General features: G+C 71.9%; 48 protein-coding genes (1 of these 48 cut by a window edge). 29 read left to right on the forward strand and 19 right to left on the reverse strand.

The genetic code is table 11. The features are described from left to right. On the forward strand, positions 1-205 hold a 205-nt coding region (locus tag Msi02_RS33810; RefSeq protein ID WP_204051928.1), incomplete at its 5' end, for a cellulose binding domain-containing protein. 112 nt (positions 206-317) lie between these two features. Here Msi02_RS33810 and Msi02_RS33815 read toward each other — a convergent pair. Then, positions 318-848: an XdhC family protein gene (locus Msi02_RS33815; protein WP_204051929.1), complete on the reverse strand. Its 531-nt coding sequence runs from the start codon at positions 846-848 to the stop codon at positions 318-320. A gap of 89 nt (positions 849-937) precedes the next feature. Here Msi02_RS33815 and Msi02_RS33820 point away from each other — a divergent pair, with 89 nt between their 5' ends. Beyond that, complete coding sequence (locus Msi02_RS33820; protein ID WP_204051984.1) at positions 938-1,666, forward strand: ABC transporter permease; 729 nt, start codon at positions 938-940, stop codon at positions 1,664-1,666. Positions 1,667-1,832: 166 nt separating this feature from the next. Further along, positions 1,833-4,862 (forward strand): MGH1-like glycoside hydrolase domain-containing protein, encoded by a 3,030-nt coding sequence (locus tag Msi02_RS33825; protein ID WP_239108984.1) that lies wholly within the window; start codon positions 1,833-1,835, stop codon positions 4,860-4,862. Positions 4,863-4,911: 49 nt separating this feature from the next. On the opposite strand, the gene ilvD is transcribed toward Msi02_RS33825, so the two are convergent. Beyond that, positions 4,912-6,753: a dihydroxy-acid dehydratase gene (ilvD, locus tag Msi02_RS33830; RefSeq protein WP_204051931.1), complete on the reverse strand. Its 1,842-nt coding sequence runs from the start codon at positions 6,751-6,753 to the stop codon at positions 4,912-4,914. A gap of 157 nt (positions 6,754-6,910) precedes the next feature. Here ilvD and Msi02_RS33835 point away from each other — a divergent pair, with 157 nt between their 5' ends. Continuing rightward, positions 6,911-7,438: an MmyB family transcriptional regulator gene (locus Msi02_RS33835; protein ID WP_204051985.1), complete on the forward strand. Its 528-nt coding sequence runs from the start codon at positions 6,911-6,913 to the stop codon at positions 7,436-7,438. A 54-nt stretch (positions 7,439-7,492) separates the two neighbouring features. On the opposite strand, the gene Msi02_RS33840 is transcribed toward Msi02_RS33835, so the two are convergent. Next, entirely contained in the window at positions 7,493-10,264 is a 2,772-nt protein-coding gene (locus tag Msi02_RS33840) for an AbfB domain-containing protein (protein ID WP_239108970.1), read from the reverse strand. After that, positions 10,264-11,796 carry a ricin-type beta-trefoil lectin domain protein gene (locus Msi02_RS33845; protein ID WP_204051932.1) on the reverse strand — a complete coding sequence of 511 codons (1,533 nt, stop codon included), beginning with the start codon at positions 11,794-11,796 and terminating at the stop codon, positions 10,264-10,266. Before Msi02_RS33845 ends, Msi02_RS33840 begins: the two co-directional genes overlap by 1 nt. 439 nt (positions 11,797-12,235) lie before the next feature. Here Msi02_RS33845 and Msi02_RS33850 point away from each other — a divergent pair, with 439 nt between their 5' ends. Next, the gene (locus tag Msi02_RS33850) at positions 12,236-12,658 is read left to right on the forward strand and encodes a CBS domain-containing protein (RefSeq protein ID WP_204051933.1); all 423 of its coding nucleotides are present in this window, start codon (positions 12,236-12,238) and stop codon (positions 12,656-12,658) included. A gap of 91 nt (positions 12,659-12,749) precedes the next feature. Here the strand turns inward: Msi02_RS33850 and Msi02_RS33855 are convergent, their stop codons facing one another. Next, positions 12,750-13,895: an SRPBCC family protein gene (locus Msi02_RS33855; protein ID WP_204051934.1), complete on the reverse strand. Its 1,146-nt coding sequence runs from the start codon at positions 13,893-13,895 to the stop codon at positions 12,750-12,752. Between the two features lie 287 nt (positions 13,896-14,182). On the opposite strand from Msi02_RS33855, the gene Msi02_RS33860 reads away from it, so the two are divergent. Next, entirely contained in the window at positions 14,183-15,745 is a 1,563-nt protein-coding gene (locus Msi02_RS33860; protein WP_204051935.1) for a serine/threonine-protein kinase, read from the forward strand. Here Msi02_RS33860 and Msi02_RS33865 read toward each other — a convergent pair. Next, positions 15,730-16,809: a LacI family DNA-binding transcriptional regulator gene (locus Msi02_RS33865; protein ID WP_204051936.1), complete on the reverse strand. Its 1,080-nt coding sequence runs from the start codon at positions 16,807-16,809 to the stop codon at positions 15,730-15,732. The two genes, Msi02_RS33860 and Msi02_RS33865, sit on opposite strands and share 16 nt — an antisense overlap. Before the next feature lie 137 nt (positions 16,810-16,946). Between Msi02_RS33865 and Msi02_RS33870 the strand changes: the two genes are divergently transcribed. From Msi02_RS33870 to Msi02_RS33885, 4 genes are read left to right on the forward strand one after another with little or no spacing between them, the layout of a single operon-like run. Next, entirely contained in the window at positions 16,947-18,317 is a 1,371-nt protein-coding gene (locus tag Msi02_RS33870) for an ABC transporter substrate-binding protein (RefSeq protein WP_204051937.1), read from the forward strand. Next, on the forward strand, positions 18,317-19,243 hold the full coding sequence (locus tag Msi02_RS33875; RefSeq protein ID WP_204051938.1) for a carbohydrate ABC transporter permease: 927 nt from the start codon (positions 18,317-18,319) through the stop codon (positions 19,241-19,243). Before Msi02_RS33870 ends, Msi02_RS33875 begins: the two co-directional genes overlap by 1 nt. Further along, a complete protein-coding gene (locus tag Msi02_RS33880; RefSeq protein ID WP_079319446.1) occupies positions 19,240-20,082 on the forward strand; it encodes a carbohydrate ABC transporter permease in 843 nt (280 codons plus the stop codon). Before Msi02_RS33875 ends, Msi02_RS33880 begins: the two co-directional genes overlap by 4 nt. Positions 20,083-20,112: 30 nt before the next feature. After that, positions 20,113-22,179, forward strand: coding sequence for a glycoside hydrolase family 2 protein (locus Msi02_RS33885; RefSeq protein ID WP_239108972.1), 2,067 nt, complete (start codon positions 20,113-20,115; stop codon positions 22,177-22,179). 48 nt (positions 22,180-22,227) lie between these two features. On the opposite strand, the gene Msi02_RS33890 is transcribed toward Msi02_RS33885, so the two are convergent. The 5 genes from Msi02_RS33890 to Msi02_RS33910 all read right to left on the reverse strand — a co-directional run bounded on the left by Msi02_RS33890 (position 22,228) and on the right by Msi02_RS33910 (position 25,822). Then, a complete protein-coding gene (locus tag Msi02_RS33890; RefSeq protein WP_239108973.1) occupies positions 22,228-22,548 on the reverse strand; it encodes a DUF6510 family protein in 321 nt (106 codons plus the stop codon). A gap of 1 nt (position 22,549) precedes the next feature. After that, entirely contained in the window at positions 22,550-23,245 is a 696-nt protein-coding gene (locus tag Msi02_RS33895) for a ferredoxin reductase (RefSeq protein ID WP_204051940.1), read from the reverse strand. Then, entirely contained in the window at positions 23,238-23,837 is a 600-nt protein-coding gene (locus Msi02_RS33900; RefSeq protein ID WP_204051941.1) for a sulfite oxidase-like oxidoreductase, read from the reverse strand. The genes Msi02_RS33895 and Msi02_RS33900 overlap by 8 nt, the downstream gene beginning before the upstream one ends. 67 nt (positions 23,838-23,904) lie before the next feature. Beyond that, complete coding sequence (locus tag Msi02_RS33905; protein WP_204051942.1) at positions 23,905-25,074, reverse strand: zinc-dependent alcohol dehydrogenase; 1,170 nt, start codon at positions 25,072-25,074, stop codon at positions 23,905-23,907. Between the two features lie 10 nt (positions 25,075-25,084). After that, entirely contained in the window at positions 25,085-25,822 is a 738-nt protein-coding gene (locus Msi02_RS33910; protein WP_204051943.1) for an SRPBCC family protein, read from the reverse strand. A 330-nt stretch (positions 25,823-26,152) separates the two neighbouring features. Here Msi02_RS33910 and Msi02_RS33915 point away from each other — a divergent pair, with 330 nt between their 5' ends. The 10 genes from Msi02_RS33915 to Msi02_RS33960 all read left to right on the forward strand — a co-directional run bounded on the left by Msi02_RS33915 (position 26,153) and on the right by Msi02_RS33960 (position 38,973). Next, a complete protein-coding gene (locus Msi02_RS33915; protein ID WP_204051944.1) occupies positions 26,153-26,476 on the forward strand; it encodes a YflT domain-containing protein in 324 nt (107 codons plus the stop codon). 22 nt (positions 26,477-26,498) lie between these two features. Continuing rightward, on the forward strand, positions 26,499-28,397 hold the full coding sequence (gene dnaK, locus Msi02_RS33920) for a molecular chaperone DnaK (RefSeq protein ID WP_204051945.1): 1,899 nt from the start codon (positions 26,499-26,501) through the stop codon (positions 28,395-28,397). 29 nt (positions 28,398-28,426) lie between these two features. After that, complete coding sequence (locus Msi02_RS33925) at positions 28,427-28,927, forward strand: nucleotide exchange factor GrpE (protein ID WP_204051946.1); 501 nt, start codon at positions 28,427-28,429, stop codon at positions 28,925-28,927. Beyond that, positions 28,927-29,916 carry a DnaJ C-terminal domain-containing protein gene (locus tag Msi02_RS33930; RefSeq protein ID WP_204051947.1) on the forward strand — a complete coding sequence of 330 codons (990 nt, stop codon included), beginning with the start codon at positions 28,927-28,929 and terminating at the stop codon, positions 29,914-29,916. The genes Msi02_RS33925 and Msi02_RS33930 overlap by 1 nt, the downstream gene beginning before the upstream one ends. Then, entirely contained in the window at positions 29,913-30,239 is a 327-nt protein-coding gene (locus Msi02_RS33935) for a chaperone modulator CbpM (RefSeq protein ID WP_204051948.1), read from the forward strand. The genes Msi02_RS33930 and Msi02_RS33935 overlap by 4 nt, the downstream gene beginning before the upstream one ends. Further along, positions 30,230-32,848: an ATP-dependent chaperone ClpB gene (clpB, locus tag Msi02_RS33940; RefSeq protein ID WP_204051949.1), complete on the forward strand. Its 2,619-nt coding sequence runs from the start codon at positions 30,230-30,232 to the stop codon at positions 32,846-32,848. Before Msi02_RS33935 ends, clpB begins: the two co-directional genes overlap by 10 nt. Before the next feature lie 3 nt (positions 32,849-32,851). Further along, positions 32,852-33,295: a thioredoxin gene (gene trxA / locus Msi02_RS33945; RefSeq protein WP_239108975.1), complete on the forward strand. Its 444-nt coding sequence runs from the start codon at positions 32,852-32,854 to the stop codon at positions 33,293-33,295. 74 nt (positions 33,296-33,369) lie between these two features. Continuing rightward, a complete protein-coding gene (locus Msi02_RS33950; protein WP_204051950.1) occupies positions 33,370-34,521 on the forward strand; it encodes a glutathione-independent formaldehyde dehydrogenase in 1,152 nt (383 codons plus the stop codon). Between the two features lie 462 nt (positions 34,522-34,983). After that, a complete protein-coding gene (locus Msi02_RS33955) occupies positions 34,984-36,897 on the forward strand; it encodes an APC family permease (protein ID WP_239108977.1) in 1,914 nt (637 codons plus the stop codon). A 75-nt stretch (positions 36,898-36,972) separates the two neighbouring features. Continuing rightward, positions 36,973-38,973 carry an erythromycin esterase family protein gene (locus Msi02_RS33960; RefSeq protein WP_204051951.1) on the forward strand — a complete coding sequence of 667 codons (2,001 nt, stop codon included), beginning with the start codon at positions 36,973-36,975 and terminating at the stop codon, positions 38,971-38,973. On the opposite strand, the gene Msi02_RS33965 is transcribed toward Msi02_RS33960, so the two are convergent. Beyond that, entirely contained in the window at positions 38,955-39,590 is a 636-nt protein-coding gene (locus Msi02_RS33965) for a TetR/AcrR family transcriptional regulator (protein WP_204051952.1), read from the reverse strand. The genes Msi02_RS33960 and Msi02_RS33965 overlap by 19 nt on opposite strands. 114 nt (positions 39,591-39,704) lie before the next feature. Here Msi02_RS33965 and Msi02_RS33970 point away from each other — a divergent pair, with 114 nt between their 5' ends. Together Msi02_RS33970 and Msi02_RS33975 are read left to right on the forward strand one after the other, a co-directional pair. Continuing rightward, positions 39,705-40,520 carry an SDR family NAD(P)-dependent oxidoreductase gene (locus Msi02_RS33970; protein WP_204051953.1) on the forward strand — a complete coding sequence of 272 codons (816 nt, stop codon included), beginning with the start codon at positions 39,705-39,707 and terminating at the stop codon, positions 40,518-40,520. A gap of 108 nt (positions 40,521-40,628) precedes the next feature. Next, on the forward strand, positions 40,629-41,615 hold the full coding sequence (locus tag Msi02_RS33975) for an alpha/beta fold hydrolase (RefSeq protein WP_204051954.1): 987 nt from the start codon (positions 40,629-40,631) through the stop codon (positions 41,613-41,615). A 67-nt stretch (positions 41,616-41,682) separates the two neighbouring features. On the opposite strand, the gene katG is transcribed toward Msi02_RS33975, so the two are convergent. Together katG and Msi02_RS33985 are read right to left on the reverse strand one after the other, a co-directional pair. Continuing rightward, positions 41,683-43,914 (reverse strand): catalase/peroxidase HPI, encoded by a 2,232-nt coding sequence (katG, locus tag Msi02_RS33980; RefSeq protein WP_204051955.1) that lies wholly within the window; start codon positions 43,912-43,914, stop codon positions 41,683-41,685. A gap of 33 nt (positions 43,915-43,947) precedes the next feature. Then, positions 43,948-44,385, reverse strand: a complete 438-nt coding sequence (locus Msi02_RS33985; protein WP_204051956.1) for a Fur family transcriptional regulator — start codon at positions 44,383-44,385, stop codon at positions 43,948-43,950. A gap of 312 nt (positions 44,386-44,697) precedes the next feature. On the opposite strand from Msi02_RS33985, the gene Msi02_RS33990 reads away from it, so the two are divergent. The 5 genes from Msi02_RS33990 (at position 44,698) to Msi02_RS34010 (ending at position 49,306) form a co-directional block, all read left to right on the forward strand. Then, on the forward strand, positions 44,698-45,000 hold the full coding sequence (locus Msi02_RS33990) for a hypothetical protein (protein ID WP_239108979.1): 303 nt from the start codon (positions 44,698-44,700) through the stop codon (positions 44,998-45,000). Positions 45,001-45,039: 39 nt separating this feature from the next. Continuing rightward, entirely contained in the window at positions 45,040-46,404 is a 1,365-nt protein-coding gene (locus Msi02_RS33995; RefSeq protein WP_204051957.1) for a cytochrome ubiquinol oxidase subunit I, read from the forward strand. Beyond that, positions 46,404-47,417, forward strand: a complete 1,014-nt coding sequence (locus Msi02_RS34000; protein ID WP_079319462.1) for a cytochrome d ubiquinol oxidase subunit II — start codon at positions 46,404-46,406, stop codon at positions 47,415-47,417. Before Msi02_RS33995 ends, Msi02_RS34000 begins: the two co-directional genes overlap by 1 nt. 62 nt (positions 47,418-47,479) lie before the next feature. Continuing rightward, positions 47,480-48,892 carry an MFS transporter gene (locus Msi02_RS34005; RefSeq protein ID WP_204051958.1) on the forward strand — a complete coding sequence of 471 codons (1,413 nt, stop codon included), beginning with the start codon at positions 47,480-47,482 and terminating at the stop codon, positions 48,890-48,892. Between the two features lie 24 nt (positions 48,893-48,916). Then, positions 48,917-49,306, forward strand: coding sequence for an MmcQ/YjbR family DNA-binding protein (locus Msi02_RS34010; RefSeq protein ID WP_204051959.1), 390 nt, complete (start codon positions 48,917-48,919; stop codon positions 49,304-49,306). Here the strand turns inward: Msi02_RS34010 and Msi02_RS34015 are convergent. From Msi02_RS34015 to Msi02_RS34025, 3 genes are all read right to left on the reverse strand, one after another. After that, a complete protein-coding gene (locus Msi02_RS34015) occupies positions 49,291-50,619 on the reverse strand; it encodes a glycoside hydrolase family 6 protein (protein WP_204051960.1) in 1,329 nt (442 codons plus the stop codon). The two genes, Msi02_RS34010 and Msi02_RS34015, sit on opposite strands and share 16 nt — an antisense overlap. Before the next feature lie 203 nt (positions 50,620-50,822). Continuing rightward, entirely contained in the window at positions 50,823-52,178 is a 1,356-nt protein-coding gene (locus tag Msi02_RS34020; RefSeq protein ID WP_204051961.1) for an MFS transporter, read from the reverse strand. 46 nt (positions 52,179-52,224) lie between these two features. Continuing rightward, positions 52,225-52,890 (reverse strand): GntR family transcriptional regulator, encoded by a 666-nt coding sequence (locus tag Msi02_RS34025; RefSeq protein ID WP_079319466.1) that lies wholly within the window; start codon positions 52,888-52,890, stop codon positions 52,225-52,227. 498 nt (positions 52,891-53,388) lie between these two features. Between Msi02_RS34025 and Msi02_RS34030 the strand changes: the two genes are divergently transcribed. Both Msi02_RS34030 and Msi02_RS34035 read left to right on the forward strand, forming a co-directional pair. Next, the gene (locus Msi02_RS34030) at positions 53,389-54,687 is read left to right on the forward strand and encodes a dicarboxylate/amino acid:cation symporter (protein ID WP_306291741.1); all 1,299 of its coding nucleotides are present in this window, start codon (positions 53,389-53,391) and stop codon (positions 54,685-54,687) included. A 98-nt stretch (positions 54,688-54,785) separates the two neighbouring features. Continuing rightward, complete coding sequence (locus Msi02_RS34035; protein WP_204051962.1) at positions 54,786-55,637, forward strand: siderophore-interacting protein; 852 nt, start codon at positions 54,786-54,788, stop codon at positions 55,635-55,637. Between the two features lie 24 nt (positions 55,638-55,661). On the opposite strand, the gene Msi02_RS34040 is transcribed toward Msi02_RS34035, so the two are convergent. Both Msi02_RS34040 and Msi02_RS34045 read right to left on the reverse strand, forming a co-directional pair. Next, positions 55,662-56,666: a helix-turn-helix domain-containing protein gene (locus Msi02_RS34040; protein ID WP_204051963.1), complete on the reverse strand. Its 1,005-nt coding sequence runs from the start codon at positions 56,664-56,666 to the stop codon at positions 55,662-55,664. A gap of 16 nt (positions 56,667-56,682) precedes the next feature. Then, on the reverse strand, positions 56,683-57,349 hold the 3' portion of the coding sequence (locus tag Msi02_RS34045; protein ID WP_239108981.1) for an alpha/beta hydrolase. Its footprint extends 323 nt past the window's final position; 667 of the gene's 990 nt are visible here — the last part of the coding sequence; its start codon lies beyond the right edge, outside the window; its stop codon occupies positions 56,683-56,685.

The following is a 57,349-nucleotide window of genomic DNA, read 5'->3' on the forward strand; positions in this document are numbered from 1 at the left end:
CAGGGGCTGGACCGTGAACTGGAGCTGGTCCGGCTCCCCGTCCATCACCCAGCTGTGGGGCGGCGTCAAGTCCGGCTCCGGCGCCTCGGTCTCCGTGCGCAACGAGTCCTGGAACGGCACGCTGTCCGCCGGCGGCACCACCACCTTCGGGTTCGTCGCCAACGGCAGCGCGGAGACGCCGACGCTGACGTGCAGCGCCTCCTGACCGGTGCAACCGTGATGACGCGCTCCTGACCAGGAGGAGCGTGCAGGGGCACCCCCGCCACCCGCGGGGGTGCCCCCTGTGTGTGGCGGGGAGTCAGTGCGTTGGCGGAGCGTCAGTGCGCGAAGCCGCCGGGCCTGCCGTTCCTGTCGGCGATCAGGCCGGCGAGCGTGGCCACCGCGATCTCCGGAGGCGTACGGGAGCCGATGTTGAGCCCGATCGGGCGGTGTACGCGGGCGATCTCCTCGGGCGGGACGCCCAGCTCGGTCAGCGCCCGCACGTGCGGGCCCGGGTGGCGGGGGCTGCCCATGACGCCGATCCAGCGCGCGGGGCTGCCGAGAACGTCACGCAGTATCGGCCCGATCTCCGCGCGGTGGTGGTCGGTGACGACCACGTCGGCCGTGCCGTCCAGGTGGTCGCCCACCTCCCTGACCACCGGGACCGAGCCCGCAGGGAGGCCGCCGAGCCCGCGGTCCGGGTCGGGTTCCAGCAGGATCGGCCGGAAGCCCAGCTCAGCGCCGAAGCGCAGCAGGTGATTCGCCACCGGAGACGCGAACACCGCGACCAGCGTCCGCCTCGCCTCCTCGGGCAGCGCTTCGCCGTGGGCGGTCGCGCACGCGGGGTCCTCGTCATGGCTGTGGCTCATGTCCGCAGTTTCTCAGCCGTGCGGCCCGAGGGACGACCCCCGGGGCGCGCCGGGCGCGAGGGCGCGGGGAGGATCGGGCTGTGAACACGATGCTTCCGGTGACCCCGATGCTCGGCGTCGTGATGGCGCTGCTCGCGCTGGCGGGAGCCGCCGTCGCCGCCCTGGGCCGGTCCGGCCACGCCATGGCCGTCCTGACCGCCGCGGGGCGGGCCGCCGTCCAGCTCGCCCTGGTGTCCCTCGTCATCGGGTGGGCGATCGGGCTGCTGCCCGCCGTGGTGCTGTTCCTGCTCGTCATGTACGGCGTGGCGAGCGGCACCGCCGGCCGGCGGATCACGCGGGGGCGGGCCGGTTGGTGGGCCGCCGTGCCGATCGCGGCGGGCACGGCGCCGGTGGTGGTCCTGATGCTGGTCACGGGCGTCCTGCCGACACGCGGGATCACCCTGATCCCGGTGACCGGCATCCTGCTCGGCGGATGCCTCACCGCGACCTCCCTCGCCGGGCACCGCGCGCTCGACGAACTGCGGCAGCGGCGCGGGGAGGTCGAGGCCGCGCTGGCGCTGGGGCTCTCCCCTCGGGACGCGGCGCTGGAGATCTGCCGCCCGGCCGCCGCGCGGGCGCTCGTGCCCGCGCTCGACCAGACCCGTACCGTGGGCCTGGTCACGCTGCCCGGCGCGTTCGTCGGCATGATGCTGGCCGGTTCCGACCCCGTGCACGCGGGAGCCGTACAGCTCGCGGTCCTCGTCGCCCTGCTCGCCGCCGAGTCGGCGGCCGTCGTGGTCACGATCGAACTCGCCGCCCGCGGCCGCTTCTCGCGCTGACCCGTGATCGCACGGCTATTGCCTTTCATCCACACCTGGTCAAGACTGTGCAACATCGATCAGAATCGGTCGCGCTTCCTGGTGAGGTGCGATCGAATCTGAGCGATTTCGCCTGCCGTCACCCTGCGCTACCCCCTGAAAACGCTGAGAACGTCCCGAGGTGACCATGAGACACGCCGTCGCGGTGCTCGCGACGCTCGCGGCGCTGGCCGCGCCGACCGCCCTGACGCCAGCCCCGGCCGAGGCCGCCCACGCCCAGACGCCGCCCGCGGCGTACCCCGAGGTCGGCAGGGGCACCGCCTTCCTCGACCACGACGCGCTCGTGTCGGGCTACGCCGAGCCGGAGTGGTACAAGGCCAACATCCCGTTCCTGGAGGTGCCCGACCGGGAGATCCAGGACGTCTACTACTACCGCTGGAGCACCTACAAGCGGCACATCCGCTACACCGACTCCGCGACCGGCGACGTCGTCACCGAGTTCCACAACCCGCCCGGATACTCCGCCCCGCTCGGCGGCATCGTCGCCGCCGCGGGTCACCATGTGTACGAGGGGCGCTGGCTGCGCGACACCCGTCCGATCGACGACTACCTCACCTACTGGCTGCAGGGACCGGGCGCCGGCCCCAAGCCGAAGGAGGACTACGTCAACAAGGACACCGACGACTGGGCACACCAGTACTCCTGGTGGGCGGCCGACGCCGCCTACCAGCGCTACCTGGTGACCGGCGACGCGTCCTTCGTCGAGGGACTACTGCCCGACCTGGTCCGGCAGTACGACAAGTGGGGCGGCCAGTACGACGCGAAGCTCGGGCTCTACTGGTCGGTGCCGGTGTGGGACGCCATGGAGTACACCGCCTCCTCCTACGAGACCGACCCGGCCGATCCCTACCACGGCGGCGCGGGCTACCGGCCGACGCTGAACGCCTACCAGTACGGCGACGCAAAGGCGATCGCGGCCATCGCGGACATAGGTGGCGACAAGGCCCTGGCCGAGAAGTTCGAGAAGCGGGCGGCGTCGCTGCGGGACGCGCTGCACCGCTACCTGTGGGACCCGCAACGGTCCTTCTTCTACCACAAGGCCCGCGCCGACCTGGACCCGCAGCAGAAACTGGTGTCCACCCGCGAGCAGATCGGGTTCGTGCCGTGGGCGTTCGACATGGCCAAGCCCGGCACGGAGAAGGCGTGGGCGCAACTGCTCGACCCGCAGGGGTTCGCCGCGCCGTACGGGCCGACCACCGCGGAGCGGCGCAGCCCGCTGTTCATGCGGGACGCGCTGAGCGGCTGCTGCCGCTGGGACGGGCCGAGCTGGCCCTACTCGACTTCGACGACGCTGACCGCGATGGCCAACCTGCTGGACGACTACGACCAGGACGTGATCACCGCCGCCGACTACTACGCCGTGCTGCGCGGTTACGCGCTCACGCAGTACAAGGACGGGCACCCGTACGTCGCCGAGGCGCACCATCCGGACGAGCCGCGCTGGATCTACGACTCCCGGGGTCACAGCGAGCACTACAACCACTCGACCTTCAACGACCTGGTGATCAGCGGCCTGATCGGGCTGCGCCCGCAGCCGGACGGCAGGGTCGTGCTGAATCCGCTCGTGCCGGCCGGGTGGGACTACTTCGCGCTGGAGAACGTGCCCTACCACGGGCACAACGTGACGGTCCTGTGGGACCGCGACGGCAGCAGGTATGGCCAGGGCGCGGGCATGCGCGTCTACGTGGACGGCAGGCCGGCCGCCCGCCGGGCCACGGTCGGCGAGCTGACCGCCCGCGTGCCGGCCGCAGTGGCGCCCGACCGGTCCTCGCGGCCGAGCGACGACGCCGCCAATCCGTACGGCACCGGCTACCCCAAGCCGTTCGCGTCGTACACGAACGGCATCGACAACGTGTGGGACGCCGTGGACGGGCGGATCTTCTACGACGACATCCCGCACAACCGGTGGACCAACTACCGCTCCCCGAACGCCGAGGACCATCTCGGCGTGGACTTCGGCGTGCCGACCCGGGTGAGCGACGTGCGGTTCTACGCCTACGACGACGGCGGCGGGGTCAAGGCCCCGGCGTCGTACCGGCTGGAGTTCTGGGACGGCGCGGCCTGGCGCGAGGTGCCGGACCAGACCCGCACGCCGGAACGGCCCGTCGGCGCGGCACTGAACCGCGTCACGTTCCCGGCCCTGACCACGACCAGGATCCGGCTGGTGTTCGGCAACCCGCCGGGCGCGTACGTCGGCGTCACCGAACTGCAGGCCTGGTCGCCCGCCGCGGGCGACACCACGGTGGACGTGGCCGTCGCCGGGCAGGCGCACGCGGGCGCGCCCGCGGAGGTGACCACCACCTTCGCCAACCGGGGACGCACGCCCGCCACCCGGGTCACGGCGTCGCTGGCCGTGCCGCCGGGCTGGTCGGCCGAGCCGGTCGGCAGTCCGCGCACCCCGGTGGTGCGGCCGGGCGGCGAGTTCACCGTGCGCTGGCGGGTCGCGCCGCCCGCCGGAACCGCGCCGCGCCCCGGCGCGCACCCGGTGCGGGCGGTCGCCGAGTACGACGGGTCGGCGCGGGCCGTGAGCCCCTACGCCCAGGTGACCGTGGGGCTCGACCCGGACGCCTACGGCAAGACGGAGGCGCAGGACGACTTCGGCACCGACACCTCGGCGGGCTACACCCTCTACAAACCCGAGGGCGGCGAGGCCCTGCCGGTGGTCACGGCCGGCGGCGGCCGGTTCGCGGGCAGCGGCACTCAGCCGTTCTTCGGCCTGGCCGCCGGACCGGCGGGGCTCTCGTCGGCCGACGCGGTCAGCGTGGTCACGGCCGGGACGTTCGCCGGCACCGGCAGCCCGGAGGACAGCGTGTTCGTCGGCTGGGTCAAGGACGCGGGCACCTATGTGACCGCCTGGTACAACAACACCCGCAAGCAGTCGGGCATCAACGTGCGGGTCGGCGGCCGGTTCCTGGACACGCCGGGCGACGCCCCGCTGAGCCTGAAGCCGGGCGACAGGTTCGCGCTGGTGCTGTCCGGCGACACCATCACCTCCTTCGCCTACACGGGCGGCCAGTGGCGTCCGCTGCGTACGGCGGACATCGGCGGCACGCTCGCCACCCCGCAGGCCCGTGAGGGCTTCCGCTACGGCTTCGGCCTGCGCGGCACCTCCGGCACGATCGCGATCGCGGGCCTGGAGGGCCGCAGCTCCCCGTAGCGCGGGGGTACGCGAAGGACGCGCGCCGGCACCGGCCGGCGGGGCGCGCTCACTCGAGCAGTCGCACCGCTCCGGTGTCGGCGGACTGCGCCAGTGCCGCGTAGGCACGCAGGGCCGTGGAGACGCGCCGTTCACGGCCCTGGGGCCGATAGCCGGTGTCGCCTTCCAGCCGGGCACGGCGGGCGGCGAGGTCCGCGTCGGGCACCCGGACGTGGAGGGTGCGTGCGGCGACGTCGACGTTGATGACGTCGCCGTCCTCGACCAGCGCGAGGGGACCGCCCGCCGCGGCCTCGGGTGAGACATGGCCGACCGCCAGGCCGGAACTGCCGCCGGAGAAGCGGCCGTCGGTGACCACGGCGCACACGTCGGCGAGGCCGCGGCCCTTGAGGTAGGCGGTGGGGTAGAGCATCTCCTGCATCCCGGGGCCGCCGCGCGGGCCCTCGTAGCGGATGACCAGCACGCTGCCCGGCGTCACCCTGCCGGACAGGACGGCTTCCGCGGCTTCCTCCTGTGATTCGGCCACCACCGCGCGCCCGGTGAAGACGCGCATGCCGTCGGGGACACCGGCGGATTTGACCACGGCGCCGTCGGGGGCGAGGTTGCCGCGCAGGACCGCCAGCCCGCCGTCGGGCGTGTAGGCGTGGGCCGCGTCGCGGACGCAGCCGCCCGCGGCGTCCGTGTCCAGGGACTCCCACCGCGCCGACTGGGAGAAGGCGGTGGCGGAGCGGACGCCGCCGGGGGCGGCGTGGAAGAGATCGAGGGCCTCGGGCGCGGGTGCCTCGCCCCTGATGTCCCAGGTGGCCAGCCACTGGGTGAGCGATTCGGCGTGGACGGCGTGCACGTTCTCGTGGAGCAGCCCGGCGCGGTGCAACTCGCCCAGAAGGGCGGGCACGCCGCCGGCCCGGTGGACGTCCTCCATCAGGTAGGGGCTGTTGGGGGCGACCTTGCACAGGCACGGCACGATGCGTGAGCGGGCCTCGATGTCGCGCAGGGTGTAGTCGAGTTCGGCCTCGTGGGCCGCGGCGAGCAGGTGGAGAACGGTGTTGGTGGAGCCTCCCATGGCCAGATCCAGGGCCATCGCGTTGTCGAAGGCCGCCCGCGAGGCGATGGCCCGGGGGAGGACGGAGGCGTCGTCCTTGTCGTAGTAGCGCGCGGTCAGTTCCATGACCGTACGTCCGGCCTGCTCGTACAGCCTGCGGCGGGCGGTGTGGGTGGCGAGTGTCGAGCCGTTGCCGGGCAGGGCCAGGCCGAGCGCCTCCACCAGGCAGTTCATCGAGTTGGCGGTGAACATCCCCGCACACGAGCCGCAGGTGGGGCACGCCGCTTCTTCGATGCGGGCGACGTCCGCGTCGGACACGGCCGGGTTGACCGCCTCGGACATCGCGGTGACCAGTTCCAGGCGCGTGCGAACCGTGCCGTCGGCCAGCACCGCCCGCCCGCCCTCCATGGGGCCGCCGGAGACGAACACGGTGGGGATGTTCAGCCGCAGCGCGGCCATCAGCATCCCCGGCGTGATCTTGTCGCAGTTCGAGACGCACACCAGGGCGTCGGCGCAGTGGGCCTGGACCATGTACTCGATGGAGTCGGCGATCAGGTCCCGGGACGGCAGCGAGTACAGCATCCCGGCGTGTCCCATCGCGATGCCGTCGTCGACCGCGATGGTGTTGAACTCCCGTGCGATGCCGCCCGCGCCGGTGATGGCCTCGCACACGATGCGGCCCACCGGCTGCAGGTGCGTGTGGCCGGGGACGAACTCGGTGAAGCTGTTGGCCACCGCGACCACCGGTTTGACGCCGATGTCCCGGCTCGGCACACCGGAGGCGCGCATCAGGGCACGCGCTCCGGCCATGTTCCGTCCGTGGGTGACCGTACGTGATCTCAGTTGTGGCATGCCCCCATGCTTGCGGCGCACGGAGACGGGGCGAAGACAGCGGCGCTGCTAGTACTTCTGCTACCAGCACTTACCCTGACCCCATGGGAACGGCACCACAGCGGCGGACGGAACTGGGCGGCTTCCTGCGGGCGAAGCGCACTCGTATGTCCTCTCCCTGGCCGGATACGCCCCGAGTCCCAGCCGGCCCGACGAGCCGTCCGCGCACGCCGCGCCCGCTCACGTCCAGCGCCTCCTCGACGCGCTCGCCGGCTTCCCGTCCTACGCCATCGCCCCGGACTGGACGATCTGCGGGTGGAACGCCGCCTACACGACGCTGTATCCGAACGTGGCCACGGCCGGGCCGGACGAGCGCAACCTGCTGTGGCTGGTCTTCACCGACCCCTACGTCCGCGACCTGCTGCCCGACTGGGAGACCACCAGCCGCCGGTTCCTCGCGGAGTTCCGTGCCGAGGCCGGGCCGCGCCTCGGCGACCTGGCCCGCTCGCCGGTCATCCAGCGCCTGCTGAGGGTCAGCGAGCCGTTCCGCGACGCCTGGCAGAGCCATCACGTCGAGGGCTTCACCTCCCGCGAGCGGGTGTTCAGGCATCCGGTCGCGGGCACGGTGCGCTTCGAGCACCACCGGCTGGCCCCCGCCGACCACCCCGATCTGCACCTGGTCGTCTACACCCCCGTGGCCGGGTGAGGCGCGGGGGAGCCGTCGTGCGGAGGTCCTCCGCACGACGGCTCCCCTCCGCGGTTACGGAGCCCAGGCGGCGGTGACCGCCCAGCTCACGTCCTCGGCGTACGAGGCGGGGTTGTCGTAGGGATGCGCGCCGCCGCTGGAGGCGACCCAGACCTCCTCGGCGTAGTGCCGGACGCTCGCGCCCAGTTCGTTGAGCGACGCCAGGCGTACGCTCCCCGCGGCGCTGCCGGGCTGCGCGCAGAAGGTGGCGTCGCGGCGGAACAGGTCGCTGCCGTCCGGGGCGTCCAGACGGACCCGGAAGTTGGAATGCCGCAGGTAGCGGCCCGGATAGTTGCGCGACTCCAGCGAGTAGCAGGTCGGCTGGGCCAGGCCGCGCCGTACGACGAAGGTCGCGTCGGACTTCAGCAGGGCCTCGCTCCCGGCGGTGACCACGTCGGTGCGGGCCAGGCCGTTCTGGTGCCGCAGGTAACGGTCGGTGAACCCCGGCGTGGTCACCCGCAGCGATCGGGCCTGGTCGAGCGGCAGGTCGGCGCCGCTGCGCCACAGGGGCACGGTCACCGCCCACGTGGTGTCGGCGGTGAAGCTCGCGGCGGCGTCCCAGGGGTTGGCGCCGCCCTGTTTCGCGACGTAGACGAGCTCGTTGTAGTGGCGGACGTAGTAGCCGCGCAGGTTGTAGGACTCCAGCCTGGTCCCGCCCTGCCCCTCGCGCGGGCAGAACGTGGCGTCGGCCGCGAACAGGGCCGTGCCGTCCTGACGGTCCTTGCGCAGCCGGTAGTCCGAGTGGCGCAGATACTCGCCCGGGAAGTTGCGCGACTCGAACGACACGCACGAGGAGTCGGCCAGGCCCGGGCGCGTCCAGAACGTCGCGTCCTGCTTGGCCAGGTCGGCGCTCGCTCCGTCGATCACGTCGGTGCGGGCGAGCCCGTCCTGGTGGCGCAGGTAGCGGCCGGTGTAGCCGGGCGTGGTCACCCGCAACGACACCAGCTCGCCCCGGGGGACGTCCGTGCCCGCCGCGACCGCCAGCAGGTGCCGGTTGGCCTCCCGTACGCGCGACTCGGTCATCTTGAGCACCCGGCGGTCGTAGGTGTAGAACCCGTTGACCTCGTTCTCCACGTCGTACGGCTCGGTGTAGACCGAGGCGGACAGCCCGCGGGAGTGCACGAGACGTTCCACCTGCCTGGTGACCTCGACGTAGCGGTTGGTCAGCGACCCTTCGTCCGGGTACAGGTCGCCGTACGCGAACCCGGCGCCGGGCTGGTACTCGTGGCCCTGGACGCGCCTGCCGAGGCCGCCGAACTCGCCGAGCACGGCGATCCGGGTGGCCGAGGGGAGCCGGGTGTCGGTCTCGCCGGGGACCTGATACCAGTGGTCGTCGATCACGTCGCCGTTGGTCGGCTCGGGGTCGGAGACGCAGCAGTTCGACCCGGAGTCGTGGTCGACCAGCCTGGTCGAGTCGACGGATCGGACCAGGTCGACGATGCGCTGGTTGTCGTATTCGCCCCAGCCCTCGTTGAACGGGATCCACATCACGATCGACGTGATGCCCTTGAGCTGCTCGACGATCCTGCGCAGCTCCGACTCGTAGTTGGCGTGGCTGCGCTCCGGCGTGTCGTCCACCGCGTCGAGCGAGGGCATGTCCTGCCAGACCATCAGGCCCAGCTTGTCGGCCCAGTAGTACCAGCGGGCGGGTTCGACCTTGATGTGCTTGCGGACCATCGTGAAGCCCAGGGCCTTCTGCCGCTCCAGGTCGAAGCGCAGCGCCTCGTCGGTCGGCGCGGTGTAGATCCCGTCCGGCCAGTAGCCCTGGTCGAGGGTGCCGAGCTGGAACACGAATTTCCCGTTCAGCACCGGGCGCAGCACGCCGCCGACGACCGCCTTGCCGATCGACCGCATGCCGAAGTAGCCGGTCACGACGTCGCCGCCGCCGTTCCCCGTGAGCGCGACGCGCAGGTCGTACAGGAACGGGTCGTCCGGAGACCACAGGCGGGCGTTCGGGACGGGGACGCGGATGTGCGCGCCGACCGCGCCGGTGGCCGAGCCGACGACCGTTCCGCCGCTCAGCACCTCGGCCCTGGCCTGGTCGCCGGTGCCCTGCACGACGAGGTCCAGGACCCCTGCGGACACGTCCGGGGTGGTGTCGAGCCGGGTGACGTGCGCGGCGTTCACCGGTTCGAGCCACACCGTCTGCCAGATGCCCGACGACGCGGTGTACCAGATGCCGCTCGGGTTACGGCGTTGCTTGCCGATGGGGAACGTGCTGCCGTCGATCGGCGAGGACACCCCGACGATCAGCTCGTTGTCCCCGGATCGCAGGGCGGAGGTGATGTCGAAGGAGAAGGCGTCGTAGCCGCCGGTGTGCCGGCCGACCTGGGTGCCGTTGACCCACACCCGGGTCTCCCAGGTGACCGCCCCGAAGTTGAGCATCACCCGGCGCCCGGTCCAGCCGGACGGGACGGTGAAGGCGCGCCGGTAGAACATGCTGTCCTCATGGCGCTTGATCCCCGACAGGGCGGACTCGATCGGGTACGGCACGAGCACGCCCTCCGCGAGCGTCCGGCCGATCGGGGGCGAGTCGAGGGTGGACGCGCCGGCGAACTCCCACACGCCGTTGAGGTTGAGCCATTCGGGTCGGACGAGCTGGGGACGCGGATAGTCGGGCAGGGCGTTGGCGGGGGACACCTGGGCGGTCCAGGGCGTGGACAGAGGCGGTGTCTTCGGCTGCCAGACGGCGGCGGACGCGGCGGGCGCGGTGAGGATCAGGCAGGCCGCCGTGAGCAGGAGGGCGGTCGCGGCGGCGAGAATCCGGCGAAGCTGGATCACCGGCATCAGCCCCGCCGCCACTTCTGGTTGGCGCCGCCGTGGCACTCCCACTGGATCAGCCGGGCGCCGTCGTTCGGGTTCCAGCCGTCGATGTCGACGCACTTGTTGGACTGCGGGTTGACCAGGTCACCGGCCGCGCTGAGCACGAACTGCTGAGCGGGGTTGCCGCTGCAGGTCGCGATCTGGATCACGGCGCCGTTGTCCCTGGACCCCCAGGCCACGTCCATGCACAGGTTGTTCTGCGTGCGCAGGGTGCCGCCGGTGAACGTCCACCGTTGCGCGTTGGTGCCGTTGCAGGTGTACATCTGCAGCGGCACGCCGTCGCTGAAGTTGGCTCCCGGCACGTCGATGCACTTGTTGTTGAGACTGCTGATCAGCGCGCTCGTGTCGCCGCCCGTGGTGGTCAGGCTCAGGCCGTACGCGCCGAGGATCTCGTTGACCGGCTGGAAGAAGGTGGTGCCGCCGGTCGAGCAGTTCCCCGCGGCGCCGGAGGTGACCCCCTGCGCCTGGTCGCCGGACATGTAGGCGCCGCCCGAGTCGCCCCCCTCCGCGCACGCGCTGGTCTGGGTGAGCCCGTAGACCAGCGAGCCCGAGTAGTTCACGGTCACGTTCTTGGCCTGGACGACCCCGCAGCGCCAGCCGGTGGTGCGCCCGGAGCGGCAGATCGACGCCCCGACGGGGGCCTCCTGGGAGCCGGCCACCGAGACGATGCCGCCGCCGTAGTTGTTGACCCAGGGGCGCGGCGTCCAGTCGCCGTTGGTGCGCACCCAGGCGTAGTCGTTGTCGGGGAACGACGAGGCGGCGAAGGTGCCCTGGGCGACGTTGTTGTATCCCAGCGTCGGATTGCCGGCGCGCCCGCAGTGCCCGGCGGTGACGAAGCCGCCGTTGTTCACCGAGAACCCGACGGAGCACAGCACGTTGCCGTTGATGACGTACTGGTCGCCGCCCCGGATGTCGTAAACGAGGCGGGGGGCCTGGGCGACGGAGATCCGCGTCGCCGCGGCGTCGGCGGACGCGGCCTGCACGAATCCCGCCGCCGTGGCCTGGTCGGCGGCCGACACGACGACCGCGTTGGCGGCCGGGTCGACGTACCAGCCGTAGACGCCGGCGCCCGCGGCGCCGGCGGCGCGGTCGAGCGCGGCCTTGACGGCGTTCAGTTGCCTGTCGCTGCGCTTCACGGAGACGGGCACGGCGCCCGCCTGGCGCACGCGCTCGGCATCGCCCGCGTCCAGGACGCCGGCGGCCAGGCGCTGCTGCGCGGGGTCGTACCAGGCGCCGGCGAAGCGGTCGCCGAGTTCGGCGCGGACCCGCCGTTCGACGGCCGCCGCCGCGGCTTCGTGCGTCTGGCGGACCCGCGCCTGCTCGGGGGTCAGGCGCAGGTCGCGCTGCAACGCCTGCTGCATCGTCGCCGCGGTGCCGCCGGAGGCGGCGCCGGGATCAGACGGGGGGACGGGGGAGGGGGCGGCGTGCGCGGACACGGAGGGGAAGGCGAGCACGGCGGCGAACACCGCCGCGCCGGTCAGCACGGTGAGTCTCACGGCAGTCCTTCTGGGGGGTGGAGGAGACGTGAGAGCGCTCTCTGAAAAGAACCTTTACAGTAGTATGACCGCCCGTCAAGACCCAACATTTCCCAACACATCCCGTCTTTGATCTTCGCTGTACGGGAGTGAAAGGGCGCGGGCGGTCGACCGTCGCCCGATCGCGGGCCGCGGGCCTGAACGGGAGAGCGTTTCCGTGCCGCCGAAGGCGACGTGCCGCAGCAGAAGGTGGCGCCCCCGCCAGGCCGGGTGACGGGTTCGAAGCGGGGGCGTGGGGTAGGCGTAGCACAGAGCGTTGCGCCGTTGCCGACCCAGATCTGGAACGACGTGATCGATCTGTGAACCGGTTAGGGCGAACAACGCCTCGGCGAGGCCGTGGGCACCACGATGGACATCACCCGGCCGATGCGCAGGCAGGCGATGAGCAGGAGGGCGGAAGATGTCACAGCTGGTACGCGAAGTGATGACCCCCGCTCCGGTCACCGTCCCCAGAGATGCCAGCGTCGTGCAAGCGGCCATGCTCATGCGTGAGCACAACATCGGGGATGTACTGGTCACAGAAGATGACCGGCTTTACGGTGTGGTGACCGACCGGGACATCGTGGTCCGCGCGGTCGCGGAGTCCCGCGACCTGACCGAAACGCCCGTGGGCGCGTGCTGCAGCAGTTCCGGCCTGGCCACCGTAACCCCTGACCAGGACGCCACCCAGGCTTTGAACCTCATGCGCCACAAGGCGATTCGCCGGATCCCCGTGGTCGAGGAGGGGCGACCCGTGGGCGTCGTCTCGCTCGGTGACCTGGCACTGGAGGGAGATCCGTCCTCGGCGCTCTCGGATATCAGTGCCGCACCGCCCAACATCTGAGCCCATCATGACCATGGGGTCCTCGAACGGTGCGGCGGTTGTCGAGATGATCGACCACGTGACGGGATACCTGCGGCCGTCGGCACGGGGCTCAGGCGCGCGGGCCGGCGCCGACCGGTGATTTGCCCGCCTCGATGACCGACTTCAGTCGGAGCAGGTCCTCCTGCAGCTTGTGTGCGGGATCGGCGCCGAAGAGCACCGCCATCGCGTGACCGACCGCGCCGAACACCGGGTTGTAGGTGAGCTGGACCCGGATACGGCTCCGGCCGGTGTTCTCCGGGGTCAGGTCGAGCGTGCCGGTATGGGCGATCAGTTGCCCTTCGACGGTCTTCCAGGCGATCCTCCGGCCCTCTTCCCGCATCGTCTCCACGGCCTCGAAACGGATGGGCACCCCGGCGGGCCCCGCGACCGACCAGTGGGATCGCAGGCCATCGGCGGAGCGTCGTACCTCCAGCACGTCGGGCATCAAACGGGTGAAGAGGCTGTAGTCGCTCAGCAGCGGCCAGACTTCCTGGGGCGGCGCGTTCACCGTGATCGCGTCCTGGATGTCGATCGCGCGACGCCCTGCTCCGATCCCGGTGAGACGCCTCAGCGGCAGGTTCGTCGCGGCGCGGAGCGCCAGTACGGCACTGCCGGCGCGCAGCAGGTAGCCGAGCGGCCGGGGCAGCCGTCCGGACAGCGACCAGACGAGTGCGGCGGCCAGGCCGGTGAGGAACCTGGAGGTCGGCGACCACCGCTGCTGGAGGAGTTCGGGCACCGGTCCCCGCGGCCCGCCCTCTCCCTGCAACCGGGGCACTCCCGTGGCATCGCGGTGGGTGGTCCAGTTCGCGTTCACCGTCTTGACGCCGGGTATGGACGCCACCGCCCGGCACGCCCGGCGGCTCTCCTTCTCGAGGAGGTCACCGGTGAGGGTCACCCGGCCGCTCTCGACGCGGACTTCCACCGCGTGCGGGTGGCGGACGTAACGGCCCAGTTCGGCGCGCACACGCTCGTGGAGAACCTCGTCGTCGACGTCCCGTCCGCCGGTGCGGTAGCGGATGCTCTTGACGACCCCCCGGCTCCGGTTGGCGACGTCGCAGACGACGGCTCTGCCGGCGTTTCTGAATTCGTGCGTCAGGTGGACGCCCTTGTCGCGGACCCGAGCACGGCGGGTCCGGCCGAGCTCGGGATCGAACAGGTACTCGGTGACCATCCCGCCGACGGCGCCGAGCCCGGCCGCGGAGATCGTACGGGACATCGATGGCGCCTGCCGGAGCACGATGACGTTCTGGGACCGGTCCTGCCTTGGACGAGTGCTGACGACCATGGCGATTCCCCCTTGTTCGCCCGTTCGCCGTCGTTCGCCACCGCCCTACCCAGTCGACGGCGAAGCTCACCAGGTCTGGGCGAAAGGCGGAAACCGGCTCGTTCCGGCATGGGCCCTCGGCGGCCCGCTCGCCCGATCTTCGTTGAACCGGGAGCTGTGGGCGATCTTCGGCGGGATACTGGGAGTGCCGTACGTGCCCCCCGACCCACCGGAGAGTCATGCCGCAGCCGCTGGAGCCGAGCGATCCCGAACGCCTGGGCTCCTACCGCATCACCGGCAGGATCGGCGAGGGCGGCCAGGGCGTCGTCTACCTGGGCGAGGCGGAGTCCGGCGACCTCGTCGCCGTCAAGCTCTTCCACGCGCGGCTCGGCCAGGACGCCGCGGCCCGCGCCGACTTCACCCGCGAGGCGGAGCTCGCCCGCAGGGTCGCCCGCTTTTGCACCGCCCAGGTGCTGGAGTCCGGCATGGACGGCGGCCGGCCGTACATCGTGAGCGAGTACGTCCAGGGGCCTCCGCTGAACCAGGTGGTGGCCACGCGGGGCCCGTTGTCGGGCGGTGCGCTCGAACGGCTCGCCATCGCCACGGCCACCGCTCTGGTCGCCCTGCACGACGCCGGGGTCCTCCACCGGGATTTCAAGCCGCAGAACGTCCTGATCGGCCCGGACGGGCCGCGCGTCATCGACTTCGGGATCGCCCGCGCCCTCGCCACCACGAGCACGATGACCAGCCAGGTCGTGGGGACCCCCGCCTACATGGCGCCCGAGCAGCTCTCGGCCGGTGAGTTCGGCTTCGCGCTCGACGTGTTCGCCTGGGCGTCCACGATCGCGTTCGCCGCCACCGGCCGCCCGCCGTTCGGCGCCGACGCCATCCCCGCCATCATCAACAGGATCCTCAACCACGAGCCCGACCTGGAGGGGATCGAGGAGCCGCTGCGCGACCTGCTCGCGGCCTGCCTCGCCAAGGACCCGGGCCTTCGGCCGACCGCGCGGGAGATCCTCGACCGCCTCGTGCGCCCGCGCCACGACCCGCAGGCCGCACCGGTCGCGCCGGCCGCGCCGCCTGGAGTGTCCGGGGCGTCCGGGGCGTCCGGGCCGGTCACCGTGCCGGGCGGCGGCCGGCGCAGGCGGGTCAGGGCCGCGATCGCCGCCGTGGTCGTGGCCGCGGCGGCCACGGTGGCCGCCGCCTTCGCGCTGCTGCCGTCTCTGCACCTGCCGTCCCTGCCCTGGACGTCGGCGGGGACCGGCGGGTCCGAGACGGAGCGAGCGGCGGCGGTCGGCACGGTCCCGGCCGCCTCGGCGGGCACCGGCGGCGGCTCGTCTCCGGCTGCCGAGATCCCGTCGCCCACCGCCGCCTCGCGATCCGCGTCGCCCGACTCCTCACACCGGCCGCGGGTGAGCCAGTCCACGGCGAGGCCGGACGTCACCCGGCCGGCCCCGACGCGGACGGTCACCGCGCGGCCGACCGTCCGCCACTCGAAGACGACCGCGCCGGTCCCCGCCGAGTCCCCGGCCGCGAAGCCGGTGAAGCCCTCGCCCACGCCGGCCAAGCGGGTCGTGGAGCTGGGACCCGGACACTTCACCGACTACTGCGTGAGCCTCGGCTGGGAGTGGGTCGAGTACCGGGAGACGCCCACGCCCGGCGCCTACTGCATCAAGCGGAAGGGCGACACCATGTACCTCACCCAGAGCCGGCGCGACGCGGGCTGCCGCTGGCGCTATCACGACCCGAAGGCCTTCCACCGGTTCAAGGGCAAGTCGAACAACTGCTACACGTACCGCTGACCCCTCTCGCCGGCGCCGGGCTCTTCAGGACGGATCGCGGGCGACGCGGGCACCTGGCCGGTCGTGCTCTCCCGGACGATCAGGCGATGCGGCACCACGATTTCGGCGGGCGGGCGGGCCGCCCCGCCGATCGACTCCATGAGGACGTCCACCGCCATGCGGGCGATCTCCTTCTTGTCCGGGGCGATGGTGGTGAGACTGGGAGTGCTGTACTGACCTTCCTCGATGTCGTCCATGCCGACCACGGCGACGTCGTCGGGGACGCGCAGCCCCGCACGGGTCAGCGCCCGCATCGCGCCGAGGGCGAGCAGGTCGTTGTAGCAGAACACGGCGTCGGGCGGCTCGGGCAGGGCCAGGAGCTGCTCCATCGCCGTGGCGCCCTGGCGGCGGTGGAAGCGCGGAGTCGGCACGATGAGCCGCTCGTCCACCTCCAGTCCCGCCCGCACGTGCGCCTGCCGGTAGCCGCTGGTGCGAAGCTGTGCGGTCTCGCCGGTGGCGTACGGCTGGTCGCCGATGGCGGCGACGCGACGCCGGCCGAGGCCCAGCAGATGCGCGGTGGCCTCCCGGGCGGCGGCCACGTTGTCGATGGCCACGTGGTGGAAGCTGCCGTTGAAGATGTGCTCGCCCAGCAGCACGATCGGGACCCGGTTGCCCCGGGCCCGCAACTCCTCGGCCGAGACGCTCAGCGGGCTCAGCAGTAGTCCGTCGAACATCGTGGCGCGCGAGTCCCGGCCCAGCAGTTCGCGCTCGCGCTCGCCGTCGCCGTCGGTCTGGTCGACCATCACCACGTAGCCGCGGGCGCGGGCGGCGGTGATCACCTCGCGGGCGAGCTCCGCGAAGTAGGGAACATCCAGCTCGGGCACGACCAGGGCGATCATCCCGCTGCGGCCCTGCTTGAGGTTGCGGGCGATGAGGTTGGGGCGGTAGTCGAGCTCGTCCAGCGCGGCCTGCACACGAGCGCGCAACTCGTCCGACACTGGTGCGTACCCGTTGACCACGTTGGACACCGTGCGGATCGACACGTTCGCCCGCTTGGCGACGTCACGCAGGGTTGGACCGGCCATGCGTCTCCTATACCTCCGGCTGCTGGGGTTGGGAAGATCCTAACCGGGCGCTTGCATCGTTGCAGACAAGCATGCACTATGTCTGCATCGTTGCAGAGCCCTCACAACGTCTTTTCTGGACGGCGAGGAGTACGTAGATGACCCCATCCCCCATGGATCGCCGCGGGTTCCTCAAGGGAGCCCTCGGCGTCGGAGCCCTCGCCGCCGCGGGCGGCGCGCTGACCGCCTGCGCTCCCGGCACGGGCGGCGCGGCGGCGCCGAGCAGGCTGGCCAAGCCCTCCGCCTCAGCGACGGCGGCCAAGGGCGAGATCACCGTCTGGAACCGGTCCGGCGACCTGTTCAAGGTGTTCGACGCGGCGATCGGCAGGTTCCGTGAGGCGTACCCGGGCGTCAAGGTCAACCACATGGCCGTGGACATCGACGCCAAGCTGGCCAATACGCTGATCAGCGGCACGGACGTGCCCGACGGCAGCTTCTGGGACGACGCCAAGATCGGCGGGCAGGCCGAGCACCTCTTCGACCTCTCCGACCTGATCGCGCCCTACCGGGACCAGATCGCGCCGTACAAGCTGTCGGTGAACACCGTGGCGGGCAAGATCTACGGCGTGCCCTGGGATCTCGACCCGGGGCTGCTGTGGTACCGGGAGGACATGCTCCAGGAGGCCGGGGTCGATCCCGCCGGGCTGGCGACCTACGACGACCTGCTGACCGCGGCCAGGACGGTCCAGGACAAGTTCCCGAAGACCAAGCCCATCCACCTGGACAAGAGCCCGTTCCTCGGCCAGCTGTGGCTCGAGATGCTGGCCAACCAGCAGGGCACGAGCCTCACCGACACGCAGGGCAAGCTGCGGCTGGACTCGGCGGAGTACCGGCGGATCTTCACCTGGATCCAGACCGCGGTGAAGGACGGGCTCGCCACCCGGGCGCCCTACCTCGAGCCCGCCGACGTCAACACGCTCGACGGCGGCCAGCAGGTGTTCGTGCCGTGGGCGATCTGGTGGTCCTTCGCGCCACAGCAGCTTCTCAAGGCCACCAAGGGCAAGTGGCGGGCGGCTCCGCTCCCGGCCTGGACGCCGGGCGGCCCGCGCAGCGGCGCCATGGGCGGCAGCAGCTTCGTCATTCCGGCCAAGGCCAAGAACCCGGAGCTGGCCTGGCTGCTGTACGAGTTCCTGTGCTTCAAGGAGCCCGGATACACCGCGCTGTACGGCCCGAGCAGCGTGTACCCCGGAGGCCTGTCGACCTCGGTCCCCAGCTTCACGCCCGCGCTCGACCCCGCCAAGCCACTGTTCCAGCCGATCGACGCCCTCGGCGGTCAGGACCTGTGGAAGGTCGCCGTCGAGGCCGCCGCCACCATCCCGGCCGCGGCGCCGATCCCGGCGTGGTGGGCCAAGTCGGTGGACTACCTGGGCGACAACATGCAGCGCCTCATGGACGGAGCGATGTCGCCCGACGACGTGATCGGCGATTCGGCCGAGAAGATCCAGCGCAACCTGATCGACCGCTCCTGATGTCGGCTCTCACCACGACGGCGAGGTCCGGGCGGGCGGCCGGCGCGCGGCCGAGGTCGCGTCGCGGCACCCGGCTGTCGCCGTACCTGTTCGTCGCCCCGTTCTTCCTGGTCTTCGCCGCCTTCGGGATCTACCCGCTCGTCTTCGCGCTGCAGCTCAGCTTCACCCGCTGGCACGGCGCCGGCGCGGCCACCTGGGTCGGTGTGGGCAACTACGTCTACCTGCTGACCAGTCCGGAGTTCTGGGCCTCGCTCGGCAACAGCGCGGTGATGTGGCTGCTCATCGTGCCGATCCAGATCGTGGCCGGGCTCGCGGGCGCGGTGTTGCTGGCCAACGCGAAGCTGCGGTTGCGCGGGTTGTTCAGAGTGGCCTTCCTCGCGCCGTTCGTGACCCCGCTGGTGGCCATGGCACAGGTCTGGATCGTCGTGTTCGACCAGGACTACGGCCTGGTCAACCACCTGCTCAACCTCGTGGGCCTGCCCGACGTGGGGTGGCTGACCTCGACGGCGTGGTCCAAACCGACGCTCGCGCTGCTGTTCCTGTGGAAGACGACCGGCTTCGCGATCATCATCCTGCTGGCCGGGCTGCAGGCCGTGCCGGCCGCCGTGTACGAGGCCGCCGCGATCGACGGGGCGTCTCGCCGGCGGCAGTTCTGGTCGCTGACCGTCCCGCTGGTGCGCCGGAGCATGGCCTTCCTCGTGGTCGTGCAGACCCTCGCCGTGTTCCAGATGTTCGCCGAGCCCTTCGTGGTCACCGAAGGCGGCCCGTACGGCTCGACGACCACCGCCGGGCTCTACCTCTACGACCACATCACCGCCTCCGACCTGGGCACCGGCGCCGCGAACTCGTTCCTGCTCGTGCTGCTGGTCTTCGGGCTCTCCCTGGGCGCGGTCAGGCTGCTGCGCCCGAAAGACGAGGTGTCATGAACCAGACCAGGCCGGGCCCGGTGCAGTACGCCCTGCTCGCGCTGCTCGCCGCGGCGTTCCTCTACCCGATCTGGTGGGCGGTCAGCTCCTCGCTCAAGCCGGCCGCCGAGATCATCACCAATCCCCTCGCACCGGGGCCCGTCACGCTGGACAACTACCGGGCGATGTTCGCCGACGTGCCGATCGGCACCGGCTTCGCGAACACCGCGCTGGTGCTGGTCGTCAAGGGCGCGATGACGATGTTCTTCTGCCCGCTGGCCGGATACGCCTTCGCCAAGTACGCCTTCCCCGGCAAGAACCTGCTGTTCGGGATCGTGCTGCTCACCCTCATGCTGCCGACCCTGGTGCTGATCATCCCGCTGCTGCTGGAGATGAGCGCCCTCGGCTGGGTCAACACCTACCAGGCGCTGATCCTGCCGGGCAGCATCGACGCGTTCAGCATCTTCTGGATGCGTCAGACGATCGCCGCCATCCCCGACGAGCTGATCGACGCGGGACGCGTGGACGGCGCGAGCGAGTTCGGCGTCTTCGCCAGGGTCGTGCTCCCGGTGATCCGCCCCGGGCTGGCCGCGCTGGCCGTGCTGACCACGATGAACATCTACAACGACTTCGTCTGGCCGGTCGTCGCCGTCAACGACACCTCGCACCAGACGCTCCAGGTGGTGCTGTCCACGCTGGCGCAGAACGTCACCGGCAACCGGATCGGCGCGGACTTCGCCACTGTCTGGGGCGAATTGCTCGCCGCGGGCAGCATCGCCATGCTGCCGCTCCTGGTGATCTTCGTCCTCCTCCAGCGTCACTTCATCAACGGCATCCTCGCCGGCAGCGTCAAAGGCTGACCAGGCACATCTCTCATGAAACGGAGCACCATGACCCCGCGCGCGGAATACCCCCGGCCCCACTTCGACCGATCGCACTCCTGGTCAAGCCTCAACGGCGAGTGGGACTTCCGGGCCGACACCGAGCAGGGCTGGAATCGGACCATCACCGTGCCCTTCGCCTGGGAGACCCCCGCCTCCGGCGTCGAGGCCCACTGGCTGCCCGTGGCCTGGTATCGCCGCCGCGTCACCGTGCCCGCGGCCTGGGCGGGGCAGCGGGTCGTGCTCCACTTCGGCGCCGTGCACCACGAGGCCACCGTGTGGGTCAACGGCGTCGAGGTGGCCGCGCACCGCGGCGGCTACACGCCGTTCGAGGCCGACGTCACCGATGCGCTGCGCGAGGGCGAACAGGAGATCGTGGTGCGGGTCGCCGCGCCGCTCGACAAGCGGGACATCGCGCACGGCAAGCAGCGCAGCGTTCCCCGCGACGACTTCGACGGCGTGTGCTTCACCCCCTCGTCGGGCATCTGGCAGAGCGTCTGGATGGAGGCGCGGCCGGCCACGCACCTGGCCGCGTTGAAGCTGCGCCCCGCGGAGGGCCTGACCGGCATCGTGGCCGAGGCCCACATCGGGGGCCACGTCGAGGGCCCGGTGGGGGAGACCCGCCTGCGACTGTCCGTGCGCGGGTGCGGCCCGTCGGTCGAGGTGCCGGTCGGCCACGGGCCGGTGCGTGTGGAACTGCCGATCGAGGAGCCGCGGCTGTGGTCGCCGGACGACCCGCACCTCTACCACGTGGACGCCGAGCTCGTCTCGCCCGACGGCACCGACCGGGTCGCCGGATACACCGGGCTGCGCACGATCGACGTGGTGGGGGAGGATCTGTACCTCAACGGCCGCCGGCTGTTCGTACGTGGCGTGCTCGACCAGGGCTACTGGCCGCGTACCGGCATCACGGCCCCGGACGACGCCGCGCTGCGCCGCGACATCGAACTGGCCGCCGCCGCGGGGTACAACCTGGTGCGCAAGCATCTGAAGCTGGAGGATCCCCGCTTCGTCTACCACGCCGACACCCTCGGCATGCTGGTCTGGGCCGAACCCGCCGCCACCGGACGCTTCTCACCCGAGTCCGTGATCGCCTTCGAGGAGCAGATCGCTCCCATGGTCGAGCGTGACGGCAACTCCCCGGCGATCGTCATCTGGGGCCTCTACAACGAGGAGTGGGGCCTGGACTGGGACATCCCGGGCGATCCCGCCAAGCAGCAGGCGGCCGCCCGGGCGTACGACCTGCTCAAGAGCCTCGACGCGACCCGGCCCGCCGTGGACAACTCCGGCTGGACCCACGTCAGGACCGACCTGCTCGACTGGCACTACTACGACGAGTCCGCCGCGTCCTGGGGCAGGACCGTGGCCGCGCTGCTCGACGGCGGGCAGGACGACTTCCCCGTGCGGCTCGGCCCCGACTTCGTCGTACGCAAGAAGCTGGCCGGCGCGCCGGCCCAGCCCCTGCGCGGGCTGCCCAACCTGAACAGCGAGTACGGCGGCGGCTTCACCTCCGTGGAACGCGCCTGGCATCTGCGCTGGCAGACCCAGGAGCTGCGCCGTCACGACCGGCTCGCCGGGTACGTCTACACGGAGCTGTACGACATCGAGCACGAGTCGGCCGGACTGCTCGACTTCGAACGCCGCCCCAAGGATCTGGCCGGTGTGAACCCGGCCCACGTCAACGCCACCACGACGCTCGTGCTCGACGTCGTCCCGGTCGCGCCCGGCCGCGACCTGCTCAGCGCTTCGCGTGAGGTCGCCGTCGGCGTGCGGGTCTCCCACCATGGCGCCGAGCCCGTGACCGGCCACCTGCACACCGCCTGGACCCCGGTCTTCGGTCCCGCTCCCGAGGACGCCGCGCTCATGGGTTCCGGGGAGCCGGGCCCCGCCGCGGAGGCGAAGCCGTTCCTGCTCGGCGCGCCCACCGAGGTCCGCGCCGTGCTTCCGGACGGCTGGACCAGCGGACGGCTGCACATCGCTCTGGTCGGCGAGGGGGGCGTCGTGGCCCGCTCCGCGCTGGACGTGGACACCCACACCGCCCCCGTCATCGGAGACGACGCGCAGGCCCGCCCCTGACACGCGAGTGAGCCGGCAGCCGGGCGACTCCGGCTGCCGGCCTGATCGTCATCGCTCCGCGCCGGATCTTCCACCCTCGTCCGAGAGGACCGCGCTCGGGTTCGTGCCACTCAGTGGGATGCGCAGGGAGACGGCGCCGCGCAGGTCCAGCCAGGCCGCGTCCGGACTCCGGACCAGGCGCAGCACGACCTCCTCGCATCCAGGGCAGCGGGCCACGAGGCCGGGGGCCCGGTCGTACACGCGCAGCGAGGCCACCGGACCGGTCAGGCCGCACGAGGCGCAGCGGCTGACGGCGGCCGAGACGTCGGCCGTGAAGATCTCGGCCAGCGGACCGGCCAGGGCGTTCCCGTCGAGATGGTCGGCCTGCATGTCAGTCTCCCGTGGGGCCGAAACGTTCGGTTCTGATACGGGCGGGGTCGTGGCCGAGCCCCACCAGGAGCGCCGCCGCGGCCTCCACGAAGCCGGTGGGGCCGCACACATAGCAGTCGGCCTCGCCGTACGGCCCGAGATCGGCGGCGGTGAGACGGCCGGGCGGCCGCGGGTGCCCCTCGGGGGCCCGGCGCGTGTAGGCGAGCGTGACCGACACGCCCGGGTCGGGGCGCAGCAACTCGTCGGCGTAGCACAGCCGCTCGGGCGAGCGCACGGCGTAGACCAGCCGGAACGGCGTGTCCGCCCCGGCGGCGCGGCGGGCTCTGATCATGGCCATCAGCGGCACGATGCCCGCGCCGCCCGCGACCAGCAGCACCGGCGCGGGGCCGTCCGGGCGCCAGACGAACCAGCCGCCCACCGGGCCGCGCAGCTCCAGCTCGTCGCCGGGTTCCATGTCCAGGGTGAGGTACGGCGAGACCTCGCCGTCGGGCACCCGCTGCACGGTCAGCTCCACGCCCTCGGTCCCCGCGAGAGAGTAGCTGCGGCGGGCGGAGTAGCCGTCCTCGGCGGTGAGCTTGACGTCGACGTGCTGGCCGGCCAGATGGCCCGGCCAGCCGGGCACGTCGAAGACCAGCGTGCGGGCGGTCGGATTCTCGTCGCGCACCTTGACCAGGCGCGCGGCCCTCCACCTAGTCATCGGCGTAGCGCTGCTCGCGCCACGGGTCGCCGTAGTTGTGGTAGCCCGCGGTCTCCCAGAAACCCGGCCAGTCCTCGGTGAGCAGCCGGATGCCGCGCACCCACTTGGCCGACTTCCAGAAGTACAGGTGCGGCACCAGCAGCCTGGCCGGCCCGCCGTGGCTCGCCGCCAGCTCCTCACCCTCGTAGCGGTAGGCGATCCACGCCTTGCCGTCCAGCAGGTCGTCGAGCGGCAGGTTCGTCGTGTAGCCGCCGTACGAGTGGACCAGCGCGTAGTCCGCCGTCGTCTCGACGTCCTCGAAGAGCACGTCGAGAGAGACGCCCCGCCAGCTGGTGCCGAGCTTGGACCAGCTGGTCACGCAGTGGATGTCGACGGCCGGCTCCTCGTACGGCAGCGCCGTCAGCTCCTGCCACGTCCACCGGTGCACCTGCCCGGCCTCGGTGTCGATCGTGAACTCCCACCGGTCGAGCGGCACGTGCGGCGTGGGGCCGGCCGACAGCACGGGGAAGTCCTCGGTGAGGTACTGGCCGGGCGGGAGCCGGTCGTCCTCGCCCCTGCGTCTGCCCCGGAACCCGCGGGTGAAGGTGGTCACCGGAGGATCGTAGAGTCCGCCGGGATGCCGCCATCGCCCGGGGGCGGGGGAGACCTCCGGAACCCGGTCACGGGGTCAGGACGACCTTGTTGCACTCGTCCTGCTTGTCCCTGAACATCTGGTAACCGCGCGGAGCCTCGTCGAGCGGCAGGCGGTGGGTGATCACGAAACTCGGGTCGATGTCGCCCTCGCGGATCTTCGCGAGCAGCGGCTTGAGGTGGCGCTGCACGTGGCACTGGCCGGCCTTCAGCGTCAGCGACCGGTTCATGACCGCGCCCATCGGGAACTTGTCGAGGAAGCCGGCGTAGACCCCGATCACCGCCACGATCCCGCCGTTCCTGCAGTTCATGATGGCCTCGCGCAGGGCGTACGGCCGGTCGGTCTCCAGGCGGGTCGCCTGCTTGGTGCGGTCGTAGGCGTACAGCGCGGGGTTGGCGTAGTGGGCCTCCATGCCGACGGCGTCGATGCACGCGTCCGGGCCGCGGCCCGCGGTCAGGTCGAGCAGGGCCTCCCTGACGTCGACCTCCTCGTAGTCGAGGGCCGTCGCGCCCGCGCGCTCGGCGATCCGCAGGCGGTAGGCGAATCGGTCGATACAGACGACCTGATCCGCGCCCATGAGGTAGGCCCCGGCCACCGCGAACTGGCCGACCGGTCCCGCTCCCCACACGGCGATGACGTCGCCGGGCTTGATCTCGCACATCTCGGCGCCCATCCACCCGGTGGGCAGGATGTCGGACAGGAACAGCACCTGCTCGTCGGCCAGCCCGTCCTCGATCTTGATGGGGCCGACGTCCGCGAACGGTACGCGGGCGTACTCCGCCTGGCCGCCCGGGTAGCCGCCCAGCATGTGGGAGTAGCCGAAGATGCCGGCGGGGGAGTGGCCCAGAAACTTCTCCGCGAGGCCGGCGTTCGGATTGGTGTTCTCGCACACCGAATAGAGGCCGAGCTCACAGGCGGCGCAGCGGCCGCAGGCGATCGGGAACGGGACGACCACCCGGTCGCCGACGTGAAGGTTCCGCACGTCGGGGCCCACCTCGACGACCTCGCCCATGAACTCGTGGCCGAGGATGTCGCCCTTCTTCATGGTGGGGACGAAGCCGTCGTACAGGTGCAGGTCGGAGCCGCAGATGGCGGTCGAGGTGACGCGAACGACGGCGTCGTGGCCGTTGAGGATCCGCGGGTCGGGCACGTCGCGGACCTCGACGTCGCCGCGGCCCATCCAGCAGTTGGCCTTCATGGCGGACTCCTCACCGCACCGGCCGGGCCGGACGCCGTTTCAGCTGCCGCAGCGCCCGCGTCCCTTCCGGGCTGCCCTCCGACCGGACGACCTCGCCGGTCTCCATGACCTGCTTGAACCGGCGCAGGTCGTCGCGCACCTGCTGCTCGGGGTGCTCGCCCAGCAGCCTGGCGACCGCGAGGCCGGCTCTGCCTCCGGGCGGGTCGTACCGCAGGTGCACCCGCACCTCGGTGCCGCGCCCGCCGGGCGCCTCGCAGAACCGCACGGTTCCGCTGTTCGGCGCCAGGGCGGTGCTCGTCGAGCGCCAGGAGATCAGCTCGTCCCGGAGATCCTCGACGATCTTCGCGTCCCACTCGACCGTCATTCCGGCGGGGCCCCTGGCCGTCCAGTGGGTGATGCCGTCGATCGTCGTCACCGACGCCACGTGCGTCATGAAGGACGGCAGTCGCTCGAACCGGTGCCAGAACCGGTACACCTGGTCACGCGGGCATTTCACCGTGACGGCGGCGTGCAGGTCCACGCCCTCACCGGGCGCGACCCCGGGGCGCCGCACGCATGCCCGCGTCGCCGCGTACGCGCCGGCTCCGGTGGCGGCGGCCGCTCCCGCCACCGCCGCGGGGCGGCCGAATCGCCGGACGGCGGACGGCGCGGCGAGCCGTACGCGTTCGAGGGCGGGACCCATCCGTTCCATCGCGCCGGACAGCGCCCGGGAGAGCCGCTCGGATGCGCGCTGATGTTCTCCGGTCATGTCGGCCTCGCCTCGCTCCCCGCTCGGGACGTACATGGTGATCAGTGATGGACGGTGACGAAGCGGCCATAGGGCCGTACCCGCGATTCGCCACCCGACACCCCTGGGGTGCGGCGGCGCGTCATTCCTCGTCATGCGTTCCAGCGGCCGTTCTGCGCCGTCTCCGGAGAGGCACGGGCCGGTTTCAAGGGCAGGCGCGAGGGGAGGCAGCCGGGAGTTCCGATTGCTGCGGCTCGCCGGCAGGCAGAGAGACCTGCGGGGCTCGACCACGTGGCGATCTGGCAGGCGTCTTTCCTTTCGTCATCCGCCAGCAGCCAGGGGAGTGGTCCGATGAGCGTCCCGAGAACAGCAGGCCCCCACAAGGTGGTGCTGGCCACTTATAGCAGCTACGACGCGGCCCAGCGCGCGGTGGACGTCCTGGCCCGCCACGACTTCCCGTTCGAACACGTCACCATCGTGGGCTGCGATCTGCGGTGGGAGGAGAAGGTGCTCGGGCGGTGGGGTCTCGGCCGCGCGCTCCTGACCGGCGCGGGCACCGGCGGCTGGATCGGTCTTCTCGTCGCCGACCACTACGACATCCTCGTGGACCCCGAGTTCGCCGACGAGGCCCGGCGCGTGCTCACCGACGCCCGCGAGGCCGCGGCGCTCAGGTGAGCGCCGGTGAGGGGATGAGGACATGGCCAAGGCAGTGGGAATCGACCTCGGCACGACGAACTCGGTGATCGCGACGACGGAGGACGGCCATCCGACGGTCGTCCCGAACGCCGAGGGGTCGCGTACGACCCCCTCGGTGGTGGCGTTCACCGACCAAGGCGAGGTCTTGGTGGGCCAGATGGCCAGACGCCAGGCGATCCTGAACCCGAAGGGGACGATCTACTCGGCCAAGCGCTTCATCGGGCGGAAGTTCGACGAGGTCCAGAGCGAGATCAAGGCGGTCTCGTTCGACGTCGTGCCGGCCCCGGACGGCGCCGTCCGGTTCAAGGTGCGGGACAAGCTCTACGCGCCGGAGGAGATCTCCGCCTTCGTGCTGCGCAAGCTGGCGTCTGACGCGGGGAAGTTCCTGGGGGAGAAGGTCAACGAGGCCGTCATCACGGTCCCCGCGTACTTCAACGACGCCCAGCGGCAGGCCACCAAGGACGCCGGCAAGATCGCCGGCCTGGAGGTCCTGCGGATCATCAACGAGCCCACCGCGGCGGCCCTGGCGTACGGCCTGGACAAGAAGGGCAACGAGACCGTTCTCGTGTTCGACCTGGGCGGGGGCACGTTCGACGTCAGCATCCTCGACATCGGCGAGGGCGTCATCGAGGTCCGCGCCACCTCGGGCGACACCCACCTGGGCGGCGACGACTTCGACCGCCGCATCGTCGACCACCTGGCCGACGAGTTCCAGAAGCAGCAGGGCATCGACCTGCGGCGCGATCCGCAGGCTCTCCAGAGGCTGTTCGAGGCCGCGGAGAAGGCCAAGGTCGAGCTGTCGGCGGTCACGCAGACGCAGGTCAGCCTGCCGTTCGTCACGGCCGACGCGACCGGCCCCAAGCACCTGAACACCACGCTCATGCGCTCGACCTTCGAGCAGATCACCCACGACCTGCTGGAGCGCTGCCGGGGCCCGGTCGAGCAGGCCATGGCCGACGCGAAGCTGACCACGAACGACCTCGACGAGGTGATCCTCGTCGGCGGCTCCACCCGCATGCCGGCCGTGCAGCAGCTCGTGCGGCGGCTGACCGGCAAGGAACCGAACATGACGGTCAACCCGGACGAGGTCGTGGCCGTCGGCGCGGCCGTCCAGGCCGCCATCATCAAGGGCGAGCTGAAGGACGTCGTGCTGCTGGACGTCACGCCGCTGTCGCTCGGCGTCGAGACGCTCGGCGGCGTGATGACGAAGATCATCGAGCGGAACACCACGATTCCGGCCCGCCGTACCGAGACGTTCAGCACCGCCGAGGACAACCAGTCGGCCGTGGACGTGGTCATCCTGCAGGGCGAGCGCGAGCGCGCCGCCGACAACCGGGTGCTCGGCCGGTTCCGGCTGGAGAACATCCGGCCCGCGCCCCGCGGGGTGCCCCAGATCGAGGTCACCACCGACATCGACGCGAACGGCATCCTGAACGTCTCCGCCAAGGACAAGGACACCGGCGCCGAGCAGCGGATCACGATCAGCGAGAGCTCCAACCTGGACAAGAGCGAGATCGACCGGATGGTCGCCGACGCGGAGCGGCACCGCAACGAGGACGCGCAGCTTCGCGCCGCGATCGACGCCCGCAACGAGCTGGACTCGGTCGCCTACCAGGTGGAACGCCGGCTGTCCGAGCTGGGCGACGCGGTCCCTGTGCACGAGAAGGCCCGGGCGGAGCAGCTGATCATGGAGGCGCGCCAGGCCATCAAGGAGGAGGTGCCCGTCGACCGGCTGCGCAGCCTGACCGCGGAGCTGCAGCAGGTCTACCACGGCCTCGGCGTGGCGGCGTCCACCGCCCAGGCCCAGACTCAGGGGCAGGCTCAGGCCGGGCCCGGCCAGGCCGCCGCCGGCTCCTCGGACGAGGACGTCATCGACGCCGAGTTCACCAGCCCCGAGTAGTTCACCAGCTTTGATTGACGTGACGTGACATGGCCGAGCGGAACAAGACGCCTCCTCCTGAGCCCGAGCCGGCCGGTGAGGAGACGCGCAGTGCGGAGGAGCAGCTCGCCGAACTCGAGGACCGGTGGCTGCGGGCCGTTGCCGAGCTCGACAACCTCCGCAAGCGGGTCGCGCGCGACATGGACCGGCAGCGGCTCGACGAGCGTACGCGTGTCGCGGCCGAGTGGCTGCCGGTGATCGACAACCTCGAACTCGCGCTCAAGCACGCCGGCGCCGACGCGGACGCGGTGATCGAGGGGGTCCGGGCCGTCCGCGACCAGGCGGTCGGCGTGCTCGCGCGCCTCGGCTTCCCGCGCAGGGACGACATCGGGACGCGGTTCGACCCCGCCAGGCACGAGGCCGTCAGCACGGTCGCCGTCCCGGACGTCGACGCCGGCACCGTCGTCGAGGTCGTACGGCCCGGGTACGGTGACGGCGCGCTGCAATTGCGCCCGGCCTCCGTCATCGTCTCCACGAAGGCCGACGAGTGATGGCGGAGCGCGACTTCTACGAGGCTCTCGGAGTGCCGAGGACGGCGAGCCAGGACGAGATCCAGCGGGCCTACCGGAAGCTGGCCCGCACCTACCATCCCGACGTCAACAAGGCCCCGGACGCCGAGGACCGCTTCAAGGAGGTCTCGGAGGCGTACGAGGTGCTGTCGGACCCCGAGACGCGGCGGCGGTACGACGCGTTCGGGCCGGACTTCCGCCGCGTACCCGAAGGCGTCGACCCGGCGGCGTACGCGCGCGCCCGCGCCGGAGCGGGAGCCGGCGTGGGGCCGGGCTGGGCGGGGCAGGGGCCCGCCTGGGCGCGCGGACCCGGCGGGGAGGAGATCCACTTCACCACGGGCGAGGGTTTCGAGGGCATCGACCTCGAAGATCTGCTCGGCGGCATCTTCGGCGGCAGGGGCCGCCGCGCGGCCGGCCGTGGCTGGGGTCCGGTGCCCGGCGCCGATCAGGAGGCCGAGCTGCCGCTCACGGTGGAGGAGGCCTACCGCGGCGGCCGGCGGAGCATCACGATTCCCGGCCCGGGAGGCGGGCGGACCCTCCAGGTGAACATTCCCGCGGGGGTCACCGACGGCCAGCGGATCCGGCTCGCGGGCCAGGGCGGCGCGGGCAGCGACGGCGCGCGGGCGGGGGACCTGTACCTGATCGCGCGAATCGCCGATCACCCGCGCTACCGCCTTGAGGGGCGCGACATCCACGTCCGCCTCCCGCTGACGCCGTCGGAGGCCGCGCTGGGGGCGACCGTGGCGGTCGACACGCCAGGCGGAGAGGCGAAGGTCAAGGTGCCGCCGGGCACCTCGTCCGGGCGCCGTCTGCGCCTGCGCGGACAGGGCATGCCGAACCCGCGCGGCAGGCCCGGAGACCTGCTGGCCGAGGCCCGGATCATGGTGCCCCGCATGCTCGGCGACGAGGAGCGTCGCCTGTACGAGCAACTGGCCAGGATCTCGACTTTCAACCCGAGGAGTCCGTCATGACCTATCCGCTCGTGCGGCTCGCCCACGTGGACGTCGGGCACCTGGACCTGGAGTCCTTCTCCCGGGCCACGGGACTGCACCCCGAGCTGGTGCGCCGCCTGGTGGCACTGGGGCTGATCGACGCCTGGACGGACTCCTCAGGCGGCCTGTGCTTCCCGACCGCCCAGGTCGTCGCCGCGGGCCGCCTCCAGCGCCTGCACGCGGGGCTCGCCGTCAACTACGCCTCTCTCGGCGTCGTGACCGACCTCCTGGACCGCATCGCGGAGCTGGAGGCGGCTCTGCGTACCCGTACGAGAAGGACCGGAGACAGATCGTGGACCTGAACCGCCTCACGCAGAAGTCGCAGGAGGCCCTGCACGACGCCCAGACCGCGGCGCTCCGCTTCGGCCACACCGAGGTCGACGGGGAGCACCTGCTGCTCGCGCTGATCCGGCAGCCCGACGGGCTCGTCCCGCGCCTGCTGTCGGTCGCCGGCGCCGATCCGGACAAGCTCCAGCTCGAACTGGAGCACGAGCTGGAGCGGCGGCCCCGCGTCACCGGCCCCGGCGCCGCCCCCGGCCAGGTCTACGTCACCCAGCGGCTGTCCCGGCTGCTCGACGCCGCCGAGCGGGAGGCCGGCCGGCTGAAGGACGAGTACGTGTCGGTCGAGCACCTGCTGCTGGCGCTGCTGGACGAGGGCGTCGACAGCGCGGCCGGCCGGTTGCTCAAGGGGCACGGGCTGACCCGCGAGCGTTTCCTGTCCGTGCTGACGCAGGTGCGCGGGAACCAGCGGGTGACCTCCGCCAACCCGGAGGTGGCCTACGAGGCGCTGGAGAAGTACGGGCGCGATCTCGTCGCCGCGGCGCGGGCCGACAAGCTCGACCCCGTCATCGGGCGGGACGGCGAGATCCGCAGGGTCGTCCAGATCCTGTCCCGCAAGAGCAAGAACAACCCGGTCCTGATCGGCGACCCGGGCGTGGGCAAGACGGCGATCGTGGAGGGGCTCGCGCAGCGCATCGCGCGGGGCGACGTGCCGGAGGGCCTGAAGGACAAGACGATCTTCAGCCTCGACATGGGCGCGCTCGTCGCGGGGGCCAAGTACCGGGGCGAGTTCGAGGAGCGGCTGAAGGCCGTGCTGACCGAGGTGAGGTCGTCCGAGGGGCGGATCCTGCTGTTCGTCGACGAGGTGCACACGGTGGTCGGCGCCGGGGCCGCCGAGGGGGCGATGGATGCCGGCAACATGCTGAAGCCGATGCTGGCCCGCGGCGAGCTGCACATGATCGGCGCGACGACCGCGACGGAGTATCGCAAGCACATCGAGAAGGACGCCGCGCTGGAGCGCCGCTTCCAGCCCGTCTTCGTCGACGAGCCGTCGGTCGAGGACTCGATCTCCATCCTGCGCGGGCTGCGCGAGCGGCTGGAGGTCTTCCACGGCGTGAAGATCCAAGACGGCGCGATCGTCGCCGCGGTGGTGCTGAGCCACCGCTACATCTCCGACCGCTTCCTCCCCGACAAGGCCATCGACCTGGTCGACGAGGCGTGCGCCATGCTGCGCACGGAGATCGACTCGATGCCTGCCGAGCTGGACGAGCTGACCCGCCGGGTGACGCGGCTGGAGATCGAGGAGGCGGCGCTCGCCAAGGAGGACGACCCGGCGAGCCGGGAGCGCCTGGAGACGCTGCGCAAGGAGCTGGCCGACCTGCGGGCCGAGGCCGACGCCATGCGGGCCCAGTGGGAGGCCGAGCGGCACGCCCTGCGCAAGGTGCAGCAGCTGCGCGAGGAGATCGAGAGCGTACGCCGGGAGGCCGAGCAGGCCGAGCGTATGTACGACCTGAACCGCGCGGCCGAGCTGCGGCACGGCAGGCTTCCCGAGCTGGAGCGGAAGCTGCGGGCGGCGGAGGAGCAGCTGGAGAGCAAGCAGGGCGGGCAGCGGCTGCTGCGTGAGGTGGTGACCGAGGAGGAGATCGCGGGCATCGTGTCGCGGTGGACCGGCATCCCGGTCAGCCGCCTGCAGGAGGGCGAACGGGACAAGCTGCTGCGGCTCGACGAGATCCTGCACCAGCGGGTGATCGGCCAGGACGAGGCGGTGCAGGCGGTGGCCGATGCCATCATCCGGGCGCGCTCGGGGATCAAGGACCCCCGCCGCCCGATCGGGTCGTTCATCTTCCTCGGGCCGACCGGAGTCGGGAAGACCGAGCTGGCCAAGGCGCTGGCCGAGGCGCTGTTCGACACCGAGGAGAACATCGTCCGCGTCGACATGAGCGAATACCAGGAGCGCCACACCGTCAGCCGCCTGGTCGGCGCCCCGCCCGGGTACGTCGGCTACGAGGAGGGCGGCCAGCTCACCGAGGCCGTGCGGCGCAAGCCGTACTCCGTGGTGCTCTTCGACGAGATCGAGAAGGCGCACACGGACGTGTTCAACACCCTGCTGCAGGTGCTGGACGACGGGCGGCTCACCGACGCCCAGGGGCGTACGGTCGACTTCCGCAACACCGTGATCATCATGACGTCCAACATCGGCTCGCACTACCTGAGCGAGAAGGTGGCGCCGTCAGGCGAGATCGACCCGGAGGTGCGCGAGATGGTCATGGCGGAGCTGCGTGCCCGGTTCCGTCCCGAGTTCCTCAACCGCATCGACGACATCGTGCTGTTCAAGCCGCTCACCGAGGGCGAGATCGAGCAGATCGTCTCGCTGATGTTCAACGACATCAGGGCGCGGCTCGCCGAGCGCCGGATGACGCTGGAGGTCAGCCCGGAGGCGGTGCGCTGCATCGCCGAGCGCGGGTTCGACCCGATCTACGGAGCCCGCCCGCTGCGGCGTTACATCGCTCGGGAGGTGGAGACCCGGGTGGCGCGAGCGCTGGTCGCCGGCGACGTCCGCGACGGCGCGACCATCCGGGTGGGACTGTCCGGCGGCGAGATCGTCGTCATGTACGAGAACCCGGAGGGCTGACGGATGCCGCCGAAGGTCGTGGAGTCGAGCGTCGTCAGGTGCCCGCATTGCGGCCGGAACAACCGCGTGCCCAAGGCGGGGGCGGGAGCGCCGCGCTGCGGCGAGTGCCGCGAGCCGCTGCCGTGGGTGGTCGACGCGCGGGACGACGACTTCGCGGAGGTCGCCGAGGCGGCGCGGATTCCGGTCGTGGTCGACTTCTGGGCGTCCTGGTGCGGGCCCTGCCGCATGGTGAGCCCGGCGCTCCAGCAGGTCGCCACCGAGCTGGCCGGGCGGATCAAGCTGGTGAAGGTGAACATCGACGAGGCGCCAGAGACGTCGCGGCGCTTCGGCGTGCAGGCCGTCCCGACGCTCGCCGTCCTGCGGCTGGGGCGGGTCGTCGTCCAGCGGGCCGGCGCCGCCCCGGCGCCCGTGCTGCGGGAATGGGTCCGCGATGCGCTGGCCGGATGAGCTCACCGAGTCGCCCGACCTGCGGGGCGCCTACCCCCGGCCGAGCGAGCCGCTGCTCTAGAAGCGAGGACACCATGAAGGCAGTCGTATACGAGGGACCCCGGCAGGTCGGCGTCGAGAACGTGCCGGACGCGCGGATAGAGATGCCCACCGACGTCCTGGTCCGTGTCACCACGACCAACATCTGCGGGTCGGACCTGCACATGTACGAAGGCCGGACCGACCTGGAGCCGGGCCGTGTCCTCGGCCACGAGAACCTCGGCGAGGTGGTCGAGGTGGGGCCGGGAGTGGTGCGCGTCCGCGTCGGCGACATGGTCTGCGTGCCGTTCAACATCGCGTGCGGCTTCTGCGCCAACTGCGAGCGAGGCCTGACCGCCTTCTGCCTTACCACCAACCCGGAGCCGGGGGTGGACGGGGCCGCCTACGGCTTCGCGGACATGGGCCCGTACAACGGCGGCCAGGCCGAGCTGCTGCGTGTGCCGTTCGGCGACTTCAACTGCCTGGTCCTGCCGGACGACGCGCGGGAGAGGCAGACCGACTACGTCATGCTGGCCGACATCTGGCCCACCGGCTGGCACGCGACCCAGCTCGCCTGTGTGCAGGCCGGCGACTCGGTCGTGATCTACGGGGCTGGGCCGGTCGGCCTGATGGCCGCCTACTCCGCGACGTTCAAGAGCGCGGGCATGGTGATGGTCGTGGACCGCCACCCGGACCGGCTGGCCAAGGCCGAGGAGGTCGGTGCGATCCCGATCAACGACTCCGAGGGGTCCCCGGTCGAGCAGGTCATGGAGCTCACGCACGGCAGGGGCGCCGACCGGGGCTGCGAGTGCGTGGGCTTCCAGGCGCACGACCCCCAGGGGCACGAGCATCCCAACATGACGCTGAACAACCTCGTCAAGTCGGTGAGGTTCGCCGGGACGATCGGGGTCGTGGGCGTGTTCATCCCCGTGGATGCCGGCAGCCCCGACGACCTCTACAAGCAGGGTGAGATCGCCTTCGACTACGGGATGTTCTGGTTCAAGGGCCAGACCATGGGCAACGGTCAGTGCAACGTCAAGAACTACAACCGGCAGCTCTGCACCCTCATCCACGAGGGGAAGGCCCGGCCGTCGTGGGTCGTCTCACACGAGCTGGATCTGGACGACGCGCCCGGCGGCTACGAGCACTTCGACCGGCGGGATCCCGGCTGGACCAAGGTCGTCCTGCATCCCGCCGGCACCGGCTGACCCTCCCCGTGGCGGCCGGGGGCGCTGCGGCCCGACCGCTCTGGCAGTGAGGGGGACGCGCCATGCGCATGACGGTCTGGCACACCATCCTGTGTGCGGATCCGGCGGTGACCGAATGCCTGCTCGCCGGCACCCACGCCGGGCCCTTCCTGCTGCCCGGGGGCCAGGTGCTGGAGGGAACCGGCCGACTGGGACGCGATGAGCGCGGGCCAGCGCGACGCGTACCTTGCCGACCGTGTCGACGCGCTCGTGTGCGCGAACTCCAGCGCCGGCTGGAGGGAGGTGCAGGAACGGTAGAGGCCGGAGAACAGGAGCAGTGGCGGCCGCGAACGAACCCCGGCGGGGGAGGAGGTGGGGTGTGGGCGCGCTGAAGGACATCGTCAAGGCTCAGCGGATCATCCGCCTTGCCGAGCAGACGGGCCTTCCCGTCGGCGGCGAATGCGTGGAGTAGGGCGGGTACGCGTGGGCACGGCGGCCGGGGACGGCCTCCGCTCGTGGCTCCTGGAGGGGCTGCGGCACGAGGACGTGCTGCTCGCCGGACCCCACGTGATGGAGGAACCCCACCGGCGGCATCCGTGGTGGCGGGTCATGTGCCTCACCGGTCTCGACTACTTCTCCACGCTCGGCTATCAGCCCGGGATCGCCGTGCTCGCGGCGGGCCTCCTGGCACCCGTCGCCACCCTGTTCCTCGTCCTGCTGACGCTGCTCGGCGCGTTGCCCGTCTATCGGCGGGTGGCGGCCGAGAGCCCGTACGGCCAGGGGTCGGTCGCGATGCTGGAGAGGCTCGCCCCGCGGTGGTGGGGCAAGCTGTTCGTCCTCGTCCTGCTCGGGTTCGCGGCCACCGACTTCGTGATCACGATGACGCTGTCGGCGGCCGACGCGACGGCCCACATCCTCGAGAACCCCTTCGTGCCCCGCGCCCTGCAGGGGCACCAGATCAGCGTGACGATCGGCCTGCTCGCGCTCCTCGGCGGCGTGTTCCTGCTGGGATTCAGCGAGGCGATCGGTGTCGCCGTCGTCCTCGTGGCCGCCTACCTCGCGCTCAACGCGGTGGTGGTCGTGGCGGCCGTGCTCCACCTCGCCGGGCACCCGGCCCCGGCGATCGGCTGGACGCGGGCCCTGTTCACCACGCACGGCGGACCGGCGGCGGTGCTCGCCCTGTCCCTGTTCGTCATGCCCAAGCTCGCCCTCGGCCTGTCCGGGTTCGAGACGGGTGTGGCGGTGATGCCGCTGATCAAGGGTGAGTTGCCGGGCAGGATCCGCGGCGCCAGATGGCTGCTCACGACCGTCGCCCTGGTCATGAGCGTCTTCCTGATCGCCAGCAGCTTCGTCACGAGCACGCTGATCCCGCTGCGGGAGTTCCGGGAGGGCGGCAGGGCCAACGGCCGGGCCCTGGCGTACCTGGCCCACGCCTACCTGGGGAACGGGTTCGGCACGCTCTACGACGCGAGCACGATCGCGATCCTGTGGTTCGCCGGCGCGTCCGCCATGGCGGGCCTGCTCAATCTCGTCCCCCGTTACCTCCCCCGATACGGCATGGCCCCCGACTGGACGCGGGCCGTCCGACCGCTGGTGCTGGTCTTCACCGCCGTCGCGTTCGCCATCACCGTCGTCTTCGGGGCGAGCGTGACGGCACAGGGCGGGGCGTACGCCACGGGAGTCCTCGTGCTGATCCTCTCGGCGGCCGTCGCCGTCACGCTCTCGGTCCACCGGCGTGGCCGGCGCGCGGCGACGGCGGCGTTCGCGGTCGTCACCCTCGTCCTGGCGTACACGCTGGTGGCCAACGTGTTCGAGCGGCCCGACGGGGTCAAGATCGCGTCGTGCTTCATCGCCGCGATCGTGATCACCTCGCTGATCTCGCGCGCGACCAGGTCCACCGAGCTGCGGGTCACCCGGGTGGTCCTCGACCCCCTCGCGGAGCGGTTCCTCCGCGAGGCGCCGGGCGACGAGATCCACCTGGTCGCCAACGATCCGCAGCGGCGCGACCGGGCCGAATACGAGGGGAAGGTGCGCGAGCAGTGGCGCAACCACCGGCTGGACCCGGCCACGCCGGTGCTGTTCGTGGAGGCCACGGTCCCGGACGCCTCGGAGTTCGAGACCGAGCTGCACGTCAGGGGCGAGGAGCGGTACGGCTATCGCGTCCTGAGGCTGGAGAGCTCCACGATTCCCAACGCGCTGGCCGCCCTGCTGCTCTTCGTCCGCGACCGCTTCGGCAGGCTGCCGCACATCTACTTCCACTGGACGGAGGAGAACCCCGTCGCCGCCATGCTGCGTTACCTGGTGTTCGGCGTCGGGGACGTCCCGGCGTTCACCCGCGAGGTGCTCAGGGAGGCCGAGCACGATCCCGAGCGCCGACCCAGAGTGCATGTCGGATAGGGGTGCACGTCGGGTAGGCGGTGTTTGCGCTGCCGGAAGAGGGGTATGCGGCTGCGCGACCGGGAGGCGAGGCTCATGACTGATCGCCTGTTTTCGGATCGCCGGGACGCGGGCCGGGTGCTCGCGGGACTCCTCGGCCACTACCGCGGGCTTCCCGGCGTCGTCGTCCTCGGCCTGTCGCGCGGCGGCGTGCCGGTGGCGTACGAGGTGGCGACCGCCCTGGGCCACCCGCTCGACGTGCTCCTGGTCCGCAAGCTCCGCACACCCGGCCGCGAGGAGCTCGCCATGGGGGCGATCGCCGGCGGCGGGGTGATCGTGCTCGACGAGGACGTCGTACGCGGGCTCGGCCTCCAGTCCGACACCATCCGGCAGGTCGCCGAGCGGGAGGCCCGCGAGCTGGCGAGGCGGGAGCGGGCCTACCGGGGCGGCACGCCCGCCGCGGATCTGAGCGGCAAGACCGTGATCATGGTCGACGACGGGCTGGCGACCGGGGCGAGCATGCGCGCCGCCGTCCGCGCGGTCCGGCAGCGGAAACCGGCCCGGATCGTGGTCGCCGTGCCCGCCGCGCCGGAGTCCACCTGCCAGGAGCTGTCCGCCCTGGTGGACGAGGCCGTCTGCGCGACCACGCCCACGCCCTTCTTCTCTGTGGGGGAGTCGTACTGGAACTTCACCCAGACCGCCGACGAGGAGGTGCGCAGGCTCCTCCGCACGGCGGCCTCCGCACGGGCCGGGGCTTCGCCCGCCCGGACCGACCTCGCGATCCTGCGCTCGGAGCTCGTGCCCGCACAGGACGGCGTCCCCCCGGACGAGGTGCTGTTCGACATCGTCGGCGACGCGCGGTTCGTGCTGATCGGCGAGGCGTCGCACGGCACCCACGAGTTCTATGCCGCGCGTGCCCGCATGACGCGGCGGCTCATCGAGGAGAAGGGCTTCGTTGCCGTGGCGGTGGAGGCCGACTGGCCCGACGCGTACCGGGTGAACCGGTACGTCCGGGGGCGCGGCGACGACGCGACCGCCGAGGAGGCGCTGCGCGGCTTCCAGCGCTTCCCCGCCTGGATGTGGCGCAACGCGGACGTGCTGGAGTTCGCCGGGTGGCTGCGCGAGCACAACGAGCGGCTCGGCGAGCGGGCGCGGGCCGGGTTCTACGGGCTCGACCTCTACAGCCTGCACCGGTCCGCCGGCGAGGTCGTCGCCTATCTGGAGAAGGTGGACCCGGGTGCGGCGGAACGGGCCCGCGGCCGCTACTCCTGCTTCGACCACAGCGACGGCGACGACGGGCAGGCGTACGGCTTCGCCGCCGCCTTCGGGGCAGGGGAGTCGTGCGAGCGGCGGGTGATCGACCAGCTCGTGGACCTCCAGCGCAACGCGCTGCGCTACCAGCGGGCACAGGGACTGCTCGGCGAGGACGATTTCTTCCACGCCGAGCGGAACGCCGCGGTGGTGGCGGCCGCGGAGCGGTACTACCGCACGATGTTCGGCGGCCGGGTGTCGTCGTGGAACCTGCGCGACCGGCACATGGCCGACACCCTGTTCGCGCTGGCCGAGCACCTCGGGTGGCAGTGCGGCGAGCCGGCCAGGATCGTGGTGTGGGCGCACAACTCCCACCTGGGCGACGCACGGGCGACGGAGATGGGCGCGCGCGGCGAGCTCAACCTCGGCCGGCTGGTGCGCGAGCACACCCCGGAGGACTGCCGGCTCATCGGCTTCACCACCTACACCGGCACCGTCACGGCGGCCGACGACTGGGGCCGCCCGGCCGAGCGGAAGAACGTGCGCCCGGCGCTGCCCGACTCGGTCGAGGAGCTGTTCCACGAGGTCGGGCACAAGGAGTTCCTGGTCGACTTCGCGCATTCGGCCGACGCGGCGGACGTCCTGCGCAGGGCGCTGCTCGAACGGGCCATCGGCGTCGTCTACCGTCCCGGCACCGAACGGCAGAGTCACTACTTCCAGACCCGCCTGTCCGACCAGTTCGACGCGGTGATCCACATCGACGAGACCGGCGCGCTCGAGCCCCTGGAGCGTACGGCCCGCTGGGAGCGCGGAGAGGTCCCCGAGACCTACCCTGTGGCGGTCTGAGACCCGGACGGCGGTGCGCTGATCCGTGGCCGCATGGCCTTGAGAAAGTGCTCGACGAGGGCGTCGGCGTACTCGGGGGTGAGTGGGCCGGAGCGGAGCAGCCAGCGCTGGTAGAGGGGTGCGTACAGCAGCTCGAGAGCCAGGTCGAGGTCGGCGTCGGCGGCGAGCTGCCCGGCTCGCTGCGCGCTGCGCAGCCGGGCCTTCTTGGCCTCGTCCACCGGGCCGGCCAGCTTGGCGCGGTACTGGGCGGCCAGGGCGGGGTCGTTGATGATCTCGGTGTTGAGCGCGCGGACCGGGCCCTCGAACGCGGGGTCGGCGAACTCGGCCACCGTCGCCCGCATCACCGTCTTGAGGTCGGCCTCCAGGTCGCCGGTGTCGGGCAGCGCCATGCTCCGCTCCGGCCCGTCCTCGCTGAGCGCCAGGAAGGCGTCCAAGACCACCGCGCCCTTGGAGGGCCACCAGCGGTAGATGGTCTGTTTGCCCACGCCCGCCCGGGCCGCGATGGCCTCGATGGACAGCTTGGCGTACCCGACCTCGGAGACCAGCTCGCGGGTCGCGGTGAGGATGGCCTGCCGGGAGCGCTCACTGCGGCGGGCGGGATCGGGCTGCTTGACCATGCCCCGGATCGTACCACGCTAATGAGACGAGACGTTCCGTCTTGACACTGCCGCGAGGCGAGACGTACCGTCTTGCCTCGTCGCAACGGACCCGAGCAAGAGGGGGTGGAGCCCATGACCCGGGTGTGGTTCATCACGGGCGCGTCACGAGGACTGGGCCGGGCGTTCGCAGAGGCGGCGCTACGGGCGGGCGATCGGGTGGTCGGGGCGGCGCGCGACGTCGAACCGCTCGCCGACCTCGCCCGGCGATATCCCGACGACCTGGCACGGCTGCCGCTCGACGTCACCGACCGCGCGGCCGTGTTCGCGGCCGCGGAGCGGGCGGTCGCGGCCTTCGGCAGGCTCGACATCGTGGTCAACAACGCCGGCGCCATGCTCCTGGGCATGCTGGAGGAGGCGACGGAGGAGCAGATCAGAGCCCACTTCGACGTCAACTTGTTCGGCGCGATCTGGGTCACCCAGGCCGTGCTGCCGTACCTGCGTGCCCAGGGCGGCGGGCGCATCCTGCAGGTCACCACGATGGGCACCGGCGGGGGTTTCCCGATGGTCGGCCTGTACGCGGCCGGCAAGTCGGCGCTCGATTCGGTGAGCGAGGCCGTGGCGATGGAGACCGAGCAGTTCGGCGTCAAGCTCACGATCGTCCAGATGGGCGGCTACGACACCGGCCTGTTCACCACGGGCACCACGATGACGACGCCCGACCCGCACTACCAGGAGCTGCGCGACAAGCTGATCGAGATGTGGGGCGACGACGCCGGTCCCGCCCCGGACACCGCCGCCCCCGTGATCATGGGGCTGGTGGACCTGCCGGAGCCGCCGCGGCGTCTCATCGTCGGCGCCGCGTCCTACGACATCGTCCAGCAGGCCCTTCAGGACCGGGTGGCGAAGTATCGCGACTGGGAGCACCTCAGCCGCAAGGCGCCCGGATGACGTTCAGGCCGTACAGCAGTGGTTTGCCGAACCGGCAACGGGATTCGCGGCGGCGTCACGGCCCGATGGAGGATCCACGCAGGAACCACCAGGAGTTTTGGAGGATCGATGGCGCAGTCCGCTTCCGCCGCGGCGGTCACACATCGTCTGGTCTCGTCCCCTGCCGGGCGCATCCACGTGGTGGAGCAGGGCTCCGGGCCGCTGGTGCTGCTGGTGCACGGGTTTCCCGAGTGCTGGTACTCCTGGCGCCACCAGTTGCCGGTGCTCGCCGCGGCGGGCTACCGGGCCGTCGCCGTGGACGTCCGGGGCTATGGCCGCTCCTCCAAGCCCGGCGACGTGGCCGCGTACCGGATGCTGGAGCTGGTCGAGGACAACGTCGCCGTCGTACGCGCCCTGGGCGAGCGGACCGCGGTGATCGTGGGCCACGACTGGGGCGCCACCATCGCCGCGAATTCCGCCCTCGTGAGGCCCGAGGTCTTCCGCGCGGTCGGGTTGCTGAGCGTGCCGTACGCCCCGCGCGGCGGGCCGCGGCCCAGTGAGGTGTTCGCGCGGATGGGCGGAGAGGAGGAGTTCTACGTGAGCTACTTCCAGGAGCCCGGCCGGGCCGAGGCAGAGGTCGAGCCCGACGTCCGCGGCTGGCTCGCCGGCTTCTACGCCGCCCTGTCCGCCGACACCATGCCGCCCGCCGGCGCGCCGGACCCGCACTTCGTGTCCCGGGGCGGGAGGCTGCGCGACCGCTTCCCCGCCGGACGGCTGCCCGCCTGGCTCAGTACGGAGGATCTCGACGTCTACGCGGCCGAGTTCGAACGGACCGGCCTGACCGGGGCGCTGAACCGCTACCGGAACATGGACCGGGACTGGGAGGACCTCGCCGGGTTCGACGGCGCTCCCATCACGCAGCCGTCGCTGTTCGCCGGCGGCGCGCTGGACGCCTCCACCACCTGGATGGCCGACGCCATCGCGGCCTACCCGGTCACCCTGCCCGGCCTGGTCTCCTCGCGCGTACTCGACGGCTGCGGCCACTGGATCCAGCAGGAACGCCCGGACGAGGTCAACGAGATCCTCACCGGCTGGCTCGCCTCCCTGCCCGCCTGAATCGGCCGCCTGAACAGACGAACGTCCGGGCCGGCCCGTGTGGGCCAGCCCGGACGTCAAGTCAGGCTCAGACCAGGTCGAACCGGTCGAGGTTCATGACCTTGTCCCACGCCTTGACGAAGTCCTTCACGAACTTCTCCTTGGCGTCGTCGCTCGCGTAGACCTCCGCGACCGCGCGCAGCTCGGAGTTCGCCCCGAAGACGAGGTCGGCCCGGCTGCCGGTCCACTTGACCTCGCCCGTGGCGGCGTCGCGGCCCTCGAACGCGGTCTGGTCCTCCGACGTCGACTTCCACTCCGTGCCCAGGTCGAGCAGGTTGACGAAGAAGTCGTTGGTCAGGACACCCGGGGTCTCGGTGAAGACGCCGAGCTTCGACTGCTGGTGGTTGGCGCCCAGGACGCGCAGGCCGCCGACGAGGACGGTCATCTCCGGGGCGCTGAGGTTCAGCAGGTTCGCCCGGTCGACCAGCAGGTACTCGGCCGGCAGGCGGTTGCCCTTCCCGTAGTAGTTGCGGAACCCGTCGGCGGTCGGCTCGAGCGCGGCGAACGACTCGACGTCCGTCTGCTCCTGCGACGCGTCCACGCGACCCGGCGTGAAGGGGACCTCCACGTCGAAGCCGGCGTCCTTGGCGGCCTTCTCGACGGCGGCGCACCCGGCGAGCACGATCACGTCGGCGAGGGAGACCTGCTTGCCGCCGGTCTGCGCGGCGTTGAACGACTGCTGGACGCCCTCCAGGGTGCGCAGCACGGTCGCGAGCTGGTCGGGGTCGTTGACCTCCCACCCGATCTGCGGCTGCAGACGGATGCGCGCGCCGTTGGCGCCGCCGCGCTTGTCGCTGCCGCGGAAGGAGGCGGCCGACGCCCACGCGGTGGACACGAGCTGGGAGACCGACAGGCCCGAGGCGAGGATCTGCTCCTTGAGGGCGGCGACGTCCCCGGCGTCGACGAGCTCGTACGTCCGCTCCGGGAGCGGGTCCTGCCACAGGAGCACCTCGGACGGGACCTCCGGGCCGAGGTAGCGCGCGACGGGGCCCATGTCGCGGTGGGTCAGCTTGAACCACGCACGGGCGAAGGCGTCCGCGAACTCGTCGGGGTTCTCCAGGAAGCGCCGCGAGATCTGCTCGTAGATCGGGTCGAACCGGAGCGAGAGGTCGGTCGTGAGCATCTGCGGGGCGTGGCGCTTCGACGGGTCGTGGGCGTCGGGAACGGTGCCCTCGCCGGCGCCGTCCTTCGGCTTCCACTGCCACGCGCCGGCCGGGCTCTTGGTCAGCTCCCACTCGTAGGCGAACAGCGTCTCGAAGAACGTGTTGTCCCACGTGGTCGGGGTGGGGGTCCAGGTGACCTCGAGGCCACTGGTGATCGTGTCACCGCCCTTGCCGGTGCCGTAGCTGTTCTTCCAGCCCAGGCCCTGCTGCTCGATCGGGGCGGCCTCGGGGTCGGGGCCGACGTTGTCGGCGGGGCCCGCGCCGTGGGTCTTGCCGAAGGTGTGACCACCCGCGATCAGGGCGACCGTCTCCTCGTCGTTCATCGCCATGCGGCGGAACGTCTCACGGATGTCGCGGGCCGCGGCGACCGGGTCCGGGTTGCCGTTCGGGCCCTCCGGGTTGACGTAGATGAGACCCATCTGGACCGCGGCGAGCGGGTTCTCCAGCTCACGGTCGCCGCTGTAGCGCTCGTCGCCGAGCCAGGTGGTCTCGGGACCCCAGTAGACGTCGTCGTCGGGCTCCCAGGCGTCCACCCGGCCGCCGGCGTAGCCGAAGGTCTTGAAGCCCATCGACTCGAGGGCGACGTTGCCGGCGAGGATCAGGAGGTCGGCCCACGAGATCTTCTTGCCGTACTTCTTCTTGACCGGCCACAGCAGCCGGCGGGCCTTGTCGAGGTTCCCGTTGTCCGGCCAGCTGTTGAGCGGGGCGAAGCGCTGCTGGCCCGAGCCGGCACCGCCGCGGCCGTCGCTGATCCGGTAGGTGCCCGCGCTGTGCCACGCCATCCGGATCATGAGCGGCCCGTAGTGGCCGAAGTCGGCCGGCCACCAGTCCTGCGAGGTCGTCAGCACCTCCGCGATGTCCCGCTTGACCGCCGCGAGATCGAGGGACTTGAACGCCTCGGCGTAGTCGAAGTCCTCACCGAGCGGGTTGGCCACGGCGGGGTTCTTGGCGAGGATCTTCAGGTTGAGGCGCTCCGGCCACCACTGGTGGTTGGCGCTGCCCTGGGTCGGATGCGGAGCCCGCTTGTGCGCGACCGGGCAGCCGCCTTCGCCCTCCGTCTTCGGGTCGACAACGATTGCGTCGTGGTTCTCAGTCAAGGGAATCCTTCTGAACTAGCTGGATCATGGGGCTCAGGAAGCGCGGGCGGTGGAACAACCGGGGCACAGGCCCCAGTAGATGACGTCGGCCTCGTCGATCGTGAAGCCGTGCGTGTCAGACGCGGTCAGACACGGCGTCTCGCCGACCGCGCAGTCGACGTCGGCGACGACACCACACGATCGGCACACGACGTGATGGTGGTTGTCGCCGACGCGGCCCTCGAACCGGGCCGGGCTGCCGGCCGGTTCGATGCGGCGTACGAGTCCCGCCGCGGTGAGCGCGTGGAGAGCCTCGTAAACGGCCTGCAGGGAGACGTGGCCCACGCGATCGCGCACCCCGGAGGCGATCGCCTCGACGTCGAGGTGGTCACCGCTGCGGACGGTCTCGAGCAGTGCGACGCGGGCGGCCGTCACCCGCAGGCCGGCCCCCCGCAGTTCCTCGGCGGGGGTCGGGTTCCTGGGCGCGATCATGGCGCTAAATCTACCGCTACAAAGGCGACTAATTCAAGAGAACGAATCACCCAAATCTCTTGCTCTCTCAGGTGATACTCGTCTCACCGCGGCATGATGCACCACGAGCGGTACGTGACCCCCGTGACGCGCCGCAGGTCGTGGCCGGCGTCCCGCCATCGAGGGACCTTCGGCCCCGAACATGGCCCGCGCCTCAAATGGCGGTAGAACCTCTCATCGGCTTGCGCAAAAGCCGGTCGCGGCGCTGCCTCCGGCGTACGCGCGGGGGTACCTACGCACCAGTCCGCGGTTCTCGAAGAGGGGAATCCCCCCATGACCACCATGACTGAGCACCATCCGCACACGGAACACGATCACCACCACGGCGCCGGGTGCGGCCATGTCGCCGTGCCGCACCAAGACCATGTGGACTACGTCCACGACGGCCACCTGCACCGGGTTCACGAGAACCATGTCGACGAGTGCGAAGCGAGCGGGCACGCCGTCCACGACGTGCACGAGCACGAGCACGGACCGGGGTGCGGGCACGTGGCCGTGCCGCACGGCGACCACGTCGACTACATCCACGACGGGCACCGCCACGTCCGCCACGACGGCCACTGGGATGACCACTGACCTGAGCCCCGGCCGGGGCTTCCCGGCGGGGAGCGGACGATGCGACCGGCGCTCGCGGCGCCGCTGATCGCCGCGGCCGGCCCGGCGGGCGGGGCCGACCTGACCGCGGCGCGGACCCAGATGGCCCTGTCACTCGGGTGGCACATCATCGTCGCGTGCCTGGGGGTGGGCATGCCCGCCCTGCTGCTGTTCATGGAGTGGCGGGGGCTGCGCCGGGGCGACGACGACTACCTGCGCCTCGCCCGGCGCTGGGCGAAGGCGGTGGCCGTGCTGTTCGCCGTCGGGGCCGTGTCGGGCACGATCCTCAGCTTCGAGATGGGCCTGCTGTGGCCGGGCCTGATGGGCGCGTACGGCCAGGTGATCGGGCTTCCGTTCGCGCTGGAGGGCATCGCGTTCTTCCTCGAGGCGATCTTCATCGGAATCTACCTCTACGCGTGGGACCGGCTTTCGCGCAGAGCCCACCTGCTGACCGGGGTGCCGGTGATGGTCGCCGGGGTGGCCTCGGCGTTCTTCGTCGTCTCGGCCAACGCGTGGATGAACCAGCCGCGGGGCTTCCTCCTGGAGGGCGGCCGCGTCACGCACGTGTCGCCCTGGGCGGCCATGTTCAACCCCGCGACTCCGCCGCAGACCATCCACATGATCGTCGCGGCGTTCATGGTGTCGGGCTTCGCCACCGCCTCCGTCTACGCCGTGGCCCTGCTGCGCGGGCGGTGGGACCGCTACCACCGCCTCGGCTTCCTGGTGCCCTTCACCGTCGCGGGGGCGCTGGCGCCCGTCCAGATCGTGGTGGGCGACTACGCCGCGCGTTTCCTCGCCGTCTACCAGCCCACCAAGCTCGCCGCGATGGAGGGACTGCCCAGGACCGGGCCGAACGCGCCGTTGAGCCTCGGCGGGATCTTCGTGGGCGACCGTCTGCGCGACGCCCTGGAGATCCCCGACGGACTCTCGCTGCTGGTCGGCTACAGCCCGGACACCGTCGTCCAGGGGCTGGATCGCACGCCGCCCGCCGACCGGCCGCCCGTCACGCCGGTCCACCTGTGCTTCGACACGATGGTCGGCATCGGCGTCCTGCTCCTGCTGCTGGCGGCCTGGCTCGCCTTCACCTGGTGGCGGCGGCGCGAGATCCCGCGCTCCCGCCTGTTCCTGTGGCCGGCGGCCGCCTCCGGTGTGCTCGCCGTCGTCGCCGTCGAGGCGGGCTGGGTGGTGACCGAGCTCGGCCGGCAGCCGTGGGTCGTGTACGGCAAACTACGCACCGCCGACGCGGTCAACCCCGCGCCCAACCTGTGGGCGGGACTCCTGCTACTGGTCGCCGTCTACACGGTCCTCACGGTGTCGACCGTGTACGTGCTGCGGCTCCTGGTCCGCGCCCGGCCGGTCGCGCCACAGGAACGGGAGACGCCCTGATGGAGGCGGCGCAGGTCCTGCTCGGGGTCATGTGGACCGGCCTGACCCTGTACGCGCTGCTCGGCGGGGCCGACTTCGGCGGCGGCCTGTGGGACCTGCTGGCCGGGAGCAGCCGGGCGGGCATGCCCCAGCGGCGGCTCATCGAGCACTCGCTCGGCCCGGTCTGGGAGGCCAACCACGTCTGGCTGATCTTCGTGCTCGTGGTGCTGTGGACCGGCTTCCCGCCGGTCTTCGCGGCGGTGATGTCCACCCTCTACATCCCGCTCACGCTGGCCGCGTTCGGGATCATCGGCAGGGGGGCCGCGTTCGCGTTCCGCAAGAGCAGCACCGAGCTGTGGCAGCAGCGCCTGTTCGGCGGCGCCTTCGCGCTGTCGTCGGTGCTCACGCCGTTCTTCCTCGGCACGGTGGCCGGGGCGGTCGCGTCCGGCCGGGTGCCGCCCGGCCTGGCCAGGGGAAGCCTGGTGGGCGCGTGGGTCAACCCCACCTCGATGCTGGGCGGCGTCCTGGCGGTGGCCGTCTGCGCCTACCTGGCCGCGGTCTACCTGTGCGACGACGCCGTGCGGTCCCGTCTGCCCGGGATGGCCGAGGCCTTCCGGCGCAGGGGGCTGGCCGCGGCCGCCGTCACCGGCGTGGTCGCCCTCGGCGGCATCGGGGTGCTGCGCGCCGACGCCCCCCGGCTCTTCACCGGCCTCACCCACCGCGCGCTGCCGCTCGTCCTGGCGAGCGCCGTGCTCGGCGTCGCCTCCATCGCGCTGCTGTGGCTGCGGCGCTACCTGCTCGTACGCGGCACCGCCGCCCTGGCCGTGGCCGCCGTGATGTGGGGCTGGCCGGTGGCGCAGTATCCGCTCATGCTGCCGCCTGCCGTGTCCTACCGGCAGGTGGCCGCGGAACCGGCGGTGATCACGGCGGTGCTCGCCGTCGCCGGAGCGGGCGCGCTGCTGGTGCTGCCGTCGATCGCGTGGCTGCTGGCCGTCCAGCACCGCCTGCCGTTCGAGCGGGGCACCCCCGGCTGAGCGCCGGCGGGTGCAAGGGGCGTTCCGACCTGCGGGGATAGGCTGAGGGCGGGGGTCGGAGGATGCGTGATCTGCTGAGGGAGTCGCGCCGCCCCCACCGCGTGCGCGAGCACCCGTACGCCCCCTGGTTCGCCGTGGGTGCGGTGTGCATCGGCGCGTTCATGGGACAGCTGGACGCGAGCATCGTCACCCTGGCCTTCCCGGCACTGGAACGGGAGTTCGGCGCCTCGCTGGCGGCCGTGCAGTGGGTGTCCCTGGGCTACCTGCTGGTGCTGGTCGCGTTGCTGGCCGGGGCCGGAAGGCTCGCCGACGTGGCGGGCCGCAAGCTGGTCTACCTCTACGGCTTCGTCGTGTTCACCGCCGCCTCGGCCGCCTGCGGGCTGGCGCCGTCCCTGGCGGTGCTGGTGGCCTGCCGGCTGGTGCAGGCGGCGGGCGCGGCGATGCTCCAGGCCAACAGCGTGGCCCTGGTCGTGTCGAGCGTCCCCCGGGCGCGGATGCGTAGCGGCCTGAGCATGCAGGCGGCGGCCCAGGCGCTCGGCCTCGCCCTGGGGCCGGCCCTCGGCGGAGTGCTGGTCGCCACGGCGGGATGGCGGTGGGTGTTCTGGATCAACGTGCCGGTCGGCTGCGCGGCCGTGATCGCCGGGCGTTACCTGCTGCCGCGCACGCGGCAACGGGGGAGAGGCGGCCGCTTCGACTGGCCGGGACTGGTCCTGCTCGCGGCCTCCACCAGCGCCCTGCTGCTCGCCGCCTCCGTGATCTCGGGCCTGGACCTGCCGTCCTGGTCGGTCCCCGTCCTGCTCGCCGTCGCCGCCGGAACCGCGATCGGCTTCTGGCGGTGGGAGGCGCGGGTGCCGTCCGCGCTCATCGACACCGCCCTGCTCCGCAGCCGCGTCGTGACGGCAGGGCTCGCCGGAGCGCTGGGCGGCTACCTGGTGCTGTTCGGCCCGCTGGTCCTGATCCCGCAGGTCCTCGTGGCCGGCGGGACCGGAGAACTGGTCGCCGGCCTGGTCCTTACGGCGCTGCCCGGGGGCTTCGCGGCGAGCGCCCTCATGGGCGACCACCTGCTGCCCCGCACCTGGGGCGACCGGCGCAGGTGCGTCGCGGGCGCCGTGGTGGCGGCCGCGGGCTGCGCGCTGCTTGCCGCGGATCCCGTCGCCGAGGGCTGGGCCGGGGCCTGCCTGGCGGTGACGGGCGCGGGGCTCGGCCTGTTCGTGCCCGCCAACAACACCGTCGTCATGGCCGCCGTCCCCGAACGGGTGTCCGCCACGGCCGGCGGCATGGTGAACATGGCACGTGGCATCGGCACGGCGCTCGGCATCGCCGCGGTGACCCTGGCCCTGCACCTCGCGGGAGCCCACGAGGCGGGCGCCCGCGCCGCGCCTGCCGTCCTGGCGGCCGTGGCGCTGCTGGCCGCCCTCACCGCTTCGGGCCGGGTGGTGCGCCCGGGGGGAGGCCCCTACCCTGGTCGGTCATGACGAACGCGCGAAGGGGCGAGCCGCGTGAGCGATGAGGATGTGGCGGTCCGGCTCCGGGAGATCTGCCTGAGCCTGCCGGAGGCCGTGGAGAAGCCGTTCGGGGGCCACACCGCGCCCTCCTACCGGGTCGGCGACAGGTTGTTCGCGATGACCAGTGAGGACGGGCGGTCGCTGACGTTCAAGGCCGGGCCGGGGGTGCAGGACGCCCTCGTGGCCTCGGACCCCGAGCGCTTCTTCGTCCCGCCATACGTCGGCCGCAACGGCTGGGTGGGCGCACGCCTGGACGCCGATCAGGACTGGGACGAGATCGCCGGGCTGGTCGAGGACAGCTACCGGCTGATCGCGCCGAAACGACTCGTCCGGCTCCTCGACGAAGGCCCGGCCGCTCAGCCGCGGCCTCACAGCGGCGGGTAGGCGTTGGCGAGAAGCTGCTGGAACTGCGCGCCGAACCACTGCCCCGCAGGCGGGGCGTACGGCAGTGCCCCGCTGGGCACGTAGCCACCGGCCGCCTGGGCGTAGTACGTGGGATCGCACATCGGGTCGGGCCGGATGCCGTCGGGACTCGTGACGTTCACGCTCGAGCCGTCGGAGACGCCCGGCGGCTTGATCCACGCGTACGCGTCGATGCCGGCGGCGGGGATGGCGGCAGGCCGCGCGCCGAGCCCGGCGCCGGCCTGGTTGCACCAGTTGCCGACGCTGTGGCGACGGTCCGTACGGGACTCGTCGACGAACCGGTTCAGGTCGCCGGAGGTGCTGGTACGCGTCGGGCGATACGGGCCACCCCAGCCGTTGCGGGAGGTGTCGATCACCATGCCGATGTCGGAGGCGAACCCGGCCATGATGAGCCGCTTCCGGAACGCCTGGGCGAACGAGAGCTCGTCCACGTAGTCGTTCCCGCCGACCCACCGCGAGTTCTTCCCCATGAGGGCGGTGAAGTACGGCTCGACCAGGGCGCCGTAGTTCGCGACGTTCACCGTGAAGCCGTGAACGAGCGACGGTCCTCCTCCGGCCGCGCCCGCGATGCTGGCGAGCAGGCCGGCGGCCCGGCCGAAGTTGTCCGGATGGCCGACGACGCCGTGATGGGAGGCGTCGAGGTAGACGTACACGTTGGGGATGGCGTGCAGCCGGGTCAGCGCGTACCGCACCGCCGCGGGGTAGGCGCCGCTCGCCTGCACGGCGGCGCAGCGGGTGGTGGCGGCGGGCAGGAGCAGCCCGGGCAGGAAGTCGGGTTCGACGATCGCCACGATGCGCAACCGCTGGTAGGCCGGGTCGGCCAGGATCTCGGCGATCGGGTCGACGTACTCGGTCCGGTATCGGTTCAGGCCGTCGGACGTCACGCTGAAGTCCCCGTTGGAGACCGGGTGGGTGCAGTTCCGGTCGGGCAGGTCGTTCAGCACGATCTGGATCGTGAGCGGGGCCGGGTCGAAGGCGTCCTGCAGGACCGCCTCGTTCAGATGCGCGCGCAGCCCCGGGGAGGAGGCGGTGCCCTCGATGAGGGAGACGCGGTCGAGCCAGACGCCGGTCGGCTGATTGGCCACCGCCGCACCGCCGGGCTCGGCCGCGGCCGACGCCGACCACCAGGGATCGACGTAGCGTCCGGCGGCCACGTAGGGGTTGTCGACGCGGGCGTCCGCGGCGGCTGGGGAGCCGGTGAGGACCGCCGTGACCGGCAGGAGGATCACCGCCGCGACCACCGCCATGAGACGGGTGCCCAGACGAACCGCCATGCCGTGCCTCCTCACCGCGTGAGACCTCCGTCACCACGCACGATCCACCGGCAGGGAGGGCGCGTACAGGGCTCGATCACCCGGCCCGCCGTACGCGCGGCCGAGCCGGCGAGATCACCCGCTCTCATCTCGGCGAACGCCGCGCCGCCCGATGCCGCCGCGCGCCGGGCCGCCTGAAAGCTTCAGCGTGCTGCCTGAGGTCGTCATCGGGCCGATGCGGCCGGCTCCGTGACGCGGGCGCCGGTCACGACGAGGCCCAGGCAGACCAGGGCCGCGGTCGCCACCGCCGCCAGCATGACCGGGTAGGAGAGCCACGACGACAGGCCGGCCAGCACTGTAGGGAGCAGGAAGCCCGCGTAGGCGAGCGTGTAGTAGACGCCGGTCAGGCCCGCCAGGTCGCCGGGGCCGGCCATGCGCTGGATCTCCAGTAGCCCGGAGACCACCGCGATGCCGTAACCGGCGCCCAGGGTGGCCGCGGTGACGGCCGCGAGCCACGGCGACAGCAGCACCGCGTTCGCCGCGCACAGCGCCGCGCCGAGGAGCATCACCGCCATCGCCGCCACCGGCGCCCGTCCCGTACGGCTTCGCGCCTCGCCGCCTCCCGCCTCACCGTTTCCTGAGTCACCGTTTCCTGAGTCACCGTTTCCTGAGTCACCGTTTCCTGAGTCACCGTGCAACCACCTGGCCACGGGCTGCACGGCCGCGCCCGTGCCCAGGGTCAGCACGGTCAGCCCGGTCGCGTACGCCAGCCCCCAGTCCCCGACGCGGAAGCCGACCAGCTGGGGCATGACCGCGTACGCCAGTCCGGCCGCGCCGAACACCCACGGCGCCATCGGCAGGACCACGAGCCGGAACCGCCTGCGGGCAGGCGCGGGGACACGCAGGTCGTCCACCAGTGCCCTGAGCAGTCGCCGGGCCGAACCCGTCGCGTGCGCGAGCGGCGTCCGCGTCTCCGGCACCCGCAGGAGCAGCACGGGTATCGCCACGGTGATGAGGAGGTGCACGGCGTACGGGCTCACCATGGGCCACGGCCCCCACTGGGCCAGCACGCCCGCGACACCCGCGCCGAGGCCGAATCCCGCCGTCTGGCACAGTGCCGCGCGGCGCGCGGCGAGCCCGCCGTCCGCTCCGCTCGACAGCTCCTTCACCCAGCTGCTGCCCACCGACATGGCGATGCCGACGGCGAAACCGGTGATCAGCCGTCCCGCGTAGATGGGCCAGGCGCTCTGACCGCCGAAGCAGAGCACCAGGCTCGCGGCGGCCGAGGCGACGGTGCCGGCCACCAGCACGGGACGTCGCCCGCGCCGGTCGGAGACGGGCCCGGCGAGCAGGAGCCCCGGCACGAGCCCGACGACGTACGCGCCGAGGAAGGCGTCGACGCTGAGAGTGGAGTAGCCGCCCAGCCGCCGGTACATCAGCAGCAGCGGGGTGAACTGGTTGCCGCCCCAGCCGCATGCGAACATCGCCGCGGCGACGGTCCGCCAGGAGTCCGGCGTGAGCGGGGTGGCAGGCGAGGGGGCGGCCTGCCGGGATTCCGGCATCCGCTGGGTTTCGGGCATGGGAGGGTCAGACCTTCGCGAGGAGTGTGCGTGAGGAGGACGCGGGTCAGCGGTCGTCGCGGCCGGCCGCGTACGGCGAGCCGTGCGTCGCGGTGAGATGACCGAGCAGGGCCGAGGCGAAGGCCGCGCTGTCGCCGCCGAGGAGGTGGCCGAGGAGGGCCTCGTGCTCGTCGGCCAGCAGGGACAGCCGCTCCGGCCGCGGGCGCAGCGCGGAGATGCTCATCCGCCGCTGCCGGTCGCCGAGCGTGGCGTAGAACCGGCTCGCCAGCCGGTTCCCCGACGCTTCGACGATGCACCGGTGGAACGCCTCGTCCGCCTCGGCGAACCGGCCGATGTCCGCGGCCTCGGCGAGGGCCCGCTGACGCCGCAGCAGTTCCCGCATCCTCTCGTGGTGTTCGTCCGGCAGTCCGGTTCGCGCGATGCGCTCCGCCGCGGACCGTTCGAGGGCCAGCCGCAGCTCCAGGACGTCCGCGGCCTCACCCGGCGGCACCGGCACCACCACGGCGCCGCGCTTGGGATGGAGCGCCAGCAGTTCCTCCGACTCCAGCCGGAGGAACGCCTCCCGGACGGGCGTCCTGCTCACGCGTACCCGTTCGGCGATCTCGCCCTCGCTGATGAGGCTTCCTCCCGGCAGTTCACCGGAGAGGATCAGCTCCTTGGTCACGGCGTACGCGGTGTGGGCGGCGGACGGGCGCTTCGCGGGATCGGCCATGCGAGGAGCGTAGCAGCCATAGATACAAGCTTGTATTTATCAGGGTTGCGACGTGGCCGGCCAGGGCGGGCGTCAGGGGCGGTGACACGCACAGGTGAAGCGCCGCGCCGGTCGCGGCGGGGTTGTGGCGCACGAGGGGAGTAGCGGCCCGGATCAGGCAGGACCCGGTCTCGGCCGCCACACCCGTCGGCCGCCGACGACGCCCCGCGCGTGGCCGCCGCCGCGCTCGCGCGGTCGGATTTCCGCTGTGGTCAAGGCTTCTCCCGCGCGGAGGAACGTGATACGGATCACAGAGAAGGCCGGAATTTGCGGCCGATTGAGGAGGTTTCGCCGCATTATGAGGTTCTTCCCGGTGATCGTGTGGCTCGTGGAGCGACTGCACGTCGACCTGTGCCGCCTGAACAGTCGCCTCTGTCCCTGAACGCAGTCACCACTCCCTTCCCCTCACCTCGCATGCCCGCCTCTGCGTCAGCATGCCTTTCTGCCGGAGTCTCGTTCGTGAAGAAACTCTCCTTCTCCCTGCAGTTGCTGCTCGGTCTGGTGATAGGCGCCGTTCTCGGGTTCGTCGCCCGCGCCGGTGACGTCGCCTGGCTCACCGCCACCCTCACCGAAGTCGGCAAGATCTTCGTCCAGCTCCTCAAGCTCGCGGTCGCGCCACTGGTCTTCACCGCCGTCGTCGTCAGCGTGGCCAACCTGCGCAACGTCAGCGGCGCCGCCAGGCTCGCCGGCAAGACCCTGCTGTGGTTCCTGATCACCTCGCTGATCGCGGTGGTCTTCGGTATCGGCCTCGGCCTGATCCTCAACCCCGGCCAGGGCGTCACCATCTCCACCGCGGGGGCGAAGGCCGTCGACCTGGAGGGCGCGGGAACCTGGCTGGACTTCCTGACCGGCATCATCCCGACCAACATCGTCACCGCCTTCACCGAGCTCAACGTCCTCCAGATCGTCTTCCTGGGGGTCGTACTCGGCGCCGCCGCCCTGGCGGTCGGCGAGAAGGCCGAGCCGTTCCTCGGCTTCAGCCGGTCGGTCCTCGATCTGGTCCAGAAGGCTCTGTGGTGGGTCATCAGGCTGGCCCCGATCGGCACCGCCGGTCTGATCGGTAAGTCGGTGGCCAGCTACGGCTGGGACCTGCTCGCCCCGCTCGCGAAACTCAGCGCGGGCGTGTACATCGGCTGCCTGCTGGTGCTCCTGGTGAGCTACCCGCTGCTGCTCGCCTTCGTCGGCAAGGTCAGCCCGCTCACCTTCTATCGCAACGCCTGGCCCGCGATCGAGCTGGCCTTCGTCTCCCGCTCCTCGGTCGGGACCATGCCGCTCACCCAGCGGGTCACCACCGAGCGCCTGGGCGTGGACCGCGACTACGCCGCCTTCGCGGTGCCCTTCGGAGCGACCACCAAGATGGACGGTTGCGCCGCGATCTACCCCGCACTCGCGGCGATCTTCGTGGCCCAGGTGTTCGGCGTCCATCTCGGCGTGGGCCACTACCTGCTGATCGCGTTCGTCTCCGTGGTCGGCTCGGCCGCGACCGCCGGTCTGACCGGCGCGATCGTCATGCTCACCCTGACCCTGAGCACGCTGGGCCTGCCCCTGGAGGGCGTCGGGCTGCTCCTGGCCATCGACCCGATACTCGACATGATCCGCACCGCGACCAACGTCACGGGGCAGATGGTGGTGCCCGTCCTGGTCGCCCGTTCCGAGGGCCGTCTCGACGAGGCGGTGTTCAACGCTCCACCGCAGCCTCTGGACGAAGCCCCCGCCGCGGTTCGTCCCGCGTCGGGTCCCGAACCCGCTCTCACCTGAGCCTCCGTCCCGTCTGCCGGTGGCGACGGCCTCGCTCGGTGACGATGTCCTCGGAACGAGGTTAGGCTTACCTAAGCAGTCTGACGAAGGGAACTTCTATGGCGACGACCGAACCGGCGCGGCGCGCACCCCGGGCGACCACCGGCGTGGTGGAGCGCACCGAGCGGCTGACCCCGCACATGATCCGGGTGGTGCTCGGCGGTGAGGGACTCGCCGGTTTCGAGGCGGGCGAGTTCACCGACCACTACGTGAAGCTGCTGTTCCCGCTGCCGGGAGTGGCCTATCCGGAGCCGTTCGACATGGCGGTGATCCGCGCCGAGCTGCCGCGCGACCAGTGGCCGAAGACGCGGACCTACACCGTACGAGCCTGGGACCCGGAGGCGCGGGAGCTGACCATCGACTTCGTCTACCACGGGGACGAGGGACTGGCCGGGCCCTGGGCGCTGCGGGCCCGGCCGGGCGACGTGATCCGCTTCCTCGGCCCCGGCGGGGCGTACGCGCCGAGCGCGGAGGCGGACTGGCACCTGCTGGCCGGGGACGAGAGCGCGCTCCCGGCCATCGGCGCCGCCCTGGAGCGGCTCCCCGCCGGAGCCCCCGCCCGGGTGTTCGTCGAGGTGGAGGGCCCGGAGGAGGAGCAGAAGCTGCAGACGGAGGGCGACGCGGAGATCGTGTGGCTCCACCGCGGCGGCGCGCAGGTGGGCGAGGCGCTGGTGCGGGCGGTGCGGGAGCTGCAGTTCCCCGAGGGCGTCGTGCACGCCTTCGTCCACGGCGAGGCGAACTTCGTCAAGGAGCTGCGGCGATACCTGCGCGTGGAGCGCGGCCTGCCGCTGGAGCGGTTGTCGATCTCCGGCTACTGGCGGCAGGGCCGTGACGAGGACGGTTGGCAGTCCTCCAAGCGGGAGTGGAACAGCCGCATCGAGGAAGAGGAGGCCGCGGCCCTCGGCGGCTGAGACCCGGCCGGTCCCGCGACGAGGTCAGGCAGGGCCGGTGTCGTGGTGGAGGCGGCGCAGCGCGAAGGCGAGCTGAAGGCGCAGCCGGCCCCGGGGATCGCGCACCGTCCACCCGAGGAGCTGTTCGGCGTGCGCGAGCCGGTCCTGCAGCGTCGAGTGATGCACGGTCAGCCGCGCCGCGGCGGCGCGCAGGCTCGGTGCGTAGGCGACCGCGTACAGGGTCGCGAGCATCCAGGGCGCCTCCGACCCGGCGCGTTCGAGCGCGCGCACGTCCGGGTCGGGCGGGGCGCCGGGCCGGACGGCCGCCGCGAGGACCGCCAGCCCGCCCAGTTCGTCGGCGTGGACCACCCGCGGCCCCGGATCCTGCGGAGTACCCTCGGCGGCCAGCCGCAGCGCCGTCCGGGCGAGCGCCCACGAGCGCGGCAGGTCGAGCACGTCCACCGCCGGCCCCACTCCCGCCCGGACCCCCTCGGGAACGGGCTTGCGGGCGGGCGCGACATGGGCCACGCCGCCCTCCAACGCGACCGCCCGTACGGCGACGCCGCCGGGCAGGCCCAGCTCGCGGGCGGCGAGCGACCGCGCGGCCGGGGGAGCGCCGGCGTCCAGCAGCACCTCGACCAGGGCGGGATCGTCCTCGCTACGGCGGGCCGGGGCGCGACCCCGGGTCCGGTCGAGCACACCCCGCGCCGCCGCCGCGGCGCGCTCCAGCACCATCGCCCCGACCGGTCCCGGCGGTGGCGGGCGCTCCAGCCACAGTGTGGCCGCCCCGCCGGGCACGGCCATGCGGGGCCAGGCCGGGTCCGGCGGCGGACCGGCGTCCGCACGGCCGCCGTCGGGGAGCACGCGCACGTGGACGCCGCGCTCGGAGTCGGTCAGGCAGGCCGGGCAGCCCGCCAGGACGGCGGCGCCGCGGACGATCGCCTCCAGCCCCGCCCGCGTCTCCACCAGGCGGTCGAAGTAGGCGATGACCTGTAGCGCCGCACCGGCGTCCGGGTCGAGCGCCGACAGCCGTCCGACGAGGTCCCTCATCCCGTACCCCGGCCGGTCAGCCGCCGAGGACGCGGCGCAGCCAGCGCAGGCGGGCGGCGCGGGCATCCTGCGAGACGGCCGCCTGCGGGGCCATGAGATCGAAGCCGTGGAACCCGCCCGGCCACACGTGCAGCTCGGCGCTGCCCCCCGCCCTCCAGATGGCGCCGGCGTACGCCACGTCCTCGTCGCGGAAGGTCTCGGCCGAGCCGACGTCGATGAAGGCGGGCGGCAGCCCGGACAGGTCGGTGGCGCGCGCCGGGGCCGCGTAGGGGGAGACGTCCGGACCGCCGCGGGAGTCGCCGAGCAGGGCCGTCCACCCGGTCTCGTTCGCGGTGCGGTCCCAGACGCCGAGCCCGGCCATCTGGTGGGACGACGGGGTGTCGTTGCGGTCGTCGAGCATGGGGCAGATGAGCACCTGCCCGGCCAGGGCGGGACCGCCGCGGTCGCGGGCCATGAGCGCCAGCGCCGCGGCCAGCCCGCCGCCCGCGCTCGCCCCGGCGACGATGATCCGCTCCGGGTCGATGCCCAGCTCGACGGCGTGGGCGGCGGTCCACACCAGGCCCGCGTAGCAGTCCTCGACGGGAGCGGGGTGCGGGTGCTCGGGCGCCAGACGGTACTCCACCGACACGACGACGAGCTGAAGCTCCTGCGCCCAGTCGAGCACGCCCTCGATGCCCACGCGG

This window comes from Microbispora siamensis, from assembly GCF_016863095.1.
Taxonomy (GTDB): domain Bacteria; phylum Actinomycetota; class Actinomycetes; order Streptosporangiales; family Streptosporangiaceae; genus Microbispora; species Microbispora siamensis.

Coding starts and splice junctions, on each gene's coding strand:
- Msi02_RS33935 (WP_204051948.1), top strand. CDS start 29,913: ATGACCTATCCGCTCGTGCGGCTCGCCCACGTGGACGTCGGGCACCTG.
- Msi02_RS33990 (WP_239108979.1), top strand. CDS start 44,698: ATGACCACCATGACTGAGCACCATCCGCACACGGAACACGATCACCAC.
- Msi02_RS34035 (WP_204051962.1), top strand. CDS start 54,786: ATGGCGACGACCGAACCGGCGCGGCGCGCACCCCGGGCGACCACCGGC.
- Msi02_RS33930 (WP_204051947.1), top strand. CDS start 28,927: ATGGCGGAGCGCGACTTCTACGAGGCTCTCGGAGTGCCGAGGACGGCG.
- Msi02_RS33865 (WP_204051936.1), bottom strand. CDS start 16,809: ATGGCCGGTCCAACCCTGCGTGACGTCGCCAAGCGGGCGAACGTGTCG.
- Msi02_RS33975 (WP_204051954.1), top strand. CDS start 40,629: ATGGCGCAGTCCGCTTCCGCCGCGGCGGTCACACATCGTCTGGTCTCG.
- Msi02_RS34000 (WP_079319462.1), top strand. CDS start 46,404: ATGGAGGCGGCGCAGGTCCTGCTCGGGGTCATGTGGACCGGCCTGACC.
- Msi02_RS33875 (WP_204051938.1), top strand. CDS start 18,317: ATGTCGGCTCTCACCACGACGGCGAGGTCCGGGCGGGCGGCCGGCGCG.
- Msi02_RS33915 (WP_204051944.1), top strand. CDS start 26,153: ATGAGCGTCCCGAGAACAGCAGGCCCCCACAAGGTGGTGCTGGCCACT.
- Msi02_RS34025 (WP_079319466.1), bottom strand. CDS start 52,890: ATGGCCGATCCCGCGAAGCGCCCGTCCGCCGCCCACACCGCGTACGCC.
- Msi02_RS33970 (WP_204051953.1), top strand. CDS start 39,705: ATGACCCGGGTGTGGTTCATCACGGGCGCGTCACGAGGACTGGGCCGG.
- Msi02_RS33840 (WP_239108970.1), bottom strand. CDS start 10,264: ATGCCGGTGATCCAGCTTCGCCGGATTCTCGCCGCCGCGACCGCCCTC.
- dnaK (WP_204051945.1), top strand. CDS start 26,499: ATGGCCAAGGCAGTGGGAATCGACCTCGGCACGACGAACTCGGTGATC.
- trxA (WP_239108975.1), top strand. CDS start 32,852: ATGCCGCCGAAGGTCGTGGAGTCGAGCGTCGTCAGGTGCCCGCATTGC.
- Msi02_RS33890 (WP_239108973.1), bottom strand. CDS start 22,548: ATGCAGGCCGACCATCTCGACGGGAACGCCCTGGCCGGTCCGCTGGCC.
- Msi02_RS34005 (WP_204051958.1), top strand. CDS start 47,480: ATGCGTGATCTGCTGAGGGAGTCGCGCCGCCCCCACCGCGTGCGCGAG.
- Msi02_RS33960 (WP_204051951.1), top strand. CDS start 36,973: ATGACTGATCGCCTGTTTTCGGATCGCCGGGACGCGGGCCGGGTGCTC.
- Msi02_RS33925 (WP_204051946.1), top strand. CDS start 28,427: ATGGCCGAGCGGAACAAGACGCCTCCTCCTGAGCCCGAGCCGGCCGGT.
- Msi02_RS34020 (WP_204051961.1), bottom strand. CDS start 52,178: ATGCCCGAAACCCAGCGGATGCCGGAATCCCGGCAGGCCGCCCCCTCG.
- ilvD (WP_204051931.1), bottom strand. CDS start 6,753: ATGCCACAACTGAGATCACGTACGGTCACCCACGGACGGAACATGGCC.
- Msi02_RS34015 (WP_204051960.1), bottom strand. CDS start 50,619: ATGGCGGTTCGTCTGGGCACCCGTCTCATGGCGGTGGTCGCGGCGGTG.
- Msi02_RS33885 (WP_239108972.1), top strand. CDS start 20,113: ATGACCCCGCGCGCGGAATACCCCCGGCCCCACTTCGACCGATCGCAC.
- Msi02_RS33905 (WP_204051942.1), bottom strand. CDS start 25,074: ATGAAGGCCAACTGCTGGATGGGCCGCGGCGACGTCGAGGTCCGCGAC.
- Msi02_RS33895 (WP_204051940.1), bottom strand. CDS start 23,245: ATGACTAGGTGGAGGGCCGCGCGCCTGGTCAAGGTGCGCGACGAGAAT.
- Msi02_RS33815 (WP_204051929.1), bottom strand. CDS start 848: ATGAGCCACAGCCATGACGAGGACCCCGCGTGCGCGACCGCCCACGGC.
- Msi02_RS33870 (WP_204051937.1), top strand. CDS start 16,947: ATGACCCCATCCCCCATGGATCGCCGCGGGTTCCTCAAGGGAGCCCTC.
- Msi02_RS33950 (WP_204051950.1), top strand. CDS start 33,370: ATGAAGGCAGTCGTATACGAGGGACCCCGGCAGGTCGGCGTCGAGAAC.
- Msi02_RS34040 (WP_204051963.1), bottom strand. CDS start 56,666: ATGAGGGACCTCGTCGGACGGCTGTCGGCGCTCGACCCGGACGCCGGT.
- Msi02_RS33965 (WP_204051952.1), bottom strand. CDS start 39,590: ATGGTCAAGCAGCCCGATCCCGCCCGCCGCAGTGAGCGCTCCCGGCAG.
- Msi02_RS33860 (WP_204051935.1), top strand. CDS start 14,183: ATGCCGCAGCCGCTGGAGCCGAGCGATCCCGAACGCCTGGGCTCCTAC.
- Msi02_RS33910 (WP_204051943.1), bottom strand. CDS start 25,822: ATGACCGGAGAACATCAGCGCGCATCCGAGCGGCTCTCCCGGGCGCTG.
- Msi02_RS33995 (WP_204051957.1), top strand. CDS start 45,040: ATGCGACCGGCGCTCGCGGCGCCGCTGATCGCCGCGGCCGGCCCGGCG.
- Msi02_RS33850 (WP_204051933.1), top strand. CDS start 12,236: ATGTCACAGCTGGTACGCGAAGTGATGACCCCCGCTCCGGTCACCGTC.
- Msi02_RS33825 (WP_239108984.1), top strand. CDS start 1,833: ATGAGACACGCCGTCGCGGTGCTCGCGACGCTCGCGGCGCTGGCCGCG.
- Msi02_RS33820 (WP_204051984.1), top strand. CDS start 938: ATGCTTCCGGTGACCCCGATGCTCGGCGTCGTGATGGCGCTGCTCGCG.
- Msi02_RS33880 (WP_079319446.1), top strand. CDS start 19,240: ATGAACCAGACCAGGCCGGGCCCGGTGCAGTACGCCCTGCTCGCGCTG.
- Msi02_RS33985 (WP_204051956.1), bottom strand. CDS start 44,385: ATGATCGCGCCCAGGAACCCGACCCCCGCCGAGGAACTGCGGGGGGCC.
- Msi02_RS33855 (WP_204051934.1), bottom strand. CDS start 13,895: ATGTCCCGTACGATCTCCGCGGCCGGGCTCGGCGCCGTCGGCGGGATG.